Origin of the sequence: Caldivirga sp. MU80 (assembly GCF_001663375.1) — an archaeon.
Classification (GTDB): domain Archaea; phylum Thermoproteota; class Thermoprotei; order Thermoproteales; family Thermocladiaceae; genus Caldivirga.
Genome location: NZ_LCTF01000013.1, coordinates 1 through 53,902 on the forward strand (window position 1 = coordinate 1; position 53,902 = coordinate 53,902).

Below are 53,902 nucleotides of genomic sequence, written 5' to 3' on the forward strand. Positions count from 1 at the left end.
CCAGTGATGAGAGGGGTATTGATGTTATTAGGGAGAAGGTTAAGGAGTTCGCTAGGACAGTGGCCACAGGCCCAGTACCATTCAAACTAGTCATCCTAGATGAGGCTGATAACATGACTAGTGATGCACAGCAAGCCTTAAGGAGGATTATGGAGATGTACGCAGCATCAACAAGATTCATACTACTCGCAAACTACATAAGCGGGATAATAGAGCCAATACAGTCAAGGTGCGCAATCTTCAGATTCAACCCACTACCAAGGGAAGCAGTAATAGAGAGGCTAAGGCAAATAGCAAAGGAAGTGGGAGTACAGGCAAGTGAGGATGGGCTAGAGGCAATATGGGAAACAACACAAGGAGACCTAAGAAAAGCAATAAACACAATGCAAACCATAGCCGTAACTAGGGGGAGGGTTGATGAAGATGCCGTGTACCAACTCTTCGGCGGCTTTAACCCGAGGGAGGTTAGGGACTTGGTTTACGAGGCATTAACTGGCGACTTTGGTAAGGCAGTGGTTGGCTTGAAGTCGTTAATAAAGGATAGGGGTGTTGACCCCATTTACGTGACTAGGCTTATCCATAGGGAGGTGACTTCAACGGTCACAAATCTAAATATTCCGGAGTACCTGAAGCCAAGGATAATATACAGCATAGCCATGCGCCACCACGCAATACTGAGGGGTGGGGATGAGTTAACGCAGGTGGTTGGACTGCTGGCTGAGATTAGAATGCTCCTCAAGGCTGCTGGTTCATAAACCCATATGCCTATGCTGTTTAAGGATCACTATTATTTCTTCGACGATCATAATTTCTGATAAAAATGGTCAAGCCTCGCCCTTTAGAGTGGGGTTACCCCACTACGTGGGGTCTTATGCGTCAGGTTATAAGCTTCAGTTTTGTTGGGATGTTTGGTGCTTGGGTTGGTGCCCCCGAGAGGGGGTTTCCCTTACCTCAGATGAGCCGGTGGGGCGATACCCCACCCTTATCACCACCCCAAGAACGAAACCATTAACCCCGCAGAGGGAGTAACGGACGAGACCCCCACAATGAAACCCCACCCAAAAGGCGGGAAGGGGGTCATATCCTTCCCACCCTAAAGGGCGAGGTTTGTCATTCGCTTTATCATTGCATATGATTACGCGGTTTCATGAGGCACAATGTCTCATTATCTTGGCCACTACTTAACCAGTCACGTGAGTTTATGGTCATCTCACGACTGGAGTCTATAAACAATCGGTGACGCATACGAATCAGCGGCGAAGGCCATTTAACAGACACAAATAGTGGCTATAAACAAATTCAGTTAAGAACGCTGGTAAGGTTTATTTACCTGAACTCCTAGGTAAGTAACTATGAAGCTTGAAATTGAGGCTTACATCACGGGGTGCAGCGTCTTCCTACTGATTAAACCTGAGAGCGAGGAAGCTGAGTTTGGTAAGGTTATGTCAAGTGTGTTGAGGTGGGGTGCGGTCAACCCTAGTGAGGTTAACTTAACCAATGCACCACTCAGCATCAGGCATGTCCTTGGCAACGTTACCGAGGCCTATGGGGGCTCATTAGGGCTTGACAATGAGGAGTTTGAGGGCATGCTACTCGTGGGCGGTGGTGGTAACGTGGTTGTTAATGGTAGGTTTAAGTCCTGCACTGGTGAGGTTCCCATAGGCATAGTCAATGACCTAGCCGGTAAGCTTGTGAACTCGCTGATGAGCATCTACGGTACGGTAACCAGTCTAGTGCACATATACAAGTTCACTGGGAGGTTAACCATGGAGGCCAGCACCCTACCTCCCTAGACTAGGCAACCGCATGGCCACTATAAACCTTTAAATCCCAGCCTTAACACACATAGTTGAATGGAGGATTGGATGCTTCAACCACCCAGGGGTATGAATGACTGGACCCCTGATAAGTACTACTCACTGATCAACATAGCTAACCGTCTCTCAACAGTGGCGGAGTCCTTCGGCTACAGCGCCATAGAGACCCCGGCCCTGGAGCACTTCGAGGTTCTTAAGGCTAAGGCAGGTGAGGAGGTGATTAATGAGATATACTACCTGAGGGATAAGGCTGGTAGGGAGCTTGGGTTAAGGTTTGACATGACTGTCCCGGTGGCCAGGGTCCTCTCCTATAGGCGTGACTTCCCAAGGCCCATTAGGCTTTACTACGTCTCAAAGGTCTGGAGGTATGATGAACCCCAGTTTGGTAGGTTTAGGGAGTTTTACCAATTCGGCGTTGAGCACGTTGGGTCACCCACCGTTCAGTCAGACGCCGAGGTGCTTGCACTGGCGGTCAAGGCGCTTGAGGCAGTTAACCTACCTCAATTGATGGTTAGGGTCAGCGACAGGAGGGTCATGGATCAGGTTCTTGAGAAACTGGGCATAAATGCCGCTAGGGATGCGGTGCTTAGGGTGCTTGATAAGAGGGGTAAGGTTCCGGATGAGGAGTTGGTTAGGCTACTGGTTAAGGAGGGGGTTGAGGAGGGTAAGGCCAAGTACCTGGTGGATTTGGCTGGCGTGAACACACCGATAGGTGAGTCAATTGGTGAGTTGAGGAGGCTGGGTATTAGTGATCAACTTGTTAACTACTTCGAGTCCCTCTCAAAGACCCTAACCCACTACAACGTTGCCGATAGGGTTAGGTTGGATTTAAGCATAGTGAGGGGTCTCGATTACTACACGGGCTTCGTCTTCGAGCTCTACACGGATAGGATTAAACTGGCAGTTGGGGGTGGCGGCAGGTATGATGAGTTGTTGAGGATATACTCAGGGGAGGATGTGCCGGCGGTGGGTTTCGCAATAGGCATAGAGAGGGTTATGCTAGCCCTAGGCGAATTAGGCGACTCACAGCCATCCGTGGACTTCTACATATACCCTATGGAGCCTGAGCAATACGGCGTGGGCGTTAGGATAGCTGAAAACCTGAGGGGCATGGGATTTAGGGTGATTTTGGATGTCGGTAAGCCCAGTCTCAGGTCAGCCCTCGAATACGCCTCTAAGATTAAGGCTAGGAAGTTCATCATAATTGGGCGTAGGGAAATGGAGAACAACATGGCCAGGGTCAGGGACCTAGAAACCTGGAGTGAGGAAGACGTACCACTAAGCAGGTTACTTAAACAGTGACAAAAGAACAACAAGTCCCGCCCTTCAGGGTGGGAGGGAGTCATAGCAAATTATAGATACTTCTCTTGTTTTACCTTAAACCGAATAGATTGGACTAAGGGAATTAACCGGCAGTATATCTAAAGCCAAGGCTAATAAACAAAGACACCAAACCCCTCCCACCAACCACATAAACCATTAATCAACACGTCATTAAAGGATTTTTATTTTTCACAACAATCCATTTTAATGAATTTACTGGATACTTTCCACCTTCTTCTTGGTTTCCCTTAAGCCGTCTGAGACCTTCCAAATCTCCTCCGCATAGTGCCTTAACTCGCTGCGTAGGTTGGCTAGGTCAGTTAACCTAGCCTTTAATTCACTGATCCTCCTCGCCATGGTTATTAACGGCTTGTAGACCTCGTTGTAAATGGTAAGTGCCTCACCCTCCTTACCTAGGTAAATGCTCTTAATGCTACCCTCACCCTTACACTTAAGGTAATAGTAATAATACTTGTCACCCACCTTATTCTTAACCCACGTCTTCTCAAGGTAACAGTCACCGTACTCCTCGTAAAGCTTAACCAAAGGCTCTACGATGCTAAGCTCCTCCTCCAGCCTTTTTAATGAAGATTCAACATCACTAAGCCTTTCCTCAATCCTAACCAACTCCCTGACATCAAACAAACCCAGGGGGTCTAGTAAAGCTGCTGAAGCTTTCTTAGACCCCATGAATTAGAGTGTTAGGTAGCACTTTATAAACATTTTTCTACCTAACACCATTCATAAGACCCAATAATTAGAAGCCAAGCAGGTTTAAGCATACATCATGCATGCAGTTATACTGAATTTCGTGAAATAATGGATTAGCATTATAGTTTGGCATAACTTTGATTCACATTAGGCCATTATTCAGATTGCATGTTTCATGAATTTTCTCAATTTTTACATTGATTTTTAGGATCATCGTAGGTTATGCTTCAATTTCTTCATTACCATTCAATCTTTCATAAAATCATTAGAGGAGGAACAGCACATTAAATGAGACGCAGAGGCTACTTCAATGAAACCACCTAAAACAAATCGCAAATCTCAAAAATCATGCATGGGTGTGTAGTTTGCTTATTGACGCTAGTAGTTGATCTATGGGTGCATCCATTAGTTCGCCTATTATGCTTCTCCTTATGTGTAGGTCATTCCTTATATCTGGCTGGTCATTTACACTGCTGGGTACGACTATGTCCTTAACGTACCTGAATCTCCTCAGTACCCTCACCCCATTACCTAGGTCCGTGGGTACGTAATCGAGACCAAGCACCACCACTGCAATATCCCTCAGTATGTCCTCTGGGTTTGGGGTTAGTACGGAGAGTCTCCTAATCATCTGCTGGTAGTCCTCAGCATGAAAAGTCGTTATCCCGCCATGGCCAGTGGTCACTGCGTTTAACCATGCCTTAACCTCCTCAGGTTCCCTAACCTCATTGACTATCACGTAGTCTGCCCCCATCCTCAATGCGTGGGCTATCAGCTCACCCTTGGTTATTGGCCTAACCCCTAGGCCGAAGGACTTCCTCTCGAAGAGTTTAACCACCAGGTGTCCTGGTAGGTTCATCTCGTCGACGTCCATTATGAGGACCTTCATTGCGTGAGGCTTAACCATCATGGCTATGGCATTGGCCAGGCTTGTCTTTCCTGAACCCATGGGGCCTATTATCAGTATCGGGACCTTATCCTCAGCCAGCCTCCACAGTAGGGCGGCTTGGTTAATGGTCAGCATGCCCTGCTTCACCAGTAGGGGCAGTGTCCATGGTCTACTGGGCAGGATCCTGACGTGGATGCTGATTCTAGAGACTGGCTCGGTGGAGATGGTGAACCTAACCTTGTATTCTGGGTCCGTTACTGAGACTAGGGGCATGTAGGCTGTTATGGGTGTCCTAGTCCTCCTGGCCACGTTAACTGCGATGTGGTTAACCAGGTCCCTAATGGTTAGGTTAGCCTCGGTTAGCCTCATTGGGAGTAACCTAACTGGCCTAATGACCCTAACCTCACTTAGCCTAACCACACATAAACCATAATCCCTATGGTTAACCCTAACGCCACTTAGGTCGATGTAAACGTCCGTCACGCCCTCATCCATTAGTATGGGTGTTAATGGGCCGTAGGCGTTGATCCACCTATCCACCACTGCCTTAACCAGGGAGTCAAACTTCTCGTCAGGTCTATGCCCAAGCCTAGTTAAGGCTGACTTATACCTCTTAATTAACTTAGCTGGGTTTTTACCTAACTTAACCCACTCCTCGAAGAATGTTGGGTCCACTAGGGTTATGTAGCCTGGGACCTGGTCCATTGGGAAGACTTGAACCACGTCGCCGACGCTTCTGTACTCGATCAAAGTCCTAATGCCGAGGTTAGTTATGGTTTTGCTGGATAAGGCATTGCCAATGGGCTTAACGATGGATACGTGCATTAAGCCAAGTCCATGCAGGTAGCCTTAAGCCAAGTGCACGTAGGGTTAAGGCTGGTTAACATTACCCTACTTGCAGCCAGCCCTAGGGTACCACTTAAACAACAGCCTATGAATTGGCCTAGGTTAAGGAACCTTAATGGTGGCGTGAGGGATGGCTTGTCCAGCGTGGTTGCAGTCCTAGTGGTGCTAATCATGGTTGTTGTAATGGCATCACTTGCCTTAATCCTAATTAACCTATTCAAGTCCTACGACTACTCATCAAGTGAAATACTGAGTATTGGTCTAGGCTCTCTGAATTGCCTTAACGGCACAGGCATGGTTCCAGTAAGCATCAACAGTATAGTGATACAGGTGGGTAGGTACTGTGCATTAGTTACTGGTAATGGAACCTACTACGTGATCCACCCAGCCCTGGGCAGCCCAGGTTAACGTTGCCTAACACCACTTGGCTTAACCATCGTGTAGAGACCGTAGAGGAGCACTATGAGTATTATGAAGTCCACCCCGAAGGCCTCGTAGGCGTACCTATGCGGATACCCACCCCTATAGCCTAGGTAAGTGAACCCGAACACCACTATTAGCAGTACCAGTGCCACTGCCCACACCACCAAGTCCCTAATCCTCATGGGTCCTCGGGTGGATTGGGGTAATTAAGTGTTTTGCCGAGGCGGAACGTTTTTAATGAAGCTTGGTCACCCAGTCCAGTGTCTAGTGATAAGTGGGCCTGTGTGGTCTGCGGTAGTAGGAATGTTGGCCTTATAATTGAGGGTAAGCCCTACTGCGGTAAATGCGGCTCTAAGGTGATTAGGCTGCATATGTACAGGTTCCTTAATAGGCTTAAGCAGGAAAACTTAATAGACCCGGGCGTTAGGATACCTGAACCATGAGGATGGTTAACCTGCTTCCAATAGCTTTGGTGGTACTGTTTGGGCTAGCCGTGGTTACCCACGCCCAGCAGTGCATGCTGGTGGTTAACGCCACGCAGATGCGCATGAACATCACCACCAACGCCCAGTTCATTGAAGTACACGCATGGGGTGTGCTGGGGATTAGGAATACGACGACTTGCAATGTACACTACATTGCCTTCAGATACTCGCTACCCGGCATGGAAACGCTGCTTTACATTAATGCAGTATCCAACGCCAGCGATTACATCAGCATAAACTACACTAATAAGGCTGGCTACACCTTAACCTGCCTAGCCCTCAACCCACTAAGGAGCCAGAATGGGGTGGTTAACATAACCTCAGGCAATGGCCACATTACGACCTACTGCTCAATCATAGACAAGGGTTCACTGGCCCTCTACAGCTTGCTGATTGTCACTCTGGTGTCCGCAGCCCTGGCCTCTTCATCATACTTCCTGGTTAGGAGCACCATAGATGCACTGCGGGCTAGGTCTTAGTTATCTCAATTACCCATGAGGCAACCAGCTGGGCAACCTTACCCAGCTCACCCACCCAGTCCCCGTTGATTAAGGTTAACCTAGCTCCATTAGCCACCGACTTAACCGTGTTAGCCTCCTCAACAGGTGCATTAGGGTCATTAATGCTGTAGATGAGGATCATGGGCCTATTAAGCCTGGGTAAGAGGTCAAGGTAGTTTATGACCCTAGGTGTCGAAACCAAGGCAAGCCCAATGAGGGCTTTGGGCATGAACTGGGTTACGTAATCCAAGGCCACCACGCCACCCTGCCCCAGGCCCAGCAGCACAAAGCCGCTGCTCAGCTTATCTACAATTAATGATAGGGCAGTCACCTTACTGGCCCTATTCATGCGTGTGAAGGATGAGGCATCAACTGCAATCACCCTAAGCCCCACCCCAGTGAACTCACCGGCAACGTTGAGGATGCTACTGACCGTTAAGTTAACCGGTGGCATAACAACAACAGGTACTCCCCCCACCCCAACCTCCAGGTACCTAACCTTAAGGGAACCCACAGTCACGTAATTCTCAGCAATCACCTGCGCCATGCCCATCAGCCCTTTTAACTATTATTCAAAGCCACCTAGTTACCTCACGGGAATTGAATTATGAAACCGAAGATTATTTGAAACCTAGCTAACTAAAACGCATTAACCGAACACATTATTCAGGCAAACCCACCTAACACCCTAATTACCTCCTGTAGGGTAATCACTAAACTAGGGCTAGGGTTGGGTGTTAGGTAGAAAAATCTACAGAAAATGCTACCTAACACCCAGTAGCATACCTAAAAAGTAGCATACCTAAAATACCGGTGGGTGTTAGGATGAGGTGAAATTGATTATTCCTTAGTTATAATTATTCAGGATCAGCCTAGTTAGTACCTTAACAGCCTCCTCCTTGACCTTACCTGGGTTTATGCCTTTGGTCTCTAGCTCGGTTGAGTTCACGAATATGAATATGTGTGGTGTTTGCTCCCATGCATTGTCAATGGCCTTTATTAGGGGTGAGGCTTCGTTTATGGGCATTAGGTTGCCGTCGCTGTTCCTTATCAAAGCCCCTATGTCGTTTATGAATGATGCCACGGATACCAGTAGCCTACAGTCGCAGTTGAGGATCCTCCTCAACTCGTTGATTATGCTTTGCTTGAACTCAACGGCCCAGCCCAGCCCCTTACCCTCAAGGTTCTCGTCAATGTACCTGTTCAGCATTACCGCATTGCCAAGGCCCAGGGTTGTTATGTAGTCCTCGTCCCTCTTCCAAAGGGCCCTCATGCCAGTCCTCCTATGCATAATTGAGTCCGCGTACTCCCTAACATAGCCCTCCAGTAATCCACCATGATAGGCGGCGCCTATGGTAACGCTTAGTTGATCATCGGTGTAGATGTCTAGGTTCTTCTCGCTTGGGTTACCGTTTAGGAATCTTAAGGCCGCCTCCCTCAGCTCCGAGGCGATGCTCAGCGTCATGACTTGCCTAAGCACCTCCCTCGTCATCTCGTCGAAGAGGAGAACCTTGTGGTGCATGTAAACCCACTTGTACAGGTTATACCTAGCTAGGGCGTAACCCTCCAGGAAGGCCTTAGCCTTATCGTCAAAGACCAGCATACCCCTGCCCAGGTGCAGGTAGTTAACCAGCCTAGCTATGTCAATGGCCCCACTCCCAGACCCAGCCCCGGTGAAGTAGAGGTCCCTCAGCGTGTAGTCAAGCCTATCCGCATCAATACCCCCGGACAGTATTGAAGCTAGGGATTCGAGGAGCATGAGCTCATCGTCGCTAAGCCCCTCCAGTAGCTTAACCTCAGGTACGCCTAGGCTTAAGGCTGAATCACCGTACCTGGAGACTAACCTAATCCTCTTAACCAACCTGTAGAATGTCAACAACCTAAGCACACCAGCATCAACACCCAGCATGCTAACCAGGTCCCTGAACCCCCTTGAACCCATTAGCATGAACCCAGCAACCTCATGCTCCTTACCAACCCCAGCCATGTAGAGCTGGGGCTCAGGCTTAACCAAGGGGGCTAGGTAACCGTCGAGTACGTGGGATAGGGGTGGGTGCCCTATGTCGTGGTGTAGCCCACCCAACCTAACGTACTCGCCTAGGACCCTCACGTTGTCGTCATGGATGCCGAGGCGGCCCATCAATGCCCTAAGGGTTTTCCCATCAGCCTCGCCAATAACCCTCTCCGACATTAAGGATGACAGATGCATAGTGCCTAAGCTATGCTCAAACCTAGTCCCCCTGGCCGATGGGTAGACGTAGTGAACTAAGCCATCCTGCAAAACCCTCCTGAGCCTCTGGACATAGATATCATCATCAAGGAACCTGGCCTCATCTAAGCTCAGCCTAATCCAACCATGCACAGGATCCCTAAGCTCCTTCCAAGACACCAAGCCAACACTCAAGTCAGTATTTATAAACCGTACCCTGAAGCTCAAGAAGCCAACAACCCAAGTTAATGCCTAAACCATGAGGATGAGTGAGGAATAGCGTGATAGAGCAAACGATAAACCTTGCCCTTTAGGGTGGGGTCACCCCACTATGTGGGTCTGTTCAGTAGCCCCGATGAAAGCGGGGTAACCTCCAAGACCCCAAGGAACCCCCGTCCTTTAAGGTGGGGAGGGGGTCAGTATCCTTCGGCTCTGTGGGTGTGTTTTTAAGCCGGCTTAGGTTTAATTGCCGTGAGGGTTGGGTTAATTGGCGGTGGCCCAAGCAACCTGTTTCTGGCTTGGCTACTTAGGAATGATGCCGACTTATACTTGATAGAGGAGGATAGTAGGCTCGGCTTACCCATGCACTGCACTGGACTTGTCAGTGAGAGGATGGCCATTGCCCTTGGTTTAGGTGGAAGGGTGGTTGACAACTACTACAGTAGCCTAACAATCACCAATAGCCTAAATTCTAAAGGTGTACTGCTTAGGTTCACTGGTAACAGGATAGTCATGTTGAATAGGCCTGGCCTTGAGGAGTACCTATACGGCAGGGCGTCATTTAAAGGCATACACATGGGTATTAGGGTCACTGAGGTGGGTAGGGGGGGTGTGGTTAGGGGGTTTGGGGGCTTTGAGAGGTCCTACGATATAGTTGTCATTGGGGAGGGGGCTAGGAACGTGCTCAGTAGGATTACGCTTGGGACTAGGTTAAACACGGTGAGTGGGGTTCAGGCTGATGGCTACTCCCAGTACCTTAAGGGCATGGTTAATGATGAACACCACATAGTGGTCCTCTTCGGTAAACACTACAGCGGGAGGTTCTTCACCTGGATAGTGCCCAGGGGTGATGGGGAATTCAGGGTTGGTGTTGTCGACGATCCAAGTGTTGTCGGCTTAAGGTTCAGGAAAATCATTAGCGAACTTGGGTTAAGCCCAAGGAGGATCTTTGGGGGAAGGGTGGTCCTGGGGGCTAGTAGCGTTAACTATGGACAGGGCTCGGTGGCTGCGGTGGGTGACTCAACGGGCATAACTAAATCACTGACCGGTGGGGGTATCGTGACAGGCATGTTAACGTCCTTAATACTAGCCAGGGTGCTCCATGAGTATTGGGGTGTTGGAGACCCTATAGCCGAGTACAGTAGGGCCCTGGGTGGAACGCTGGGTAGGTTGGCTAGGGCCTACTCGGCTCTTTCAAGTATGCTATATAGCAATGTAACAGTGGCTGAGGGGGCGCTTAGGGAGTTCGATGGCGTTGAGGTTAATGTCCCAGATTACGACAATCACATGGATGCCTTAATCAGGTTACTGATGGCTAGGCCTAAACTGGGCTTAACCCTAATTAAATACGCCCCCTCCCTGAACATAAGCACCATTAACCTACGCGACCTGGTCACCGCGTTATTTTAACCAAGCTACCCATTTCACTCAGCAACCTTGCCCCATCACCCGTGCTGAACCATTTCCAGTAGGGCTCCATGAACCTAACCGCTTCCTCAATCACGGCGTTCTTAAGGTCCAGTGGGTGAACCTTGCCCTGCGAGTAGTCCCTAGTCAACTCCTCGAAGGCCCAGTACTCCGCTGTACCCCCGTACTCACTGGGCCTCTTAATCAGGAAGGGTTCCTTCCTAGGTTCCCTGAAGGAAAATAATCTAGCCAACTCGAGGACTGGGTTGTTCTCAGTGACCTTGGGTGGGCAGTAGGCGTTCTTAATCTTCTCACTTATTTCACTGGGTGAGTCGTGTAGGAATATTGCTGTTTCAGGCCTTGACTTACTCATCTTAGCCTCAGATAGGTCAAGCTTACTCTCCTTACCTGTCATAGCCAGTGAGGGTAGTAGGTGGTGGAGGAGGATCACTGGTTTAATAACCCTACCACCAAGGGTAAGGGGCATTAACTTAATCTTATCGTAAACCTCCCTGGCAAGAACATAGACCTTTCTCTGGTCAACACCCCCATGGGCTATGTGTGTGCCTAGGGCGTACACATCTACGATCTGCATTAGTGGGTATATTAGCCAAGACATCTTGGCCGTGTTGGTGAACACCCTACCCATTATGGTTAAGCTGTGCCTAATGTCCGATAGCGAAACCTGCCTGGCCAGGTCCAGGACCTGCACCCAGTAGTCATGCTTATCCTCAACCAGCTGCGAGGCCAGTATGAAGTCCACCGCATCCGGGTCACCGCCAAGTATGCCTATCGACCTCCTCAGGGTCTCCTTGAAGTAAGTCACGGCGACCTTCCTGATAACCTCCAGGTCACCGCCAAGCTTATGGTTAAGCCATGAGTGCAGGTCGGCCAGTAGTATGGTCACCTTAACCCCAGCCCTCTGTAGGTCTACAACCTTATACATGCTCACCACGCCCGTGCCTATGTGGATGTAGCCGGATATCTCGAAGCCTATGTAGTGCTTAAGCTGATCCCCAGTCTCGAAGTAACTCCTCAGGTCCTCGATGGTTATAACCTCCTCTGTTGGGTACTTGAGGGCTAGGTTAACCTTATCCTCAACATCCATCAGCTGTACAGCCGCCTTAGCCTTAATAAGTCTTCCAGCCGTAGCAACCATGGGTATAGGGCTTTAATTCACGGCGCAGTTGAGGGCAATTATTTAAAGTTTAAATGGGGAGGGCGCGTTGGGTGGGTATATGTCCACTAGGACTGCTTCTGCGGGGGATATTAAGGAGGGGTCGTACATAATGATAGATAACGTGCCCTGCAGGGTTGTTGAGGTTGAGAAGAGTAAGACCGGTAAGCACGGCAGCGCTAAGGCTAGGATAGTTGGGATAGGTGTCATTGATGGGGTTAAGAGGACCATAGTCGTCCCAACTGACGCAGCCGTGGAGGTTCCAGTTATTGAGAAATTCACGGCGCAGGTAATATCAGTGGCTGGGGATAATATACAGTTAATGGACCTCAGGAACTACCAAACCTTCGAAATACCCAGCGGCTACATTGAGGAGGAGGCTAAGGGTAAGCTTGAGCCTGGGGTGCAGGTTGAGGTTTGGGATGTGGCCGGCTACAGGAAAATAATGAGGGTTAGGTAACCGGCCCTGTGCACGTTAAAAATAAGCCCATTGTTTTTCACACGGCTACTGGGACTGGGCGGCGGCTCCGGTTGTGGCGGATTTATAGCTCTGTATAATTGCCTTAACCCTATCCATTAATCCACTCTGGTGGCTCTCCCTCTCTATGAATTTAATGGTTTGGGATACGAAGACCTCGTCACGCCTATTCCTACACCTAACCCATATCCTGCCGTTCTGCCCCACGGTTACGTCGCAGTTTAACTCATCCTTAAACATGTTCACCATGGACCCCTTCTTACCTATAACCCTAGGCACCTTAACAGGATCTATCTCAACGATTGTTCCATCCTCAATCCTACCCAGCCTAGACTCCTTAATGGTCAAGGTCACTGGGTAATCCTTAGCTAGGTTGAAGTCGCTTATCTTAGCCAACACCACGTCTCCAATGTTCAAAATGTTTCTTAAGTCGGCGGTGACCACGTCAACGGGCTTTAGGGTAGCCTCATTCACAGGTAAGTAAGCCGAGTACGGTGACTTAATGTCAACCTCCCAGCCGTTAACCAGTATATCCACCACATACCCTATCACGGCGTCACCCTGCCTAGGTTTATAGGTCCCATTCAACGGTATTACCTGAACCTCCATGGGCTTAACATCACCCTTAATGTTAATCGTAGCCACTGTGGCGGCGTAGGCCTTATCCCCCTCCCAGTACACTGACCCTACAATCACATAGTCATTACTCCTCCCACCAATCAAATCCCCCGGGAGCACTATCATCCTATCTGTGACGTTAAGCATAATGCGGGTTTTTAGTTGGGAGTAATAAGCGTTGCTGATAAGGACTCGTTCCCGGGGGATGAAGCTGTGAATACTTTCAGCCACCTCTCTATAAACCCGGTAAAAAACCGACAAATCACGCTTAAATAAGCAGGTGGCTAAGCTGACCCATGGGTAAGCGTAGGCGTACCTTCACGGTTGATGAGGCTAACACAGTGATTAACGAGATAAGGCCAATACTAGGTGGTTTAATGGAGGCGTATAGGAGCGGTAATTTAGCCACCATACATGAGCAGTCAATGTGGCTGATTAAACTGTCGAGGAGACTGGGCTTCATGATAAACACGAGGCTAGGCATAGTGCACTTCCCAACACTGTATAGGGGTAGTTACAGGGTGGTGTTGTGCTATAGGTATGGTGAACCGAGGGTAATGTACTGGCACTGGATTGACAGCCACATCAGGATGAGGATAAGGGATGTTAAACTATTCGGACCCAGTGGGGGAATTAAGAATGAGGAAGCGTCATAGGGCACCAGCTTAATGGAGCTATTGACCGCGTAACGTTTATAAATGAGCGCGCGGCACCGATATCGATTACTATGCTAGGTGATTCAGCAATAAAGGCAATAAACCTAACTAAGCGTTATGGCCCAATACTGGCGGTGGATCACATAAACTTCGAGGTTAAGTACGGTGAGGTATTCGGCTTCCTAGGCCCTAATGGGGCAGGTAAAACCACCACAATAAAGATGCTGACCACCGTAACAAGGCCCACCGAGGGCACGGCATTAGTGGGTGGTTACGACATTGTTAAGCAGCCGGCTAAGGTTAGGGAGTCTATTGGTGTAGTGCCCCAGGACTTCACCAGTGATGAGGATTTGACCGGCTGGGAGAACCTAATGATGATAGCCGGCCTATACGGCATACCGAAGAGGGAAGCCAAGGAAAGGGCCACTGAGTTACTTGACCTTGTGGAGCTGTCCCACGCTGCGGATAGGAAGGTTGAAACCTACTCAGGGGGTATGAGGAGGAGGCTTGAGATAGCCATGGGTTTGATTAATAGGCCTAGGATACTGTTCCTTGATGAACCCACGCTAGGTCTCGATGCCCAGACCAGGGCCGCCATATGGTCGTACGTGTTTAGGCTTAAGGAGCAACTGGGTACGACAATATTCGTCACAACTCACTACCTTGAGGAGGCTGACCAATACTGCGATAGGATAGCCATAATTGACCACGGTAAGATACTAGCCATAGGTACCCCAAGGGATTTGAAGAAGGTGGTGGGCGGTGACGTGGTTATACTTCAAGTGGCAGGTAACCCGGAGACTGCCGTTAAGGTTCTTCAAAATATTGATGGCTTAAGTGACGTCAGGATTGTTGAGGGCTTCATTAGGTTTAAGGTTAGTGATGGTAGTAGGGCGGCGCCACTCATATTTGACGTGTTGAGTAAGGCCGGCGTTAGGGTGACTAGCATAGCCATAAAGGAGCCATCAATGGATGAGGTCTTCATGGAGTACACGGGTCATAGCCTAAGGGATGAGTGGGGTAGTAGGGAGGAGGCGATGGCCATGAGGAGGATTGTGAGGACCGCCAGGAGGTGATGACCATGGCCAGTAACCCACTGCATGGCTTATGGACCTTAACCGATAGGGAGCTTAAGAAGTGGTATAAGGCCCCAGTGGTGCTTATAGTAACCTTGATTCAACCCATAGTTTGGTTGGCCTTCTTCGGCAAGTCAATGAACATGGCCTCGATATTCACGAACGGCAGCGTAAATATACCGGGGCTAAACATACCTAAGCAGATTATTGACCAGATAGCCCAGGCCTACTTAAAGTCAACCTTCGGGACCACGGACTACTTCTCATTCCTAGCGGCCTCAATGGTTGCTCAGATAACCTTCTTCACGGCGATGAACAGCGGCATGAGTATAGTGTGGGATAGGAGGCTAGGTGTCCTGGATAAGCTACTCACCACGCCCGTGCCTAGGGGCAGTATAATAATGGGTAAGGTGCTTAACTCGGTGCTAAGGTCCCTTGCCCAGGCCACTATAGTGCTCATAATAGCCACTCTACTCGGCATGAAGTTCAACACCAGCCTAACCCCCCTAGGATTTGCCTTAAGCATAGTCGGTGTTTACGCAGCCTTAACGCTACTGGCGTTGGGCTTCTCGGCACTATACCTAACCCTCGCCCTCCGTTCAACGAACTGGCAATCCCAAATGGCCATAATAAACCTACTCAACATGCCGCTCATGTTCGCCAGCAACTCATTCTACCCAATAAAGATGATGCCCTGGTGGCTTAGGCCCATAGCCTACATAAACCCACTTACCTACGTCAACGACGTGACGAGGGGCTTACTGCTGGGCATATCAACATTCAGCGTGCCAATGGACTTCCTCTACCTGGCGGTATTCGCCATAGCCTTTTCAGCAATAGGCATAGTGCTTTCATGGCGCTTCCTAAGCGAGGGTTAAAGTTGAATCAAGTTTAAATACCCATTAACACCATTTAAAGCAAGGATGAGTAAAAAGGACTACTGGGTCGTGTGGAGGGTTAACATAGACTCAACGATCAGTAGGAGTGATGGCAGGGTTGTGCCTAGACAGCTTGCCGTGGAGAAGCCCACCCTCGACGAACTGGCTAACGCCGCATCAAAGCTTGGGTTTAGATATGAGGTTCACCCAGAGAAGAGGCACCCTAGGCATTGGTTTGAGGAGGATTACGTAGGGTGCATCCACGTCTATAAGGTTGAGGGTTACAATAGGAGAAGCCTTATTAGGAAACTTGCCCAGGTTGTTAAGAGTAGTAGGAGGGGTGGTTAACATACTGACGGTCTTCATAACCGGGACGGCTGGCTCGGGGAAGTCAACCTTAACCTCAGCCCTAGCCGACTACCTGGAGAGCCAGGACAACTACGTGGGGATACTTAACCTAGACCCAGCGGCCGAGTACCTACCCTACACGCCCGACATTGACATTAGGGATTACGTGTCGGCCAGGGGGATTATGAGGAAGTATAAGCTAGGCCCCAACGCCTCACTGATAGCCGCCGTGGACCTGATAATAACCAAGGTTGATGAACTTAGGCAGCAGATAAGTGAACTGGACCCAACATACCTGATAGTGGATACCCCCGGCCAACTGGAGATGTTTGCCTTCAGGGATACTGGGCCATTAATAGTTAATAGGTTAAACATGGACAAGTCCATGGTCATCTTCGTCATAGACTCCGTCCACGCCAGGACAATGCTGGGCCTAGCCTCAAGCCTACTCCTCTCCCTATCAGTCCAGTTAAGGATTCAGAAGACCCAGGTTAACGTCCTCAATAAGGCCGACCTATTGACCGAGGAGGAGATTGAGGAGATTGAGAACATGATTGAGGAGCCCGATTACCTCGAAACCAGGGGTGACTCAGAGTTGGTGACTAGGATAGGTGGGATCATTAGGAGCATAGGCATGATACCTGAGCCAATACCCGTAAGCGCCGTCAAGGGGCAGGGACTGGATAGGATACACGCCATAATGGAGCAGGTGCTAACCGGCGGAGATAAGCCAAGTTGAGTCCCAGTAACCCGCATCAGCTGAATGGGCAGCATAACTTATTATCCAGCCTAACCAACCTGAATTATGCTGGACCTGATTGCCCTAGGCGAACCCCTTGTCCAGTTCAACGCTGTGACCGAGGGGCCACTGAGATATGTGACCTACTTTGAGAAGCATTCGGCGGGCTCAGAGGCCAATGTCTGCGTTGCAGTCTCCAGGCTTGGATTAAGGAGTGGCTTAATCACTAGGCTCGGCAGCGATGAGTTCGGCCTCTTCATATACGAGTGGCTTAGGGGGCAGGGTGTCGACGTTTCCAGGGTTAAGTTTGACCCAGAGAGGCCAACTGGGATATACTTCGTCCAAAGGAGCTACCCAATACCGGGGGTTAGCACGGTGCTCTACTACAGGAGGGGTTCAGCTGCCTCGGCAATGACGCCGAGTGACCTTGATGAGGATTACATAGCTAGTTCAAGGGTCTTCCACACAACGAGCATAACAATGGCCATAAGCGACTCCGCTAGGGAAACGGTGATTAGGGGCGTGGAGATGGCCAATAGGCACAACGTAATGGTTTCCTTCGACGTCAACATAAGGAGGCTACTATGGCCAAGCCTAGAGGAGGCGGTTAAGGCTGTTGAGGGGGTTTTGAGGATGGTTAACGTGCTCTTCCTGGATGAAAACGAGGCCGAGCTACTCTTCGGCACCAGGGAACCTAGGGTGGTTTTCAAGGAGGCTGAGGGTAGATTCGGCATTAGCAGGGTTGTGCTTAAAATGGGGCTGAGGGGGTCCATGGCCAAGTGGGATGGGGAGGTGGTTGAGGCTAAGGCATTTCAAGTACCAGTGAAGGACCCCATAGGTGCAGGTGACGCCTACGCAGGCGTCTTCCTAGCATCAGTGCTCAAGGGTCACCCACCCTCAAGGTCAATATTGAGGGCATCAGCTGCGGCAGCCATGGTAGTCATGGTTAGGGGTGATGAGGAGAACCTACCCAGGGAGACTGACCTGGAAACCTTCCTACGCAACTACGGGTTAAGCGATGTAGAGCTTAGGTAACTATAGTAATAATGGTTAAAAGCCGCTGGTTAAATGCAACACATGCCCGAGGAGCCGAGGATCGTTGAACTTGGCCTAAGGATAATCCATGAGTGTGAGAGAAAGGGCATAGTGGCTAGGTTACTTGGAGGTGTCGCAGTATACGTGTTAGCCTCTGACGTATACATTAAGGTGCCGTCCCTGGCTAGGACCCCTAAGGACATAGACCTAGCAGCCCACGCCAAGGATTCAGGAAGACTCACCGAGGTACTGGAGGGCATTGGCATGGAGCCCGACAGGAGGTTTAATGCACTACACGGTTACGAGAGACTGATGTTCAGGGATCCTGCCAGTGGGGCACGCATAGACGTTTTCCTAGACGTCTTCAGGGAGAGCCACATAATAAGCCTCAGGGATAGGCTTGAACTGTTTAAACCAACAATACCACCAAGCGACCTCCTAATGACGAAGCTCCAGATATGGAGGATAAGCGAAAGAGACATCAAAGACCTAATAACACTACTACTCAAGTTCAAGATAGGCAACACGGACACCGCAGAGGAACTAGACGCCAACAGGATAATCAACCTAACGTCAAACGACTGGGGGCTCTACAAGACAACAGTAGTCAACCTAGGTAGGGTCACGGAGTACCTAATGAACAGTAAGGAACTAGAGGGCACTAAAGGCGAGGTAATAGACAAGGTAAACAACCTCCTAAACAGAATCAACAGCGCCCCCAAATCAATAAGGTGGCGCCTCAGGTCAATAATAGGGGAGAGGGTTAAGTGGTATGAGGAACCGGAGGAGGTCTAGTGCTTGGTTTCACTAAGTAGGGTAAAATTTATAAATAGGATAAAAATCCTATCCATAAACATGGACGCAGCATGCACCTCACTATACAAGCTGGCCGAAGCAACAATATGCCTAAGAAGATACGACATAGGTAAAATACTTTACGAAAAGTACCTTAACTTATGCAGCAGCGACAATCCAGGTGCATGGCATGGATTAGCGATATGTCTCGAAATGGCAAAGCAACGTGAAGAGGCTAATAAGGCGTATAAGAAAGCCCTACAGCTACATTTAAGGCACAACGACCCCAGCAACCTATTATGGGGTGGTTGGTGTGCGTTGAAGTTAGGCATGTATGAATTGGCCTATGAGTTATTTAAGGAATCGGCAATGAAGGATCCCAATTACGCCTATACCTGGCATAGCCTAGCAATAGCCGCCATGAGAATTGGGAGAAGGGAAGAAGCTGAGGAGGCTATGGTTAGGTATAGATCTATGGTGTCGAGGAAGCCCTACGACAAAAGGGAGTGCGAGGGTTTAAGGATGCTCATGGAGGCTGTCTCAGGGATTAACAGCGACAACTCATTAATGAGCGAAGTCAGGGAGCTAGTAATCAACCTGTTAGGTCAATCCATGGATAAATATGGGGCTGAATGCGGGTTACATGAGATTCACGAATCCTAGGTGACAATAACGGTTAAGCCTCGCCCTTTAGGGTGGGGTTGTTTCGCTGTGTGAGTTTCATTGCGGTGGGTTTTTGAATTTCAGTTTTGCGTGGATGTTTGGTGCTTGGGTTAGTGCCTCGGGAGGAGGTTTTTCCCTTGCCTCAGATGAGCCAGTGGGTCGATAACCCACCACTCATCAACAACCCAAGAATAAAACCACCAACACCCAAAACCCCAACAACGAAAAACCCACCCTCAAAAGGGGGCGAGAAAGGAGGATCATTAATGGTTTACATGTCCTCAACTACACGGCAACTGCGAATTAAGTCTAGCCATTGGTCATTTGCATCATTGGCTTTTCGCGACGCAGCCCTTAGTCTTGGTTAAGGTTTAAGCGCACTAAGGTTTATTTATTGTTTTTATGTTTTTATTTGTTGTTAAAACTGTAGAAATTAACGTGGAGTCGCAGTTGCCGAAATTCACCAGGGAACCTGAGAAGTACTCGAGGTTAAGGTTACTTGAGGCCCTGCAGGAGCTTTACTTAAGCATTAGGATGCTGAAGGAGGGGTATAGCCGTAACTCGGCGGGTAAACTCTTCCTATCCTGGAAGGCCCTCCTAAGCTCCCTAGTAGTGTCCAACTTCAATAAGATAATTGAGGGGAAGAGGCGGGAGGGTAGGGAGGATGAGGTGAAGTGGTATCTGAGAATAGGGTATACTGCACCTACCACTGGGTTGGTCGGTGTCTCAAGGGATCTTGAGAACCTTGGCTATAGGGGGATCGTTAACCTAACCACCGCCATGCTGGGGGTCCATAGGTATGCCCACAATGGGCTAGATAGGGATGTGAGCCCCTTCAGTAGTAGGAGGGAGGCCATAATCGCATTGAAGGGGTTAATGAAATCAGAGATCGAGATCATAGAATCCCTAAACCTAGACCAGGAGGGGAGGGAGCTTGTTGAGAAGATTAGGAGGGAACTTAATGAACTTGGCTAGTGGGAAACAACCCCCCCCCGCAACAACTTTCCTAATGCCAATGGAGCTGAGCTTAATATTTAACACGTAGGCTATGATTTAACTTCAAGGGATAACTTACTACACCTTACGCCAGGTTGAGCGTGGTATGCATAGTAATCCTTATAAACCGGTAGTACTGGATTTACCTATGGGTAATGGTGAGACTGGTAGTGCTGGCTCTGAGGAGAGTGAGAAGAGGCAGGTCACGATTAAGGGTGTGGATAAGGAGCTTTACGATAAGGCGCTTCAGCTATCTAGGGAGATGGGGGTGACCATTGGGGAGTTAGTTAACATGTCACTTAGGGCCTTCCTATCGTTGGCTGATGTGACAAGTAGGGCTGTTACATCGATATCCCAGATCGTGTCTGAGTCAGGTAAGGCATTCATGGAGGGGGCCAGAGGGGTTAAGGTCATATCCAACGTGGATGAGTTAACGGTTACAAGGGAGGACCTGGAGAACCTAGACTCGCCAGTGGCCTTTAGGGGCATTAAGAGGCTCACCTTCAGCGGTGATGTCGACTGGGAGCTGTTCAACAGTAAAGTTAACTCAATAGTTATGTGCGATGAGGTAATACTACCCAAGACTATACCTAAACTTAAGGCCTTGGAAAAGATGAAGCTAATTAAGAAGGTAAGCACCCTAAGCGGCTAGAGGATTAATGTGATGAGAACTAGGTTTAATTAAAAATAAATATGTTTATTAAGCGCAGGCCAAGGGTTAACCTAATGGAGACCCTTCAGATAGACCCATTAAACCAACTAATACCAGGTGGCATACCATTCGGTTACCTGATTCTCGTGAGGGGTGACTTGGGGATGGGTAAGACACTTATGGTTAAGCAGATTGCCAGGGGTATACTGTCCAAGTACCCAGTCTTATATATAACCTTCGATGATGACCCAGTCTCAATTAGAGGCGAATTTAGTGACTATGAGTCAAGGCTCTTCATAATCGATGGTTTTAATCTAGGTGAATCAACAGGTAGGTTGATACCTAACGTTGTGGGTAACATGACCGAACTAGACCCAAGGCAACTTTTAAACATCATGCAGACGAACCTACCCCAGGTTAAGGCGAGGGGAATTGTGATTGATTCCATAAATGACCTACTCACCAACGTTGACCCAAGGAGCCTACTCCTACTGCTTAAGGAGGTTAAAATGATCACTAGGCGATACGGCACGTTAAGCGTTGTTGTTGCCCACACAACTACTGAGGATATTAGCAGCATTATTGATAACATGGAGTACGTATTTGATGGTATCATTGAGATTGAACTTGATCCCAACCTAGCCCAGCTGGGTATACCGGTTAGGAGGCTTAGGGTTAAGAGACTTAAGGGGCTACCTCATACAATAGATTGGTTCTACTTCACAATATCGAGGAGCAGTATGGTGCCCGTCAATATTGATGACATTAAGAAGGCCCTGGGCGCCGCATTAAACATTAAGGGGGGTGATGTACAGGGTTAATGCTTGGCCGCTGAATCAAAATAGATTAATTAATACTGGGTGGCTAATGCAAACTGCTAAAGATAAATTAGGCGTTAGTTCATGGTTATTCTCCATTAGTTAAAAGTAATTGGTTATAAATTTCTTAAATAGGCTATTTTCAATACGTTGATAGGCGAAATACATAAATACCCCATCCCATTAAGGTGACTATGAGTAACGCTGGTGAGGATCGAACAAAGAAGTGGTATGAGGTTTCGATTAAGGTCGCTAGGAATTACGGCGGTAAGGTCTCAATGATGCCTAAGGTACCCATTAAGGGCTTAAGGGACTTCTCAATATACTACACGCCCGGCGTGGCCGGGGTTTCACTTGAAATATCCAAGAACCCTGACTTATCCTTCGAATTAACATGGCGTTGGAACGCCATAGCCGTGCTGACGGATGGAACAAGGGTCCTGGGTTTAGGTAACGTTGGGCCTGAGGCTGCCTTACCAGTAATGGAGGGTAAGGCACTCATATTCAAGTACCTCGGCGGTGTCGATGCCATTCCACTACCCATTAGGGTTAAGTCAAAGGAGGAGTTCGTGGCGGTGGCGAAGGCTATTGAACCATCCTTCGGCGGCATAAACCTAGAGGACATTGAGTCACCGAAGTGCTTCTACCTGCTTGAGACATTGAGAAGGGAGCTTAACATACCTGTGTGGCATGATGACCAGCAGGGGACGGCAGGTGCAATCCTAGCTGGACTCTACAATGCGCTTAAGGTGGTTGATAAGAAGCTAACCGGCGTTAGAATAGTCCTATTCGGGGCTGGGGCATCAAACATAGCGGCGGCCGAGGTACTCCACACGGCGGGTGTACCCTACGAGAACATGACCCTCATAGACAGCAAGGGGCCACTGCACGCTGATAGGGAGGACATGGATAAGCTAATGCTGAACAACCCGTGGAAGTACAACCTAGCCCTTAAGACGAATAAGGAGAGGCACAAGACCATTGAGGAGGCCATGAATGGGGCTGACGTCTTAATCTCGGCATCAACACCAGGCCCAGGCATCATTAAGAAGGATTGGGTTAGGCTAATGAATAAGGACTCAATAGTCTTCGCCCTAGCTAACCCAGTCCCGGAGATATGGCCATGGGAGGCTAAGGAGGCTGGGGCTAGGGTTGTGGCTACGGGTAGGAGTGACTTCCCCAATCAAATAAACAACAGCCTAATATTCCCATCAGTCTTCAGAGGGGCCCTTGACGTTAGGGCTAGGGCAATAAGCAACGAGGTCATTGTAGCCGTGGCTAGGGAAATAGCCAAATACGCCGAGGAGAGGGGAATAAGCGAGGACTACATAATACCCACGATGGAGGAGTGGGAGGTCTACCCAAGGGCAGCTGCGGCTGCAGCTGTGGAGATTGTTAATGAGGGTTTGGCTAGGGTTAGCACCACTTATAGGGAGGAGCTTGAGAGGGCTAGGGAGATAATAGCTAAGGCTAGGGCATCAATGGAGAAGCTAATGAGGGAGGGACTTATAAGGGAGATCCCGGCTGAACTGGTTAGGTGAGTCCCATGGTTAAGGTTAGGAGAGCTGGGGAAAAGGACTTGGACAATGTTGTTGAACTCGTGGTTAGGTTGAAGAGACTTAACAGTGAGTTTGACCCACTACTCAAGGTCAGGGACGACGTCTACGTGCAGGTTAGGAATTGGCTGAGCGGCTTCATGAACAATAAGAATAAGCTACTGCTGGTGGCCGAGTCCGACGATGGGAGAGTGATTGGGGTTCTCGTATCTGAGGTTAGGGAGAGGTTATTCTATGAACCACCCATGGAGGGTGTAATAATGGATTTCTACGTAATGCCCGAGTTCAGGAGGAGGGGCATAGGCAAGATGATGATGGATGAGGCTATTAAGATGCTTAGGGAAATGGGGGCACACGTAATATCCGCAGAATTCCCAGCCCAAAACCAGATATCAGTGGCCTTCTATAGGAAGTACGGCTTCAGGCCGATGATGAACACCTACGTTAAGGAGACTTAAGACACCAGGAGCACCTTAACAGCTATAACCTCCTTATCAAATAGGAATAGTTGCTGACCCTCCGCACTCAGAACCTTTAACCCATTCATAAACTGCCCAAGGGGAGTGTTTTTAACCTTGCCCAAGCAATCCTGGATATACGAAGAAACCTCCTTCAGCTTACCGGCATCATCAACCTCAACGTAGGCAAACCACGTGAACTGCTGCCCATTATCAATAATAATCACCCTATTGGCAGCATCCCTCAATAGGCAGTTCAAAACACCCCTGAAGTAAACCCTCGTTAACTCAACCTGCTGGCCAATACACCTATCCACCTGGCACTCAACCATGTTAACACCATCTCAGCCTAAACTTATAAATCTATAATGATTAGCTTAAATCTGTTAATCGAGAAAAACGTAAAGAATATTGAAAGCCGTTAGCATGAAACCCCTCGTTATGAGAATCTGCTTAAAACCCTCATCAACCCTTTGTTAGTTAGGAAAACCAGGTTACCCTTCAACGATACGTACCCCTGATTAGCCAGTGTAACTACGACCCTATTCACGGCGTCGACCTCACTGTTAATCATCTTGGCCAGTGATTCGACGCTTATGGCCTTTCCCTCGTTAACAGCGGACTGCATAAATAATGTAACTAGGATCCTCTCCTCTGGTCCAACTAACCCCATACCAGACTCTCACAAATCCCCTTTATAACTTTATGTTCAATTTTAGAGCCAATCCTTGTTACTAGGACTTCCTATACAACAGCAACGGCAACGCCGGCGCAATACCACTATGTAACAACAGCCCAACAGTAAGCGAGGATGCCGGTTACGGTTATCTTGCCTTCGTATACACAATATATGGCATTAGTTCACTCGTAACACCACTGGCTATTCCGCAATTCACATCACCAGGCGCATTCCACGAAAACTACATAGTGGCAATATATGGGCCGTACTCGTCGACGTGGGGTGTCTACACGGCATTCGTAGGCGCATACACAATAAGTGACCCACCAGGATACCACTGGCCAATGGGGTAATCATAAACTACACAGCACCATACAAATCACTAACACAAACACAATGCAACAAATGACCAGTTAAAAACCACCTCCAAACCAAAAATGGGGCCGGCTTTCCCCAACCCTTATTAACCCTATCTTAGATAACTAGCCGACAAATAGGCGGTTACGGTACATCATGAAGCCTACGGCAAGGCTAACTAGCGCTTAACTAAGGATGGGAAACATTATTGGAGACAGCCCTTGCTTAATTCAGGGTGGTTAATAGTTATTAACCTGGCTGTGTATTGGACGCTTTGGCAATTCGCCTTGCTGAAGGACTCACCCTTAACCCATGCTGCCAGTTCGCTGGGTAGTTTAATTGACGCTAGCCTTTTCATAACGAGGGCGTTACCGTGAACCTTAACCATGTAGTTGAGTAGCCTGTGCACCGCTGATTGGTAGAGCGTGTAGGCCCTATATGGGCTGTAATATGGGTTAAAGTAATTGTGGACGTCCTGCGGTGCACCGTGCTTCGTGGACATGTAGTAGAAGTGGTCGCTAACCATTAGAAGCCTAACGTACCTCAACAGGTATTCGTCACCCAACTCCCTGGCTAGCCTATAGAGCATGTGCAGTTGATTGAAGGATACCCACTGCATTTCATTGCCAATCCAGGCTGATGCATCCTTCTCAACGTCAGCCCATGATATGAGCTCATTAATGTTGAGCTCATATGAGCTCGGTACGTGGCTCTCAACCTCGCTTGGGGTTATGAAGCTGATGTTGGACTCATGCGCATGCCTAAACATCCACCTGAGGAATTCGAAGATACCGGACTCCTCAGGCATGTGCTCGCCGAAGGTCTCCATATCAAGGCCAATCATGACGAGGTCACCGCTGGTTGCGTTTAACCAGGCTACGTACTTATCCGCGGTTAAGGGGTACTGGTCCCACGACCTATTAGTGAACCTAAACCCAACGTCATCGGATAACCTATAATGCCTAAGCAGCAGCATAATGCCACCCGGGCCCCTGTACAGGTACGTTGGCTGCCTAAAGCCCAGAACCCTCTCAACACCCTCCGTTAAAACCACCCTGAAACCCATCTCAGAGAACACCCTACCCACGTCATCGCTATACATGAACTCCGTGTTTTGAGCAGTAATGGGTCTCCTACCAGTTAACTCCTCCACTAGCCTAACCTGCATTGTAACCTGCTCCCTGAACTCACCCTCGTCTATTAGATAGGCCAGTGAGTGGTAGTAGGTTTCAGCAACAGGCTCAACCACGCCATCCTTAATCAACTCCACAAGCTTACCCAGCACCCACGGCTCCCACTTCCTCAACTGCTCAACTAAGGTACCGGTTATGCTAACGCTGAACCTATAGCCGTAATCCTTATTCGCTTGCCTAAGCAGGTCAAGCACCTTACCGTACGACTTAACGGCAATTCGGCTAAGTATAATTCTATTCAACTCATCGTCAAACATCATCTCAAGGGGCTCCATCGGTGATTGGTAGTGGAGGAGCCTGTTAAGCCTCCTAGGCTGGTGCATCTCCATGAAGAAGACGATATTCTTAACCACGCTAAGTATACCTAACCCGTGGTTTAGTGTTTTACGTATAACCCTTCCCCATCCCTGGAAGAGGTAGGCTTGCCCTCGTTATCACTAACTAGGCTTTTGCTTACCCTCGGCGCTAACCGGCATTATCGTCACTATGCCAGGCTTAACAGAGTCCAGTAGGTCAATGTTGGAAACCACCATGCCGAGTGGGTTTATCCTACTGCCTATTTGAACGTCCTCAGTAGCCAGTATCAACTGCTTTGTGTTCGGCCTATAGCACAACTCACCCCTCCTAACCTTAACCTCAAAGGTCTCCGGCAGTGAACCCAGGTCCAGGGGTATTGTTATCAGTGAACCTATTCTAGTGAAGGGTGTTGAAACGGGAAGCATGCTTAGTAGCCTAGTTGCCGTTATGGGTGACTTAGCCACATCCAGCCTAACCACCACCTCACCGCTTTGAAACCTAAGCACCAAAGCCTTGACAGACTGCACGTTCACTACTTGAGATTCAGACCGCTGTTTAAAAATGCTAGCCACTGAGGATTAGGTGGCATTTGCAACATTGGTCATTCCGTCCGTCTATCATCACAGGTCAGGACCAACGCGCCTAATCACTAAGCTTTAGGGTTAGTAACCGTGTTTTAAGTTTACTGGGTTAAGGCTTAAAAACAGGTAGGTAATGACTCAACTGGGGACTCCTCCTGGAGACCTGGGGAACCAGGCCTATGAAGGGTTAAAGGGGCCCCTTTGCTCCCCTCACGCGCATGGAATTCAAGCCACCAAGCTTACGACCACGGGTGCTGGGTGATGGTGAAAGTTTTAAACTCCATTCAGCGAAGGCATCAGCGCATCCACGGCCAATCGCTATCCCTGCTCTTAATGCCGCTGGGCCCTCTGTTCAACCAACTGCTAATGAAGCCCAGGGAAGCGAAATTAATAGTTTTCCATCCATTCAAGGTTACGTTAAAGTAGGGTACATGCGCCGTGAGCTGGTGGTTTACGTGTAGCCGCTGGAAACATTAATAAGGGCGGCTGTTTAGCGTGGTTACCACTGGGTGGTGTTAATGGGTGCATTAACCATAACGGCCAAGTACCTGATAGAACTAAACTTCGAGGTACAGGGCACCGTGGATAAGCCAGACATAATAGGTGCCCTATTCAGTCAAACAGAGGGCCTACTGGGCCCTGACTTGGACCTTAGGGAACTTCAAAACACAAGTAGGATAGGTAGGATTGAGGTTGAGGTTGAGCATAAGGGTGATAAGACCGTTGGCAAGGTTTACGTACCCTCAAACCTAAACCACTACGAAACAGCCCTAATAGCTGCGATGCTTGAAACCGTGGATAGGGTGGGGCCTTACAACGCCAAGTTCCAAGTCGACACGATTAAGGATTTGAGGAGTGAGAAGCGTAAGTTGATAATTGATAGGGCTAAGGAGCTTATTAAACATGTTGAGAGGGAGACCATACCGGACACTAAGGAGCTTATGGATAAGTTGCTTAGTGAAGTTAAGCAGAGTGAAATAGTCTCATACGGCCCGGAGGGTCTACCGGCTGGGCCGGATGTTGAGGCATCGGACACGGTCATTATTGTTGAGGGTAGGGCTGACGTGATAAACCTAGTTAAGCATGGTTACAGGAATGTTATAGCCATAGAGGGGGCCAGTGGTGGTATACCCAAGACCGTTGTTGAGTTAAGCCGTAAGAAGACAACCATAGCCTTCACGGATGGGGATAGGGGTGGTGAAATGGTGCTTAGGGAGTTACTTAAGGTAGCTGACATAGATTACGTGGCCAGGGCACCACCGGGTAAGGAGGTTGAGCAGTTGACTGCTAAGGAGATTGCAAAGGCCCTTAGGAACAAGATACCTGTGGAGGAGTACCTAAACCAGTTGGGTAAGAGGGATAGGCAGGTGATTGAGGAGAGTAGGAGGCAGATGGAGCAGGCGCAGGCCCAGGCAACTGGCGCTGCTCAACAACCTGAGCAGGTACAGGTCACCCAGACACAGCAGGTTCAAGTAACGCAACAGGCTCAGTCCATTGAGGTTCCGGCGCAGCAAACTCAGCAGCAAGCAACCCAGCTGCCTCAGCAGGCCCAGGTGATCCAGCAACCACCTCAATTACCATCAAACGTGATTGATGAGGTGAATAAACTAGTTGGAACACTGGAGGCTATTATCTACGATAAGAACTGGAACGCATTGAAGAGGGTACCTGTTAGGGACCTATTGGATGCACTTCAACAGATCAGTGACGCATATGCAATAGTTTTTGATGGTGTTGGGACCCAGAGGCTCGTTGATGCGGCGGTCAGTAAGGGTGTTAAGGTGCTTGTAATGACCAGGATAGGCAATATAGCCAAGGTTCCATCAGATATGACCATTGCCACCTTTAATGATGTAGTTAAGAAGTAGTAAAATCCCATTGTATCGCTTGGTTTAAATTTAGTTAAATTACGATGTAATCTCAAAATGCGGTGGTGGGCGTGGTCTCATGTCTCCTTAACAGGTCTTGTATTTTAAATTAGATAGAAAACCTTTGGTGACGATTCTAAAGCATTAATGACCCTGTTGGATTTTTAATCATTTCAAGTACTTTAACCTTAAGATCCTTGACTATGCTTAACGTACTGTTTATCATAGAGTCAACCTCCTCAGGTGTAAAGTAGCCACCACCCTTCTGAAGGGCTACTATGTTTTCCCCATCTGAGGCGACGGTGAACCTACCGTCACTCATGACCTCCTCCTCCAGGGTTGGGTCAACTATTAGGTACTTGTCTATCTTGTAGTAGGTCACCGTCAGCGGCATATTCTGGGGGTTAACGTTGAGCTGAATCTTCGTTGACTTATCCAGTTTAACCGTATCACCGTCAATTATAGCCCTCGGCACCTGGGCGTTGGCTATTGCCGAGACCGCTGCCAGCATGGAGGAGTCTATTAGGTTGCCGTCGTGGTTTAGGACGTATATGTCTATCCACATTGTGTAGACCGACTTACCAGGTATTATCACCAGGTCCCTCAGTGGTATGTAGTTGCTGTGCCTAAGAGCCCTATCAATAACCCTGGCAATCTCAATGGCATTCTCATCAGGTGGGCCGGGTTCAAATGTTGGGGCAGCCAGTGGTGGGGTCTCTAGGTTAACGATTAGGTTGCCTTCATTAGGGGTATCCTCAAAGGGTTTACCTAACTCAAACTTAATCCCAGCTATGACCTTTGTGTTGCCTAGGTTAACTATGGCGCTGCCGTCAGCGGTCTTAACTACGCCAACCTTTATCGATAGGTCCCTCATGCTGAGCAACTGCCTATTATCAGGCCTCTTACCCTCACTTATCAGCCTCCTTAACGTCTCCCTCCTAAGTGATGGTATTATTTCGAATGGGTAGCTCATTGCTGAACCACCGTCATGTACCTGCCCTTTAAAGTCTCCCTCATGCTCCTGTAGATGTTCTCAGCCGCCTTAAAGGCCAGTTCAAGGCCCCTCTTAACCTCACTGGGCTTCCAAACACCGTCAAGCTGCATCAGCAGTATCCAACCCTTCCTGTAGGCTATGGCTATGGGTAGGTCGCCGTCTCCGTAGTTATCCTCAAGCTTATTTAAATCCACTATGACTGTGTCACCCACCTTACCCACAGACACCCCAATCACCAAGTCCCTCAGCGGTATCCCAGCATCCGCCAGCGCCAACGACGCGGCCGTTATGGACGTCACCCTGGTGCTTCCATCAGCCTGAAGGACCTCAAGGAAGACGTCTATGGTTGACTTGGGGTACTGCTCTAGGAAGACGACGGTCTCAAGGGCCTCCTTAACCACCTTACTGATCTCAATCTCCCTCCTAGTTGGGGCCGGGTTCTTCCTATCATCAGTGCTGAACGGGGCCATGTGGTACCTAACCCTAATCACCGCCTTGTCAGGGGCCGTTATGTAACGTGGTATAGGCTCCCTAGGCCCATAAACGGCGGCTAAGACGACTGTGTTGCCGTAGGCCACTAGGGCACTCCCATTGGCGTTGGGTAGTACGCCAACCTGCATGGTAACTGGCCTATGCTCCTCAGGTAACCTACCATCGACCCTCTTACCATTACTTAGCAGCGGTACTGGTGGTTGCTTTGCCATACTCGCAACCGTCCTTTGCTTAGCATTTAAACATTTTCAGGATTTAGGTTAAGGCTATTTTCCCACTAATGTCTACTAGTAACCACTGCACCTGTAGATACGCCGACTCATTGGTTAAACCCTGGGATTTAGACTGGATGTGGAGGTAAACACTGCTAGTGTTATGATCATACATGGGTATTACAGGTTAATGATTGGGTGAAACTTAAAACTTAACCAAGGGTAATTAACATTGATGGATTTCTTTAAGCCATTGTCGCTCAGCGACGGCGCTGCATTGGTTAAGCTGGCTAGGTACGCCATCGAGAGTAGGCTTGGTTTAGAGACCCAGCAGCCTAACATCCCTGAGAGACTCAGGGCGATGAGCCTAGGCGTCTGGGTTTCCATTGAGAAGATTAGGATAAGCAATGGCATTAGGGTTAGGGAGCTTAGGGGGAATATTGGATCACCCTACCCAATGAGGAACCTGTACGATGACGTGGTGACCATAGCTAGGCATGCAGCCTTCAACTCACCTAAGTACAGCCCCCTATCACCCAGCGAGGTTAAGAGAATAGTAATCGAGGTAACCGTTAACAACCAACCCAGACAGGTCAACATCAGCAACCTGGGCAGTATACTAATACCCGGCTACCACGGCTTAATAGTAAAGAGACCTAACGGCAGTGTCGAGGCCTACCTACCCCACAGGGTGGTTGAACTAGCTGAAAGGCTCATTAATGAGGAGAAGAGGCCGCTGACAATGGACTCATTAGCCACGGCTATATGCAGTAAGGGTTGCGTGGAGGTTAGGGTATTTGAGACACAGATATTCTACGAACTAGAGCCATTAGGGGAGGTCATAGAGAGGGCACTGTACATGAATAAGCACTTTAGGAACATAAACTCACTCAGGGGTGTACTGACCCCCTCCCCGCCTTAAAGGGTGGGGGTGTTCTGGGGTCTTGGGTGTTACCTCCCTTTTTGTGGGGGCTACTTTGTTGTGGTCTACGATGAATGACAGGGGCTTCTTAATAACTGGGGGTATCTTTCCAATGGCTCTTCTCATTATGTTTAATGCCCCGTTTAAGTCACTGTGTAGCTTATGCCCAAATGGGCAACTGACTACTCCCCTTGGATGCCTCTTAACTTCCACACCGTGGTAGGCGCAGTATTTTGAGGTGTTGTACTCAACAACCTCAAATACCCTAATCCCATACTCTTGGGCTTTTAACTCAATGGCCTCCATCAACTTGCTGTAACTCCACATGTTCGTGTTGAATTTATTACCCTTCTGTTGAGCGATGTTGAATGGGTAACCCAGATATATTGTTGAGACTCCTAGCTCGTGGAGTGTTTTGACTAGGTGGCTTGCAAGGTTCCTGTATAGGTGGAGTAGCCTCCTCCTTAATTTTCCACTCAGCCTCCTTACTTCTCTGTTCAACTCATCGATTGCGTCACTCAGCAATTTACCCTTGAGTGTGTCCCTCAGGGATTGAATCCTCGAAATCAACCTCTGCATGTAGAAGTAATCCTCCTTAACCCTCACACCCTTGTAGAGTAGCCAAGTACCGTCATCAACAACCACGCTAGCCAAATTATTAATACCCAGGTCAATGGATGCAACCTTATTACCTTTAGGCGATTCAACTTGAATCACCTTCCTTTCACCCTTCACAATGTGCTTGCTTTTCCTTCCAGTCTTCGTCTCCTCAACACCAACCTCCACCGGTATGCATGCATACCAGGCATTCCTTGTTTCATCATAAATTATTTCTAATCTGCCCTGCTTACCGTACCATCTGAGCCTCCCAGTGAACTTAATAGCCATCTTAAAGTCCTTTAGGATGAGGACATGCCTCTGCTCATCCACAACATACCTATCCTGCCTAACCACAAGTATCAGCCTCCTCTGCTTAGTCACACTATCCTTCCAGTAGCCAGGTGGCGAGACGTGTTTCATGAAAGGTGGTAGTTTGTTCTCCTTCTTCAGCTTGAGGAGTGAGAAGAATGCGTTCCATGCTTCATTACTCTTCTGCATAACCGCTTGGGCATTAACACCAAGTATGCCCTTGTATTTCTCATAGTACTTGCTCCATGTACCCCTGAAGTCTATACCTTCACCGCGGAAGAATTGTTGTCTCCTCTCATAGTTCAGCTCGTTCCAAAGTCTCGCACAGGCATCAGCTAGCTTCCTAAGCTTCCTCTCTTGTGCACCATTTGGAAGGAGACGGACTACGTTAGTCCTCCTATTCGTGGGCTTGACCTCGTAGACGCCCTCCCCTGGCATTGCGGGAGAAGTCAGCCCCCGCTCCCCATGTTTATTAAGTTCACCAGGGGAGGGCACCCACGAGACACCAAATTAAGCACAAAACCAAGGTTAAAAACCTAACCCACGTAGTGGGACAACCCCACCCTAAAGGGTGAGACTTGCCATTCATTGATCACCCCGTAGCCGGCCATACACCTCGCCGTGATGACTATCCATAGAGGTGGCTGAATCCTGAGGGGGATGTTAAGGGAGGCATGTTAATCTCAGTCGGTTAAGGGCATTAGCTCATGTGGGCGAAAGATTTATAAAAATCCAAGGGATTGTGGAGGTGAATGATAGATATAGCGAGAGAACTGCAAGTTGTAGCCAATACAGGTAGATTAACCATGGGCACCAGGCAATCAATAAAGGCGATACTAAATGGGGATGCTAAACTGGTAATAATAGCCGCCAATGCGCCACCAAGCATTAGGCAGGATGTTGAGAGGTACGCCAAGCTGGCTCAAGTGCCAGTGGTGACGTATGCGGGGACTAGTTGGGAGTTGGGTGGTGCCTTAAGGAGGAGCCATAAGGTGGCTGTGGTTACTGTGATTGACCCAGGGGAGAGCAACATACTGTCAATTGCCGGTGGTCCAAATGTCCAGAAGTAGGGGTCGAATAATACTCACAGACGAGGAGTTAAGGTACGCGGCACTCTTTGAGAGCGTAACGGGCATAACACCCAGGGATGCCATATACGACCCCGAGTTCAACAGGGTCATATTCATAGTTGACAAGAACTTCGCGCCGCTCGCGGTTGGGAAGGGCGGCATCAACGTTAAGAAGCTGAGGAACCTACTGGGTAAGGATGTCGAGATAGTGGAATACGGAGACGACCCGGAGGAGCTGCTTAGGAATGCACTCTACCCGGCTAAGGTACTTAACGTCTCAATAAACAAACTACCCAATAACGGTAAGGTGGCCGTGGTCAGGGTTGAGGAGGGGGAGAAGGGCATAGCCCTAGGTAAATACCACAAGAACCTGAAGAGAGCCATACTACTGGCCAAGAGGTACTTCGACATAGACAACGTTAAGATACCATAACGCTTATTAAGGCTAACCCAAGGGCCCCATTGTGAGTGGTAAAAAGAGCCCACTAGGGCTATATGCAGCCAGGAAGCTAGAGAGGAAGAGACAGCGCTTTAGGTGGAGTGACATACACTATAAGAGGAGGGCTCTAAAGTTCTCGGAGAAGTACGACCCACTGGAGGGTGCCCCGATGGCAAGGGGCATAGTTCTTGAGAAGGTTGGCGTTGAGGCTAGGAAGCCAAACGCCGCAGTCAGGAAGTGCGTAACCCCGGACACGCTGATTAACCTAACGCCCAGGGTTGCAACCAGGATCATAAACCTGAGTGGCCATTGGCGTGACGTAACCATAATCCACCTTAATAGGGATGGTAAATCCATTGAGGAGACTGGGTTAGTGGATTTCTTCCATATAGAGCCTGAGGAATTTAAGGAGGATGGGGTCTACGAATTAAGGACCACTTATGGTAGGAGGCTGATCGCCAGTGGGGATCACCCAATATACACGGGTAGGGGTGTCATTCCGCTTAAGGATGTTAAGCCCGGCGACTACGTTATCGTATACCCCAGGGAGCCTATTGATGCAGCATCACTTAACGACAATAGGGTCATATTAACCGAGGAGGATGTTAAGAAAGCCGTACCCCCCAACTCCAATGTTGACGAGGTGGTAGACAGGCTTAGGGAACTTGAGCTAATGCCACTTAGATATAGTAATAAGAATATTCACAGAATCGCCAGGCTTGTTGGACGCCTACTTAGCAGTGGATCCTTAAGTTACAGTGAAAATGAGGGTAGGGTTATATTTGATGGTGAACTTGAGGACCTAGAGGAGGTGGCCCATGACCTGGTTGAGCTCGGCTTCAGGGTTTTAAAGGTCGGTGAATATGGGGAAGGTTCCATCACACTGGGCAATGGCTTAACCCAGGTAATTAGGGGTAAGTCCTACGTAATAATCGTAGATTCAACGGTATTATTCACACTCCTTAAGGCGTTAGGCGTACCCGTGGGTGATAAGGTTACTCAAGGCTTCAGGGTACCTGGCTGGGTAATGGAAGCACCCCTAGACGTTAAGGTGGAGTTCCTAGCCGCCTACCTAGGTGGGGCGTTAAGTAAGCCTGAGGTTAATGGTGATGGGGATGCGTTCGAACCACCAACGTTAATCATCCGTAAGGTTAAGCACCTAGCGAAGCAGGGCGAGGCATTCCTAAACGACATTAAGGCACTGCTCTCCGAATTCGGGGTGGAGGCATCGGTGTTTAGTTACCCTGACATAACAGAGGAGAGCGGTGTTAGCGTCATTAGGCTGGGAATATCCATACGTAATGATGCTGAGAACCTAATGAGATTATTCGGGAGAATAGGCTACGCATACAATAGGAGGGGTGATTACCTGGCTGTATTAGCCTATGAGTACCTACGTAGGGGTGTTAAGGGCGTACCCTTCAACAGGTGGGTTAACGAAGCCACGTTAGGGTTAGGTGATTCAGGGTTTGTCTGGGATGTAGTCTCCGAGGTGAGACCCGTGGAGTGGAATGATAAGCTGTGGGATGTTACAACAGAGAGCGAGCACCACAACTTCATAGCCAACGGCTTCGTCACGGGTAACTGCGTTAGGGTTCAGTTAACTAAGAATGGTAAGGTTGTCACCGCCTTCGTGCCTTGGGATGGTGGTTTGAACGTGATTAATGAGCATGATGAGGTGGTAATTGAGAGGATAGGTGGGTCAGAGGGTAGGGCATACGGTGACCTGCCTGGCGTTAGGTTTAAGGTTACTAAGGTTAACGGCGTCAGCCTTAAGGCTATATTGCTCGGTAAGAAGCAGAAGCCCGTTAGGTAAGCCATTTTAAACCAGTAATCCAAGCCTTCATGTTCTAAGCAGCTTAATGGCCATTGTTAATAAGTCAAGTAGGTTAAGCACCCTGCTACGCTTAACTAACCCAAGATCCTCAAGCACTGTTAATGCCGCATTACGCCCAGGGGCACCTGTAACCCCACCCCCTGGATGGGCATCCGACCCACATAGGTAAAGCCCCTTAATCGGCGTTGAGTACCTTGACATACCTGGCATTGGCCTATTCGTGAATATTTGATCAAGGGTCATGTCTACGTGGAATATGTTACCCCCAACTGTACCGTAATCAACCTCGTAATCCAGCGGTGTTAACACGTGGTCGAAGATAACCCTATCCCTAAAGCCGGGCATGTACTGCTCAACAGTCTCATAAACAACCTCCCTAAGCCTAGCCTTATCCTCAGGCCCCCACTTAAGTGTCCTAGGGGCGTATTGGATGAACATTGAGAATACGTGGTAGCCCGGCGCAGCTATTGACTGGTCGTAGACCGTGGGTATGTTTATCGATATCCACGGTTCCCTGCTGAAGGAACCCGAGAGGGCGTCACGGTAAGCCCTCTCAACGTAGTCAACACTCGGCATTATTAATGCGGAGGCCCTATGCCCAATCATGGGGTCCGCATCCTTGACGCTATACTTAGGTAGCTCCTTAAGAACACCGATCACCTTAGCCGAAACCCCAATCGACCTAATGTTACTTATCCTCCTCCTAACATCCCCACTCAGTATGTCTGGGTCTAGGAGGTTAAGCATGGTGGTTTTAACATCTGCGCTTGATAAAACGACCCTAGCCTCAACAACCCTACCATCCGTTAACTCAACCCCCGTAACTGAACCATCTTTAACCAGTATCCTTCTAACACCAACGTTAAGCAGTACATCAACCCCAAGGCCCCTCGCCCTCTCAGCTAAAAGCTCACTCAACCTACCTAAGCCACCCTCAACGTAACCCCAGGCTCCCTTAACACCGTTAACCTCACCCATGACGTGGTGGGCCAGCACGTAGGCTGTACCCGGTGTGTATGGGCCGGCGAAGGTGCCCACAACCCCATCCTCAACTAAGGCAGCCTTAAGTTCCTCCGACTCGAAGTAATCGTTAAGCATCCTAGCGGCGCTTGTGGTTAAGGCATACGCAAACTCCTCAATGAAGGCCTCAGCCCTACCCCTCAAGACCCCCATTAAGGGGGCTAGCCTCCTAACCTCGTCAATAAGCTCCTCTAGGCTTGGGGGCGGTAGGTAAAGGAGCGGGTCTATGAGCGATGCGAAGGCACCCCAGAAGGAAACCCACCTTGGGTAGTTTAGGGAGTCTAACTTGGAGTAGCGTTCAACCTCCTTAACCGTCCTACCCTCATCAGGCCAAATCATTATGCTCCCACCGTTTGGGAAGGGTAGGAATAGGCCCGGCTCCTTCAGGTAGACCCTAAGGCCCAGTTTATCTAAACCAAGCTCCCTAATCAACCTACCCTTAAATAGGCTCAACACATAGGCGCCCGTGGGCATTTTAAAACCTGGCCTAAGCTCCTCACTGGCCGCCAAACCACCTACCACACCCCTCCTCTCAACCACAAGGACCCTAAGGCCACTTGAGGCTAGGTAATTAGCCGCCACCAACCCATTATGACCAGCACCAATAACCACAGCATCATACTTAACCATAACACCTAAACTAACTACACCTTTAAAAGCATAGCAAAGCCTATCCAACTAATAACCTACTAACACGGGCATAAAGGCAACTGACCTCCTCCCCACCCTGAAGGACAAGACTTTCAGTTGTAACAACCCAACGCCGGTATTGTTAAGTGATCGAAATATGGTGTTAGGTAGAATAATCTGAAGAAAATACCACCTAACACCTTAGCTGATAGCCCCTTAAGACAATACATTGCACTAAGCAAATGAGCATGGGGTCTAAAGTGTTAGGTAGAATAACCTGAAGGTTATTCTACCTAACACCTATTAGTTTGTGTGGTGTTAGGTAGTAAAATCTACAGAAAGTATAGCCTAACACTCCTCATGGCTAGCATTATCATGTGTTGAGTGGGTTATTCATTAGTAATTAAGGTAGGTGATGCTCATATGTTTAATATAAAAATTATGCTGATGTTAGGTGGTGTTTTCTTCAGATTATGCTACCTAACACCATATAGGTTAGCCATGATGATAAGCTCAAGTGATTATTGAACGTGATGGTGTTAGGTATTGTTGTTTAATGTTCAGGTAAAGCTTTTAAATAGGATAATTATCCTAATTTTTGTGTCCTCGGTGATTGAGGAGTCCGGTTGGGGCTTGGTTCACACAATTGCCCTGGTTTCATTTAGTTTAAGCACCATGATTGAGGCCTACATATACTCAATATCATACATAGCAACCGGCTGGGTCTCGGTGCCAAGGTACCTGACAGCCCTATTAACCATATGGCCACCCCTATGGCTACTCATTGGCGGAGTCACCATGGGGCCTTTATCTGATTTAATAGGCAGGAGGAACACCTTGTATCTAACGTTGCTGATGTACATTGTGGGAGCCATTGGCCTAACAATAGGTGGCGGGTACCTTACGCTACTACTGTTCCTGAGCCTACTACTAATGGCGACGGGTGGGGAGTATAACACGGTTATGGCGGCTACCCATGAGTACTTCCCAAGGAGGGTTAGGAGTAGGGTCGTTTTCCTTGTGCTCAACTTCACAAACCTGGGTGGCACACTGGCATCTGCATTAGCCTTCCTCAACCTATCATCAGTGTTGATGCAAAGGCTGGCCATAGGCCTAACCCTAGTGGTCACGGTACCCATACTCTACGTGATTAGGGGCATGCTGCCTGAGTCCGTGATGTGGCTTGAGGCGGTGGGTAAGGGTGATGTGGCCGCTGGAGAGGTTGAAAGATTCCTTAAGGTGAATGCAAATGGAAGCAGTGCCTCCATGTGGCCCATTACTACCGTTAATCAACCACCGATGTGGCTTAGGGTGCTTGTGGGTGGGTTAATTGGGTGGGCCTACACGGCTGGCTTTAGCCTACTGGCCCTAACCCTAGGCCCATACTTCCTACCCAGTTTAACCAACCAGTTAATCCTAGTCTTCTCAATAGCCTCATTCGCATCCGGCATCCCAATAAGCCTACTGGCGGATTCAGTGAGCAGGAGACTACTCCTATTGGCATCATCAGTTGGGGTGTCCTTAACGTCACTGGCCATCGCCATTACTGTTAACCACTGGTCAAGTAACCTAAACCTATTCTGGCCCCTATACATAACGTTCTCAGTACTGGTCAACGCCTACTTCCTAACCGAGGACACGCTTAAGTCGGAGTACTGGAGAGTTAGCAGGAGAGGCACATTCACAGCACTAGTGAGGGTAATCTCCCTAGGCGGCTCAATACCAGTCATATTCACCTCAGCCTACATACCCATAAACATGTATTTAATAATGGATACGGCAATATTCAGCGTCGGCACTGCGGCAAGCATCCTTTGGTACATAGCAGGCATCGAGACCGGGAGGGGGGTTAGTGTGAGGGTTTGGGGTAAGTGAAAATATGTTCGACCTACTTGTGGTGTCAGACTGCGTCCTTGACCTCTACTACAGGGTCAAGTACCTACCCATTAGGGTTAATGATGTTGCGTTAACCAGCGAACCAGTACCATCACCTGGTGGCGCATGCAATGTCGCAGTGGTGGCCAGTAAACTCGGCCTTAAGGTAGCTGTGGTGGATGCGCTTGGTGATGATTACGCAGCTGAATTACTCATGAAAATGCTTAATGAGGCTGGGGTTTACACAGGCCTCATAAGGAGGGTTAAGGGCGCCTACACCTCAATCTCAAACAACATAATTGATGATAAGGGGAGGCACGCCTTCATAGGCTTCATAGGGGCTGGTAAGCATTTAAAACCTACGGATGCGGATGAGGACATTGTTAAGGAGTCTAAGGCAATCTTCATAAGTGGCTTCAACATCCCCCACTCAGCCACGGTTAGGGAGACTGTCATGAAGATTATTGAAGCTGGGTTGAGGGACGGCAGTTCACTGTTCCTTGACCCAGGGCCGGCGGCTGGCGTTATTAGAAGCCACATACCTAACCTAACCAGAGTCTTCAAGGCTATTCTACTCAACGACTCTGAGGCCAAGGCCCTGTACAACTCAGGGTTCAGGGACTCCATTAGGCTTATGAGGGGGAGTGGGGGAACCTTCGTGGTTAAGCTAGGTGGTAAGGGGGCATTACTCATCAGTGGTGGTGAGGCAACTAGGTGCCCAGCCACCAAGCCCAGTAGAATCATTACCACTGTTGGGGCTGGTGATGCCTTTAACGCAGCATACATAATGGGTGTGTTAAGGGGGCTTAGTGACCTTAATTCATGCAGGTTCGCAAACAAGATAGCATCCATTAGGTTAGGTGTATTGAGCATTATGGACCTCCCCAACATGCCCAATGCGGTTGCCGAGTTCCTCAACACCCGCAGACTGCCGTAGGTTAGTCCGTGGAAAGCGTATCATCAATCATGGTGTAGAGCAGGTAGGCCACAATTGACAATGCGACTATGTAGTAGAGCGTTGGTGACAGGGACACGGTGGTCACCCCCATGAACGAGGTTGGGCCTATGCTTATGGTGAATAGGGAGAGTAGGGCCAAACCCTCGATTAACGACGCCACCAGCGCAAACACGGAGTGGTCAGTGCCCTTAACTATGGACCTAACCCCAGCGGCCACAACGGCTACCACCACCAATAGTAGGCCGGTTAATGAGACTGCGTAGCCCATTAGGCTGAAGAGTAGGTATAGGATCAGTAGTAGTACTATGTCCGCAATTACATTACTGACCACCGACTTAACCCTACTTGGCATAACCAACACCAAGGGTAACGTTGAATAGGCCGACGGCTAACGTAATGTTGCTTAGGAGCTGCGTTGAATTAACGACCAAGCAGCCGTACTGACCTGGATGAAGCATCACACCGCTTGAACCCGCGTAGATTCCAACGTTCATGGGGGCAACATTGCTTAGGCATATCCTGGTGGTGTATATGTTGCCCACCTGATTCACGGTTATTGATACACCCTTAATAATGGATGCCATTGAGAGCAGCATTGCGAAAACCTCAATAGCCAGGATGAGTATTAGAAATGCCTCAACGACCTTGCCCAACATAGGATTGAACACCCCTAGCCATTATCATGGAGCCAATCCACGCAATGATGACTATGAAGACTGACTTATAGGTCACGTAGCCTATTAACTCAAGTACACCATTAATGCTTGGACTTGAACCAAGGTACTTATCCAGGGGTGAGGCATTGACGTACTCCATGTATGCCAAAACCACAGCAATTATCATCAAGATTAGGCCAATGGCTATTAAGACTAACCCCAAACCCCTCCCCTTACGCTCCTGGGCATGTTGATACGGGTAATTGTAGGGTGGCTGCATTGCTCATTCAACACTGGGAATCTTAAAAGGGTAACGTAGATACTGGGTCTTGAATTCGTTAGGTTTATAAGCAACGCATTAATGAAGCTTCATGACGGCGTTCATTTTTATTACAGGCGGAGTAATGAGCAGTGTTGGTAAGGGCATTACCACGGCGTCCATAGCTAAGATCCTCCAGGTTAGGGGCCTCTCGGTAACCGCCATTAAAATAGACCCATACTTAAACGTGGACGCTGGTACAATGAACCCCTACCAACATGGTGAGGTTTACGTAACCGCCGATGGTGGCGAAACGGACCTTGACCTTGGGCACTATGAAAGGTTCCTCGACGTTGAACTATCCAAGAACCACAATATAACCTCCGGGCAGGTTTACCTAAGCGTCATTAACAATGAGCGGAAGGGGTCCTACCTGGGGCAGACCGTCCAGTTAATCCCACACGTAACCAATGAGATTAAGGCTAGGATTAGGTCAATAGCCAGTGAGGGCTGGGACGTGGTGGTGGTTGAGATAGGGGGCACTGTGGGTGATTACGAGAGCCTACCATTCCTAGAGGCCGCTAGGCAGATGAGGCTTGAGGAGAATGGTAGGGTTGCGTTTGTTCACGTGGCGCCGGTGCTGATACTTGACGTAACCGACGAGTTCAAGACAAAGCCACTCCAACACAGCGTCATGGAGCTTAGGAGGGTTGGGATACAACCCGACATAATAGTGGTTAGGTCAACCAAACCCATAAGCAGTGATGTTAAGGCTAAGGTATCCCTGTTCACCAACGTGCCCCAGCGACTCATATTCAACTCCTACAACGTAGACACCATATACAGGGTACCCCTGATACTTGATGAACAGGGGTTGGGTGATAGCCTCACCGAGCTGCTTAGGGCTAAGGTGAATGAGCCTAATTGGGGTGACTGGCCCAAGTTGGTTGATGCAATGATTAACGCCACGGAGGAGGTTAGGGTAACGTTATGCGGTAAGTACGTTAAGTTGAGGGACTCCTACATAAGCATCGTTGAGGCTATTAAGCATGCGGCGGCCTGGCTGGGGGTTAAGCCTAGGATAATTTGGTGTGACTCAGAGGAGGTGGAGAAGGACCCAGATGTACTCACTAAGATGGAGACCGACGCCTACATCATACTCCCAGGCTTCGGCGCCAGGGGGGTTGAGGGGAAGATTATGACCATTAGGCACGCCAGGGAGAACAACATACCCATGTTGGGCATTTGCTACGGCATGCAACTGTCGGTGGTGGAGTACGCAAGGGACGTGCTTGGTCTTAAGGATGCCCACACCACCGAGGTCAACCCCGACACAGCTAACCCAGTCATAGACATAACACCGGAGGAGAAGGGCATCGATAAAATGGGTGGGACCATGATACTCGGTAATAGGGATATTAACATTGTTGAGGGCAGCATCATGCATAGGGTTTACGGTTCCCTGAGGATTAAGGAGAGACATAGGCACAGGTATGAGGTTAACCCGAGGTACTTTAAGCAGCTTCAGGAGGCTGGGTTAGTGTTCTCGGCCATGAGGGCTGATGTACCTAGGGTTGAGGCCATTGAACTCCACAACCACTACTTCTTCATAGCAACCCAATTCCACCCAGAATTCAGGAGTAGGTTAACGAGACCCCACCCATTATTCCTAGCCCTACTTAAGGCTGCCTTATCCTGGAGGCGCGGTGAACCGTCACCCTACACCGGTGTTACTCCTCATTAACCACGGGATTCCTGAGTAGGCCAATGCCCTCAACCTCAGCCTCAACCACGTCACCGTGCTTAAGGAACTTACCCTTCGGGAAGCCGACACCGGCAGGGGTCCCCGTGGATATGTAGTCACCGGGCTTAAGGGTAATGCCCTGGGATGCCCAGTGTATTAGTTCAGGTATCTTGAATATTAAGTCCCTTGTGTTTCCATCCTGCTCCACAACACCATTAACCCTAAGGGTGAGCCTGAGGTTGTGTGGGTCAGGTACCTCATCCCTGGTGACCACGTATGGGCCGACGGGCATTGCCCCATCCATGGACTTACCGTGTATCCAATCCATGCCGAACTGGTCCATTGATGGGAACTGCCAATCCCTCATGGATATGTCGTTAGTCACCACGTAGCCGAAGACGTGGTTGAGGGCATCCTTAACATCAATGTACTTACCCCTCCTCCCAATAACCACACCAAGCTCAACCTCCCAATCAACCTTATTGGACGCCTTAGGCTTAACTATGGGTTGCCCATTACCAATCAACGCATTCCTGAACTTAGGGAAGAAGTAAGGCCTCTCAGGGGGCTTTGTACTACTCTCCTCACCATGAGCCCTATAATTAACCGCAACGCAAAGAATCTTCTCCGGGTCGGTTACAGGTGGAAGCCAGTTAATTGAAGCCGGGTTAATGAGCAAGTCCCCCCTACCAGACTTAATAGCCCTATCACCCAGCTCGCTAATGAGCCTAAGGGCCGGCTCACCACTCTCAATCAACCTCCTCATTGAGTAAAGGAAGTCCGGCGCCGACTCAGCCTCGTAAATTGCCAGGTAGGCCTTGGGTAAGTCCACTATGCCCCTGCCTGTGTATAGGCCAACCTTAACAACCCCATTAACCTCAAAGGTTAACAGCCTCATAACTGAGCCCAGTAGCCAGTTGTAAATAAGCATTAACCCAATTGAATAATCGTTAAATACCAAGCAACCATGACACTGAAGTATGACCACCCCCCTCATCGTTACCACAGCCGTAGTGGCGATATTGACGCTTCACCCAATAGCAGTATTAATATACGACGTGCACAATTACGTAACCTACAGGAAAAGGGGGATACGGAATATTAAACCCAGTGAATGCATTAACGGCGGCACCTTAAGCGTGATAATACCGACGTGGCATGAGCAGTTAAGCACTGTTGTTAACGCTGTCAAGAGGGCACTGGGTTTTAACTGGCCTGGCCCCATTGAGGTCGTAGTGGTGTCTGATGATGAGGAGGATTACGTTAATGAGCTTAGGCGCAGCCTCAACGGCATTGGGGGTAACGTTAAGGTGCTTAGGAGAACTGTTAAGCAAGCTGGGAAGGCTGGGGCCCTTGACTATGGATTCAGACACTCAAGCGGCGACTACGTGTTAACCATGGACGTGGACTCGCTCATAGACCCAAACCTCCCCATAGACGCCTGCAGCCTAATGAAAAAGCATGTGGCTGCCGTGGCCGGTAGGTGGTATGGTTATAATAGGGACACCTTAGTCTCAGAGGCCGTTTCAGCATCAATGAAGCTGGCAGTTGACACTATACAGGGTGGTAGGAGGGTCAGGGGTCTACCTGCGCTTGTTGTTGGGACCGGCACTGTGTTTAAGGCAAGTGCGCTTAAGGATGTTGATGCCTGGGGTGGTAGCGGCCCCCAGGATGACATATATGTATGGCTTAAGTTAATTTCAAGGGGTTACGACGTGGACTTCATCGATGGTGAAGTGGTCGGCGTGGAGAACCCCAGAACTTACAGCGTCTTTAAGTTCCAACAGAGTAAATGGGCCTATGGGGTGGCCGACGCGTTAAGGAGGATGATGGGCAAGTTACTGAGGAGTAGAGCTGAGGCTAGGGTCAAGTTGGATGCTTTAATGCTCCTAACCCAATACATAACCCCAGGACTCTTTGTTTTAAGTAGCCTAATCGTGAGCGCCTCATCACTGGCCCTGAGGGGTCTCGTGGGGCTAGTTACACTACCGCTACTACTCCTATACGGTGCACTAGCGTTCATCTACGGCTACATACCGCTTAGGCATGGGGAGGGGGGCTTAAACATGTACTCCGCCGGCAGGTCATCGGCAATGGTAATGGCCATGGGTCTACAGGTCCTTTACTCATACGTAAGGGGGTTGTTGGGGCTTCGGTTCAGGGGTTGGGATGTGACGCCCAAGGGTGGTTTAGCCATCATCAAGTCACCGCCCATTGAGACCATAATGCTGGTACTATTCACACTACTCCTAACCCTAAACCTGCTCCACGGCTACTTAGCATCGGCCCTATGGGCTGCTGTTGGCGATGCACCCTACATTTATGTTCACTACAAGTTCGCCAGGGAGATACTATGAATGGGTAAGGTTTCTCACGTAACACAATGCTAATCTACATTCAACGTAGCAATTTCCCTAGTTACCTCAATGATTAACCTGGTTGGGCTTAGGAAAGCATTTAAGCCCCCTCAACCTGAGCCTCCGTGTCGGATAAATTTGATGAGGTGATAGCGGAGTTAGGCTACTACTGGCCGAGTTTCGACATTTACAGGGGTAAGGTGGAGGTGGGCGGCTTCTACGACTACGGCATGTTGGGCGTCCTACTGAAGAGGAATATTGTGGAGAAGTGGAGGAGGATGTTCATACTGCCTTACATAGACTTCACGTACGAGGTGGAAACACCCATGATAATGCCCGGCATAGTCTTCGAGGCCAGTGGTCATGTCGAGAACTTCACCGACTACCTGGTAACCTGCAGTAAATGCGGCCGCAAGTACAGGGCTGACCACCTCATTGAGGAGGAGTTGGGGAAGAGGGGGATTAAGGTCAAGACGGAGGGCCTTAATGAGGAGGAGTTAACAAGCTTAATCAGGAAGCATGGAATTAAGTGCCCAGTTTGCGGTGGCGAGTTAACCAGCGTTCAGAGGTTTAACCTACTGTTTAAAACAACCATAGGCCCCTACAGTGAGAACACAGGCTACCTGAGGCCAGAGACGGCTCAGGGCATGTTCGTCAACTTTAACAGGATATACAGGGTGATGGGGAAGCTACCCATTGCCGTGGCCCAGATCGGCAAGGTGGGTAGGAATGAGATATCGCCTAGGCAGGGGTTGGCTAGGTTGAGGGAGTTTTCGCAGATGGAGATTGAACTCTTCTTCGACCCCCAAAGCAGCTCATGCCCATACCTAGGTGACGTCGAGGACGTTGAGTTGAGGCTACTAACCGAGGAGGACGTGGCCAAGGGTGTTAGTGAGCCTAGGGTTGTTAGGCCAGGTGAGGCTGCTGAGAGGGGTTATGTAGCTAATGAGTGGATGGCCTTCTACATGGCCCTGGCCGTCAAATTCCTCGAAGGCCTTGGGGTGCCCTGGGAGAGGCAGCTGTTCATGGCTAAGCTACCCAATGAGAGAGCCCACTACGCAAGGATGGTGTACGACCAGTTGGTTAAGACGGAGCGCTTCGGGTGGCTTGAGGTTAGTGGACACGCCTACAGGGGTGACTATGACCTGAGTAGGCACGCCACCTACAGTGGGCAGGATATTTCAGCGGTTAGGAGACTTAAGGAGCCTAGGATCGTTGAGGAGTATAGGGTTTACCCAAACCCATCCAGGATCAGGGAGGTTTACGGTGAACAAGCCCCCCTAGTCCTAAGGGCGCTGGCTGGGGTTAATGCCAAGGAACTGGCTGAGGAGTTGACCAATAGGGGTGAGGCCATCGTTAATGGCTATAGGGTGACTAGGGACATGGTCTTCGTTAAGGTTGAGCAGAGGAGAATCAACACGGAAAGGTTCATACCGCACGTGGTTGAGCCATCCTTCGGCGTGGATAGGATAATCTACGTGACCCTCGAAAACGCCTACACAACCATCGAGGGGAGGGTTGTGCTTAAGCTACCGAGGGACATAGCACCAGTCACGGTGGCTGTCCTACCGATAGTGAGTAGGGATGACTTAGCTAAGGTGGCTAGGGGGATTAGGGACACATTAATTAACGAGGGAATCGTAGCCGTTTATGATGACAATGGCACCATAGGGGCCAGATACGCCAAGTGGGATAGCCTAGGCACACCACTAGCCGTAACCGTGGACACGGACACGTTGAAGGACAACTCAATCACGGTTAGAGATAGGGACACTAGGATGCAGGTTAGGGTGGGCATGGGTGAACTGGTTAATGTGATTAGGGAACTTGTCAAGGGTAAGCCAATTAATGAACTAGCCAGGGAGAGGAACCTACCCCTAATAACCAGGGGTGGCCGCCAATAGGCTTAAGGTTAAGTTAACATCAGTACCCTCATGGCCTGGGCCACACCACGTTAATCCCCATGGAGCTTGCCACAGCGGCCACAGCGTCAGGGTTCTTGTCATGTATGAATGGCGTTATCACGTAGACGGCATCAACCCTCCTACTGGTAACCATACCGAACAACTCAACCTTCCTCCTTATCTGCTGTAAGTCACCCCTCTTCAAGGCTGAGGTTATCTCAACGGCTAGGGTCCTCCCATCCTTAATGACTATGTCCAACTCAACCTCGCTTGGGTATCCGTAGACGTAGCCTTTATCATCGTAATAAACCCACCTGTCCACGGTATACCCCGCATCCTTAAGCAGCTCCCTAACGCCACTCCTAAATGCATCCTCACTGAACACACCCCACCTGGCGCCCAGGGCGTTTAGTGCAAGCCAGAGTCTCCTCATATCCTCCCTGAGGGATGCCTCAACCTTCCTCATATCCTCTCTAAGGGATGTCTCGACCGCCCTCAACTCCTCCTTAGTTGCCATCCTTTCCTCCAGTCTCTTTAAATCCTCCTTGGTCGCCATTCTTTCCTCAATACTATTCACTCTTTCCTCCAACCTCTTCAATTCCTCCTTAGTCGCCATCTTCTCTTCCAATTTCTTCAGGTCCTCCTTTGTAGCCATCTTCTCCTCTAACCTCTTCAAGTCGTCCTTTGTGGCCAGGTTCTGCCAGGGAGTTAACTTAGCCAGCGCCTCATAGATTACCTCCGGCTTAGCCGTGAGAACCTCCACTAGGATCTCCGGGTGCTCCATCAAGACCCGCTTAATCTCCTCAGCCAAACTCACCAACTCACCATTTGAATGCATTGCCAGTGAGTTATAAACCTTATGACTCCCCCCTGCCCTATTGAGGTGAAGAAACAAAACACCAACCGGCACACCAAAACCTCAAGCAAATAACCCCATCCTAAAGGATGAGACTTGACCAATGCCATGATGATGGTTGCACCTAGCTAATGTGCACATGGATGGATGACCTATTCCCGGTTACAGTTAGGTAACTAATGGATGTGGTGGTTTGCATGCCTATCTGCGTGCCTAAGCGAGTATTACCTGCACCTATGCCCGCTATGTTTAGGTAATTCACGTAAACGATGGCCCAATTGGCCTGCCCAGCGCCATTAGTCCCATCAACCCCAAACACGTAAGACCCACTGCCCGGTGGTGTGTAGTAGCCGTTTAGGTTTAGTGTGAAGCTTGCCGACTGCCCAGTATTCATGTCATAGGCCACGCCGCTGAGGGTGTTTGTGCTTGGGTTGTAGGTAACGGTTATGCATATGTAGTCACCAGGGTTAGGCTGGAAGGCCCCTGTACCAATACCATCCCAACCGGCGTATGGCCAACCGAGGTTTGGCGATGGGTATGGACTAACATATGCCGTGATACCGTTTGGGTTAGTTGCTAACCATACGTCCCACTGCCCAGTGGCACCGCTTGTGCTACGTGCGTACTGCCACAGTGGATTCCACTCAACCACAATGTAGGTTCCACTGCTTTGAGGGAACATCACGTCACCCTGCACTGGAGATATGGCCGTCGTATGGATGTTGGAGGCTACGTAGGGTATTGAGTAATTGTATTGTGGGCCTATGCCCCACATTGTTGGTTTTAAGAATAGGTATATTATGTAGCCGTCACCCACATACGGGTATACGGAGGCTGATGGGTTATTGTAAGAGTACGTACCAATCATCGATATTGTCACCAAGCCCCCGCTGTAGTATTCCTGCCAAAACATGGCGCCCGAGGACCAGGATTGACTTGAGGGAACCATCTTAAGCACGGGCTGGTTTATACTAGTTGATATGTAGCTCCAGTACTGGCTCGCTGTCGATGGCCCATAATACACTGGCCATTGATTTGTTGGTGTACCTCCATTGTCGCCCTGGTACACGTGCGGTACGTAGAAGGCTTGTAAACCGTTGAGTAGGTTCATTACGTTGGCACTAGGTGGATTTATGGTCTCACTGAACGAGTACTGGAATGTTACTCCGGGCGTTGGTGTGTAGTTATACTGACCACTCAGCGTTATTGAAGTACTTGACACAGCCGTGTTTAGGGTTAGTTTTTGTATCAATAGGTAATTACCAACACCAAGGCTGAAGCTTCCCGGTGTTGGGTATATTATTGTGCCGTTCACGTAATCATTAGTCAAGTACTTGCTTGGGGTAAGGGTCATTGTTAGTGTGCCCCCTGTGGCAGTGTTGAATTGAACAAATGGTGTGGTTAATACGTAACCACTAGTCATGCTAAGTGTGTAGGCTGTTATTGCCGTAGTGAAGCCATTGTTTGTTTGTGACCATGAGGAGCAACCGCATGGGCATTGCCCAGGTACCACGGTTATTGGTGATTTAATTACGTACACATTAATTAATCCAATGTATGTGAATACTACATCAGCTTTGATTACCAATACCAGCGCCATTATGCATAGAGCTATTAGCAGGACCCTACTCACCTTCATAATCATCCCCAGCAGTCCTAATCAATTGGTCAGCCCCAGCCTTGACTAACTCGGCTAGCGCAACATCAGGGCTAACCTCAGTTTCAATGGAATCCTTAACTAGAATTAACGAATTACCTTTCAGCAGCACCATAGTCCCACCTACCCTAACCCCATTATCAACATCTTCATACTTAACCCCAACCCTATCTAACACCCCCTTGATAATGTCCAGTTGATTACCACCGGTGATTTTCCTTCGCCTAATTATAACCTGCACATTGGTCCACTTAGCTCCAGTAACTGAGTTAACCACGGTGATTACCACCAACGCTAGGAGTATGTAAAACGGCACCTCAAAGACTGACACATGGGGTAGTTGAACATATATGTAGCCATTGGGCGTAGGTGATGTCACATAACCCCTCACCTGTAGGTATCTCTGCTGAAAAAGGACCGTGTCAACAAGCATTGTCAACGATAACACGGCCAGTATCATAGACAGGTAGAGTGGGTACCTAGTTTTCCGCCAAATAATAGGCACCAAACCTGCATCAAGGGCAAATAGCCATACTGCGAAAACCGTTGGGGGAGGCACTAGTGCCTTATTTCCAAAGAAAATTACGACGTATCCCAAGGGGGTTAGGTAAATTGAGTAATTAATACCCTTAATAGCCCAAATAGGGGTCACCAACCATGAAGCCACGAACAAGGCGGCAATTATTAATTGTATTACGGCTTCAAGTCTCACATTAACCACCCCTATACGTGAAGACGTATATGAATAACCTACTCGTAGTCTCATTCCCATTGGGAAATTCATAGGTTATTATGGTAGGCATGTAAAGGACGTAGGTAGTGTTGTTGCTTAGGCTGCATGAGAAGGCGTAAACATTAGGCCCAGACTTAATGGGTATGGTTAAGTTAACCAGGTGGTTACCTGAAGGCACCTTAATGTTAATGCTATATGTTGTTAACGTGTTGAACACGTATTGGGCCGTGTACTTAGTGAAGAGGCTCATGTTACTGACAGTATTGATAACAATGGGAACCACTAAACTTGCGTTCAGCGTCACAGTGATGACGCAATCATTATAGCTAATCCCCGATACATCAATGTAGTTAACCACGTGAACTGGTATAACATCAAAGAAGGCTATGTACGCTGGGTTACCGCTCAGGTAACCGTTAATTAAACCCCTAACCCCAACACTACCTAAGCTGAGCCACCGGCTAGTTAACGGTACTACGGCCGTGAGCGAACGGCTTGTTTCATTAACTACACCGAATTGACCAGTATCCATCACCTCAACCCAGCCACCGGTTGGTTTAAAGCCTAAGGAATCATTATTAACCACTGTTAATGATATGAACACGCCATTAGCGGTAACGTTAATAGACGCCACTTGAACATAGGGAACCCCCGTTAGAGTTACGAACCTAATTAGGGTTGGTACAAGTTGAGCAGTCCACACAATCAGAAGTAGACTAATAACCACTAAGGCTGTGGAATAAATAAGGAAATTTTTAAGGTATTTTGAAGCCACAAGTTACATCACCACATTAGGAAGGCACCGTGACCTGCCCGTTGTTTACTACATTATAGCCGAAGTTAACGGTTATTGATTCGTATAAACTTGCGCCACTGATTGATAAGACTGATGAGGCCGGTAGTGGCGTGATTGGAACAACCTTTATATTTATGTAGTATGTTCCGGCAAGTAAACTACACCCATTATTAGTTGAACTACTTCCTGAGTAGCTTGCTGTCAAGCTGCCACTTGAGTAGGTTAGCGTTATGGTGCATACTGGCGAGCTAGGGTTGCTGGTTGGTGTTATGTAGATGTATAACGCACCTATACCTGCACTACCCGTAATAGTTGCATCATTGACGTAGAGGAATCCATTGGCGGTTACCGTTAGTTGACCAACCTCGTAGTAGTATATGGCTGAGGCATTGGTGATTGCTAGGTTAACTGTGAAGCCTGTACCGGTCTGTGAAAAGGACACGTACGGCGCCGCCGCTGAACTGGCTGGGGGTGCATTTGGGCCTGAGTCAAATATCAACGGTGACCTTATGTTGTATGCGTTTATAGTCCCCGTGTATACGAAGATTACGTCAGCTAGCACTATTGACGCCACTGCAGCCACCACCGCTAAGCCCACTATCAACACTCCCCTCCTACGATTCACCATACTAAAATGCCTTTTAGTTGAACTTTTAAAAACTTAACGATTTATCTGTGCAATTGTTTAAAATGCGTTTTAATGATCTAATAAGTTTGGGATTTTTATATAAACCAAAAATGAGTCACAATTTACTTTTAGAGCAATCTAAGTTTATTGGGTTAGTTTAAATACTGCTTCTGCGTTTTGTCTTAGTATTCTTCCTGCTACTTTTTCTGCGTCTTCCTTGTCCCAGTGCCCCTTGTCCACCTTCTCCTGTATTACCCTTGCCACTGCTTGTCTAGCTATTCTTGATGCTCCGTAGGTTCCTTCTATGTATCCGTAGTCTCCCCCGAATGCCATTATTTTATTGTTCGGTACTAGTTCGAGCCATTCGCTTAGGATATCCTCGTACGCCTTTGGGTTAATCTCATGCATCCAACATAAGTCGAGGTAGACGTTGGGCCACTGCTTAGCCAAAACACCAGCCTCCCTGGAGTACGGGTAACTGGCATGAAACAGGATGAACTTGACGCTAGGATACTCCCTAAACAGGTTTATGAGGAGTGTTGGATTTGCGTTGTAGACTGCGTTTGTTGGTGTTCCATCGGCGTTGCAGCTTGATTGAATGCCCGTGTGTATTTGAAATGGCTTACCCAAGGCCTCAATCTCACTAAGCATTACCCTGAATAGGTAGTCTTGAAGTGGCTTAACCGTGTCTAGTGATGGTGCATAGTCCCTAAAACCCTCCTTACCTTGAATAACGGCCTTAAGCGCATACTCAGCCTCATTAAACGTGGCGTACTCGAACTTTAGTGATTGCCAATACGCCGGGTAGGAGGTTTTCACACCCACGAAGTTTGGTAGGGTCTCCCTAATGTACCTCCTGAAGGCTGACTCAAGGTCACTTAGGTTGTGTATAGGAGCCTTAAGTCTCCTTGAGGCGTTGGCTAAGTCACGCCAATTCTTAATGAAAACAATACCCTCATACCTAATAACACCGGTGAATAGGTCCCTATCAAACTTAGGCAGTGACTCACCTGTGTTATCACCATGATCAATTATAACCCTCCTAATGTTAGCCCTCTCAAGGACCCACCTGTAGAACCCCTTAGTAGCCCTATTCTTAACAGCCTCAACCAACTTCGGGTAAGTGTCCCTAGTCAAGTCGCCTATGCCGTAAAGCTCCCTAATAGCAATCCTAAGCGCCAAACCATACCCAGTGGTCTTGGCGTAATCCCAATACCTCTCAAATACAGGCCACCTCTCCTCCCAAGGCCTCCCACGATCAGTAAGTATGGCATACTCCTCAGGCGTCATACCCTGGGCGAAGAAGTCATCACAAACATAGTGCATGAAGTTTGATAAAGGATCTTGAACCCTAGACAGCCTATCAACCTCAGCCTCAAGATGCTCATGAGTGTCAACAATAGGAATAGACCCAACCACATCAAGCATAAAACACCAGTAAACCCTTCCTTTTAAGCATTGACCAAAACCTACTACGAATTAACTAGAAGAACACTCAGCAGCCCTAACCCACCACGGTAAATCAAGCAACATCTAACACGAAGCTTAATGCCGTTATGAGGAAAAGTTTAAAGGGTATAACCAAAGCCAAACCCCAGCGGGGGTGCCCGAGCCTGGTCAAAGGGGGCGGACTCAAGATCCGTTGGCGTAGGCCTGCGTGGGTTCAAATCCCACCCCCCGCACCATGAAGAATAAACCTCCTAACATTCAATTTCCTCGATCATGAATACCGACATGAACCACCATGCGTATAGAGACACGGTATGCTATCGCTCTCACTAACACCAACGTTACCTCATAATCACCAGCATCGATGCTTAACTCAGCTAAGTTATTAATACTGAAGCTTGCGTGAGGAGTTGGAGAACTGGTAGAAATTAAATACCTACCTATCTATAATAACCCATCACTGCGAAATAATTAACTGCTAACATGTGATATAAACATTACATCCTAGGGAACCGAACTCTGAAACGACCTCCTCCCTGTCCTTTAAGGGCGAGACCTGACCATTGTTAGGTATCCTCAGTAGTTAGGTTACTGCTTTAGTGATCTTTATTTCGTATGCTTCTCTTACCACTGCTCCTCCTTTTCTTAATTCTTCTATTGCCTTTTCGAATAAGCCATCCTTGGCCTCATAGATTAACAGTGCCATTGCTAGGTCTTCGCTCACGGTGTACAAGTATGTTAGGACTAGGTTTAGGTTC

At 48.8% G+C, this 53,902-nt stretch carries 56 protein-coding genes and 1 tRNA gene; 32 read left to right on the forward strand and 25 right to left on the reverse strand.

Annotated elements, in window-relative coordinates; translation table 11 throughout:
* From AAX04_RS05010 to hisS, 3 genes are all read left to right on the forward strand, one after another.
* Positions 1-755, forward strand: a 755-nt coding sequence (locus AAX04_RS05010) for a Replication factor C small subunit (RefSeq protein WP_066794944.1), incomplete at its 5' end; no start/stop codon positions are given.
* A 597-nt stretch (positions 756-1,352) separates the two neighbouring features.
* Positions 1,353-1,793, forward strand: a complete 441-nt coding sequence (locus AAX04_RS05015) for a hypothetical protein (RefSeq protein WP_066794947.1) — start codon at positions 1,353-1,355, stop codon at positions 1,791-1,793.
* A 60-nt stretch (positions 1,794-1,853) separates the two neighbouring features.
* Positions 1,854-3,119 carry a histidine--tRNA ligase gene (gene hisS / locus AAX04_RS05020; RefSeq protein ID WP_066794949.1) on the forward strand — a complete coding sequence of 422 codons (1,266 nt, stop codon included), beginning with the start codon at positions 1,854-1,856 and terminating at the stop codon, positions 3,117-3,119.
* A 234-nt stretch (positions 3,120-3,353) separates the two neighbouring features.
* Here hisS and AAX04_RS05025 read toward each other — a convergent pair whose 3' ends face one another.
* Together AAX04_RS05025 and AAX04_RS05030 are read right to left on the reverse strand one after the other, a co-directional pair.
* Positions 3,354-3,830 carry a hypothetical protein gene (locus tag AAX04_RS05025; protein ID WP_066794955.1) on the reverse strand — a complete coding sequence of 159 codons (477 nt, stop codon included), beginning with the start codon at positions 3,828-3,830 and terminating at the stop codon, positions 3,354-3,356.
* A gap of 367 nt (positions 3,831-4,197) precedes the next feature.
* Entirely contained in the window at positions 4,198-5,565 is a 1,368-nt protein-coding gene (locus tag AAX04_RS05030) for a type II/IV secretion system ATPase subunit (RefSeq protein WP_066794958.1), read from the reverse strand.
* A 12-nt stretch (positions 5,566-5,577) separates the two neighbouring features.
* Between AAX04_RS05030 and AAX04_RS05035 the strand changes: the two genes are divergently transcribed.
* Positions 5,578-5,994: a hypothetical protein gene (locus AAX04_RS05035; protein WP_066794962.1), complete on the forward strand. Its 417-nt coding sequence runs from the start codon at positions 5,578-5,580 to the stop codon at positions 5,992-5,994.
* Here AAX04_RS05035 and AAX04_RS05040 read toward each other — a convergent pair.
* Positions 5,991-6,191, reverse strand: coding sequence for a hypothetical protein (locus AAX04_RS05040; RefSeq protein ID WP_066794968.1), 201 nt, complete (start codon positions 6,189-6,191; stop codon positions 5,991-5,993). The genes AAX04_RS05035 and AAX04_RS05040 overlap by 4 nt on opposite strands.
* 78 nt (positions 6,192-6,269) lie before the next feature.
* Between AAX04_RS05040 and AAX04_RS05045 the strand changes: the two genes are divergently transcribed.
* Both AAX04_RS05045 and AAX04_RS05050 read left to right on the forward strand, forming a co-directional pair.
* Positions 6,270-6,452 (forward strand): TFIIB-type zinc finger domain-containing protein, encoded by a 183-nt coding sequence (locus AAX04_RS05045; protein ID WP_066794972.1) that lies wholly within the window; start codon positions 6,270-6,272, stop codon positions 6,450-6,452.
* Positions 6,449-6,973 carry a hypothetical protein gene (locus AAX04_RS05050; protein ID WP_066794975.1) on the forward strand — a complete coding sequence of 175 codons (525 nt, stop codon included), beginning with the start codon at positions 6,449-6,451 and terminating at the stop codon, positions 6,971-6,973. The genes AAX04_RS05045 and AAX04_RS05050 overlap by 4 nt, the downstream gene beginning before the upstream one ends.
* On the opposite strand, the gene AAX04_RS05055 is transcribed toward AAX04_RS05050, so the two are convergent.
* On the reverse strand, positions 6,963-7,541 hold the full coding sequence (locus tag AAX04_RS05055) for a hypothetical protein (protein ID WP_156519709.1): 579 nt from the start codon (positions 7,539-7,541) through the stop codon (positions 6,963-6,965). The two genes, AAX04_RS05050 and AAX04_RS05055, sit on opposite strands and share 11 nt — an antisense overlap.
* A gap of 300 nt (positions 7,542-7,841) precedes the next feature.
* Complete coding sequence (locus AAX04_RS05060) at positions 7,842-9,383, reverse strand: hypothetical protein (RefSeq protein ID WP_066794979.1); 1,542 nt, start codon at positions 9,381-9,383, stop codon at positions 7,842-7,844.
* A 291-nt stretch (positions 9,384-9,674) separates the two neighbouring features.
* On the opposite strand from AAX04_RS05060, the gene AAX04_RS05065 reads away from it, so the two are divergent.
* On the forward strand, positions 9,675-10,832 hold the full coding sequence (locus AAX04_RS05065; RefSeq protein ID WP_066794987.1) for an NAD(P)/FAD-dependent oxidoreductase: 1,158 nt from the start codon (positions 9,675-9,677) through the stop codon (positions 10,830-10,832).
* On the opposite strand, the gene AAX04_RS05070 is transcribed toward AAX04_RS05065, so the two are convergent.
* On the reverse strand, positions 10,816-11,937 hold the full coding sequence (locus AAX04_RS05070) for a tyrosine--tRNA ligase (RefSeq protein ID WP_066794994.1): 1,122 nt from the start codon (positions 11,935-11,937) through the stop codon (positions 10,816-10,818). The genes AAX04_RS05065 and AAX04_RS05070 overlap by 17 nt on opposite strands.
* Before the next feature lie 130 nt (positions 11,938-12,067).
* On the opposite strand from AAX04_RS05070, the gene AAX04_RS05075 reads away from it, so the two are divergent.
* Positions 12,068-12,466: a translation initiation factor IF-5A gene (locus tag AAX04_RS05075; protein ID WP_066794996.1), complete on the forward strand. Its 399-nt coding sequence runs from the start codon at positions 12,068-12,070 to the stop codon at positions 12,464-12,466.
* Between the two features lie 45 nt (positions 12,467-12,511).
* Here the strand turns inward: AAX04_RS05075 and rrp4 are convergent, their stop codons facing one another.
* Positions 12,512-13,249, reverse strand: coding sequence for an exosome complex RNA-binding protein Rrp4 (gene rrp4, locus AAX04_RS05080; RefSeq protein ID WP_066794999.1), 738 nt, complete (start codon positions 13,247-13,249; stop codon positions 12,512-12,514).
* A 149-nt stretch (positions 13,250-13,398) separates the two neighbouring features.
* Between rrp4 and AAX04_RS05085 the strand changes: the two genes are divergently transcribed.
* The 13 genes from AAX04_RS05085 to AAX04_RS05145 all read left to right on the forward strand — a co-directional run bounded on the left by AAX04_RS05085 (position 13,399) and on the right by AAX04_RS05145 (position 23,772).
* The gene (locus AAX04_RS05085; RefSeq protein ID WP_066795002.1) at positions 13,399-13,758 is read left to right on the forward strand and encodes a DUF2203 family protein; all 360 of its coding nucleotides are present in this window, start codon (positions 13,399-13,401) and stop codon (positions 13,756-13,758) included.
* 71 nt (positions 13,759-13,829) lie between these two features.
* A complete protein-coding gene (locus tag AAX04_RS05090; protein WP_066795004.1) occupies positions 13,830-14,834 on the forward strand; it encodes an ATP-binding cassette domain-containing protein in 1,005 nt (334 codons plus the stop codon).
* A gap of 5 nt (positions 14,835-14,839) precedes the next feature.
* Positions 14,840-15,712 carry an ABC transporter permease gene (locus tag AAX04_RS05095; RefSeq protein ID WP_238377808.1) on the forward strand — a complete coding sequence of 291 codons (873 nt, stop codon included), beginning with the start codon at positions 14,840-14,842 and terminating at the stop codon, positions 15,710-15,712.
* A 45-nt stretch (positions 15,713-15,757) separates the two neighbouring features.
* Positions 15,758-16,060: a signal recognition particle subunit SRP19/SEC65 family protein gene (locus AAX04_RS05100; RefSeq protein ID WP_066795008.1), complete on the forward strand. Its 303-nt coding sequence runs from the start codon at positions 15,758-15,760 to the stop codon at positions 16,058-16,060.
* Positions 16,053-16,799 carry an ATP/GTP-binding protein gene (locus tag AAX04_RS05105; protein WP_084761208.1) on the forward strand — a complete coding sequence of 249 codons (747 nt, stop codon included), beginning with the start codon at positions 16,053-16,055 and terminating at the stop codon, positions 16,797-16,799. Before AAX04_RS05100 ends, AAX04_RS05105 begins: the two co-directional genes overlap by 8 nt.
* Before the next feature lie 66 nt (positions 16,800-16,865).
* On the forward strand, positions 16,866-17,834 hold the full coding sequence (kdgK, locus tag AAX04_RS05110) for a bifunctional 2-dehydro-3-deoxygluconokinase/2-dehydro-3-deoxygalactonokinase (protein ID WP_066795010.1): 969 nt from the start codon (positions 16,866-16,868) through the stop codon (positions 17,832-17,834).
* Between the two features lie 42 nt (positions 17,835-17,876).
* Complete coding sequence (locus AAX04_RS05115; RefSeq protein ID WP_066795017.1) at positions 17,877-18,629, forward strand: hypothetical protein; 753 nt, start codon at positions 17,877-17,879, stop codon at positions 18,627-18,629.
* Between the two features lie 60 nt (positions 18,630-18,689).
* Complete coding sequence (locus AAX04_RS05120; RefSeq protein WP_066795019.1) at positions 18,690-19,292, forward strand: M48 family metallopeptidase; 603 nt, start codon at positions 18,690-18,692, stop codon at positions 19,290-19,292.
* Positions 19,293-19,730: 438 nt separating this feature from the next.
* Positions 19,731-20,267: a PaREP1 family protein gene (locus AAX04_RS05125; RefSeq protein ID WP_066795022.1), complete on the forward strand. Its 537-nt coding sequence runs from the start codon at positions 19,731-19,733 to the stop codon at positions 20,265-20,267.
* A gap of 169 nt (positions 20,268-20,436) precedes the next feature.
* Positions 20,437-20,940 carry a hypothetical protein gene (locus AAX04_RS05130; protein ID WP_066795025.1) on the forward strand — a complete coding sequence of 168 codons (504 nt, stop codon included), beginning with the start codon at positions 20,437-20,439 and terminating at the stop codon, positions 20,938-20,940.
* A 74-nt stretch (positions 20,941-21,014) separates the two neighbouring features.
* Entirely contained in the window at positions 21,015-21,761 is a 747-nt protein-coding gene (locus tag AAX04_RS05135) for an RAD55 family ATPase (protein WP_066795104.1), read from the forward strand.
* A 191-nt stretch (positions 21,762-21,952) separates the two neighbouring features.
* Positions 21,953-23,299: an NADP-dependent malic enzyme gene (locus AAX04_RS05140; protein ID WP_066795029.1), complete on the forward strand. Its 1,347-nt coding sequence runs from the start codon at positions 21,953-21,955 to the stop codon at positions 23,297-23,299.
* 5 nt (positions 23,300-23,304) lie between these two features.
* Positions 23,305-23,772: a GNAT family N-acetyltransferase gene (locus tag AAX04_RS05145; RefSeq protein WP_084761209.1), complete on the forward strand. Its 468-nt coding sequence runs from the start codon at positions 23,305-23,307 to the stop codon at positions 23,770-23,772.
* Here the strand turns inward: AAX04_RS05145 and AAX04_RS05150 are convergent.
* The 4 genes from AAX04_RS05150 to AAX04_RS05165 all read right to left on the reverse strand — a co-directional run bounded on the left by AAX04_RS05150 (position 23,769) and on the right by AAX04_RS05165 (position 26,831).
* Complete coding sequence (locus tag AAX04_RS05150; RefSeq protein WP_066795033.1) at positions 23,769-24,104, reverse strand: hypothetical protein; 336 nt, start codon at positions 24,102-24,104, stop codon at positions 23,769-23,771. The genes AAX04_RS05145 and AAX04_RS05150 overlap by 4 nt on opposite strands.
* A gap of 107 nt (positions 24,105-24,211) precedes the next feature.
* Positions 24,212-24,445 carry a hypothetical protein gene (locus AAX04_RS05155; RefSeq protein WP_066795036.1) on the reverse strand — a complete coding sequence of 78 codons (234 nt, stop codon included), beginning with the start codon at positions 24,443-24,445 and terminating at the stop codon, positions 24,212-24,214.
* Between the two features lie 568 nt (positions 24,446-25,013).
* Positions 25,014-26,354, reverse strand: coding sequence for a glycoside hydrolase family 57 protein (locus AAX04_RS05160; protein ID WP_066795039.1), 1,341 nt, complete (start codon positions 26,352-26,354; stop codon positions 25,014-25,016).
* Between the two features lie 84 nt (positions 26,355-26,438).
* The gene (locus AAX04_RS05165; protein ID WP_066795042.1) at positions 26,439-26,831 is read right to left on the reverse strand and encodes a hypothetical protein; all 393 of its coding nucleotides are present in this window, start codon (positions 26,829-26,831) and stop codon (positions 26,439-26,441) included.
* A gap of 566 nt (positions 26,832-27,397) precedes the next feature.
* On the opposite strand from AAX04_RS05165, the gene dnaG reads away from it, so the two are divergent.
* Positions 27,398-28,747: a DNA primase DnaG gene (dnaG, locus tag AAX04_RS05175; RefSeq protein WP_066795107.1), complete on the forward strand. Its 1,350-nt coding sequence runs from the start codon at positions 27,398-27,400 to the stop codon at positions 28,745-28,747.
* A 136-nt stretch (positions 28,748-28,883) separates the two neighbouring features.
* Here dnaG and rrp42 read toward each other — a convergent pair whose 3' ends face one another.
* Positions 28,884-29,720 carry an exosome complex protein Rrp42 gene (gene rrp42, locus AAX04_RS05180; protein WP_066795046.1) on the reverse strand — a complete coding sequence of 279 codons (837 nt, stop codon included), beginning with the start codon at positions 29,718-29,720 and terminating at the stop codon, positions 28,884-28,886.
* A complete protein-coding gene (gene rrp41, locus AAX04_RS05185) occupies positions 29,717-30,445 on the reverse strand; it encodes an exosome complex exonuclease Rrp41 (RefSeq protein ID WP_066795049.1) in 729 nt (242 codons plus the stop codon). The genes rrp42 and rrp41 overlap by 4 nt, the downstream gene beginning before the upstream one ends.
* Before the next feature lie 235 nt (positions 30,446-30,680).
* Between rrp41 and AAX04_RS05190 the strand changes: the two genes are divergently transcribed.
* The gene (locus tag AAX04_RS05190) at positions 30,681-31,367 is read left to right on the forward strand and encodes an AMMECR1 domain-containing protein (RefSeq protein ID WP_066795052.1); all 687 of its coding nucleotides are present in this window, start codon (positions 30,681-30,683) and stop codon (positions 31,365-31,367) included.
* Here the strand turns inward: AAX04_RS05190 and AAX04_RS05195 are convergent.
* Positions 31,332-32,714, reverse strand: coding sequence for a transposase (locus AAX04_RS05195; protein WP_238377809.1), 1,383 nt, complete (start codon positions 32,712-32,714; stop codon positions 31,332-31,334). The genes AAX04_RS05190 and AAX04_RS05195 overlap by 36 nt on opposite strands.
* A gap of 314 nt (positions 32,715-33,028) precedes the next feature.
* On the opposite strand from AAX04_RS05195, the gene AAX04_RS05200 reads away from it, so the two are divergent.
* From AAX04_RS05200 to AAX04_RS05210, 3 genes are read left to right on the forward strand one after another with little or no spacing between them, the layout of a single operon-like run.
* Complete coding sequence (locus AAX04_RS05200; RefSeq protein ID WP_066795056.1) at positions 33,029-33,346, forward strand: 50S ribosomal protein L30e; 318 nt, start codon at positions 33,029-33,031, stop codon at positions 33,344-33,346.
* The gene (locus AAX04_RS05205; protein ID WP_066795059.1) at positions 33,333-33,779 is read left to right on the forward strand and encodes a NusA-like transcription termination signal-binding factor; all 447 of its coding nucleotides are present in this window, start codon (positions 33,333-33,335) and stop codon (positions 33,777-33,779) included. The genes AAX04_RS05200 and AAX04_RS05205 overlap by 14 nt, the downstream gene beginning before the upstream one ends.
* A gap of 31 nt (positions 33,780-33,810) precedes the next feature.
* The gene (locus AAX04_RS05210; RefSeq protein WP_066795061.1) at positions 33,811-35,601 is read left to right on the forward strand and encodes an intein-containing 30S ribosomal protein S12; all 1,791 of its coding nucleotides are present in this window, start codon (positions 33,811-33,813) and stop codon (positions 35,599-35,601) included.
* A gap of 27 nt (positions 35,602-35,628) precedes the next feature.
* Here the strand turns inward: AAX04_RS05210 and AAX04_RS05215 are convergent, their stop codons facing one another.
* Positions 35,629-37,272: an NAD(P)/FAD-dependent oxidoreductase gene (locus AAX04_RS05215; RefSeq protein ID WP_066795065.1), complete on the reverse strand. Its 1,644-nt coding sequence runs from the start codon at positions 37,270-37,272 to the stop codon at positions 35,629-35,631.
* 600 nt (positions 37,273-37,872) lie between these two features.
* On the opposite strand from AAX04_RS05215, the gene AAX04_RS05220 reads away from it, so the two are divergent.
* Together AAX04_RS05220 and AAX04_RS05225 are read left to right on the forward strand one after the other, a co-directional pair.
* The gene (locus AAX04_RS05220) at positions 37,873-39,147 is read left to right on the forward strand and encodes an MFS transporter (RefSeq protein ID WP_238377810.1); all 1,275 of its coding nucleotides are present in this window, start codon (positions 37,873-37,875) and stop codon (positions 39,145-39,147) included.
* Positions 39,148-39,151: 4 nt separating this feature from the next.
* Positions 39,152-40,084, forward strand: coding sequence for a carbohydrate kinase family protein (locus tag AAX04_RS05225; protein ID WP_066795069.1), 933 nt, complete (start codon positions 39,152-39,154; stop codon positions 40,082-40,084).
* A gap of 1 nt (position 40,085) precedes the next feature.
* Here AAX04_RS05225 and AAX04_RS05230 read toward each other — a convergent pair whose 3' ends face one another.
* The 3 genes from AAX04_RS05230 to AAX04_RS05240 are packed head-to-tail and all read right to left on the reverse strand — an operon-like array spanning position 40,086 to position 41,041.
* Positions 40,086-40,457, reverse strand: a complete 372-nt coding sequence (locus AAX04_RS05230) for a hypothetical protein (RefSeq protein ID WP_066795072.1) — start codon at positions 40,455-40,457, stop codon at positions 40,086-40,088.
* Positions 40,447-40,761, reverse strand: coding sequence for a hypothetical protein (locus AAX04_RS05235; RefSeq protein WP_066795075.1), 315 nt, complete (start codon positions 40,759-40,761; stop codon positions 40,447-40,449). Before AAX04_RS05235 ends, AAX04_RS05230 begins: the two co-directional genes overlap by 11 nt.
* On the reverse strand, positions 40,742-41,041 hold the full coding sequence (locus AAX04_RS05240) for a hypothetical protein (protein ID WP_066795078.1): 300 nt from the start codon (positions 41,039-41,041) through the stop codon (positions 40,742-40,744). The genes AAX04_RS05235 and AAX04_RS05240 overlap by 20 nt, the downstream gene beginning before the upstream one ends.
* Before the next feature lie 91 nt (positions 41,042-41,132).
* Between AAX04_RS05240 and AAX04_RS05245 the strand changes: the two genes are divergently transcribed.
* Entirely contained in the window at positions 41,133-42,764 is a 1,632-nt protein-coding gene (locus AAX04_RS05245; protein WP_066795081.1) for a CTP synthase, read from the forward strand.
* Here the strand turns inward: AAX04_RS05245 and AAX04_RS05250 are convergent.
* On the reverse strand, positions 42,751-43,662 hold the full coding sequence (locus AAX04_RS05250) for a fumarylacetoacetate hydrolase family protein (RefSeq protein ID WP_066795113.1): 912 nt from the start codon (positions 43,660-43,662) through the stop codon (positions 42,751-42,753). The genes AAX04_RS05245 and AAX04_RS05250 overlap by 14 nt on opposite strands.
* A gap of 82 nt (positions 43,663-43,744) precedes the next feature.
* Between AAX04_RS05250 and AAX04_RS05255 the strand changes: the two genes are divergently transcribed.
* Positions 43,745-45,121, forward strand: coding sequence for a glycosyltransferase family 2 protein (locus AAX04_RS05255; RefSeq protein ID WP_066795084.1), 1,377 nt, complete (start codon positions 43,745-43,747; stop codon positions 45,119-45,121).
* A gap of 125 nt (positions 45,122-45,246) precedes the next feature.
* A complete protein-coding gene (gene glyS / locus AAX04_RS05260) occupies positions 45,247-47,025 on the forward strand; it encodes a glycine--tRNA ligase (RefSeq protein ID WP_066795086.1) in 1,779 nt (592 codons plus the stop codon).
* Between the two features lie 28 nt (positions 47,026-47,053).
* Here glyS and AAX04_RS05265 read toward each other — a convergent pair whose 3' ends face one another.
* From AAX04_RS05265 to AAX04_RS05290, 6 genes are all read right to left on the reverse strand, one after another.
* Positions 47,054-47,842: a PD-(D/E)XK nuclease family protein gene (locus tag AAX04_RS05265; RefSeq protein WP_066795115.1), complete on the reverse strand. Its 789-nt coding sequence runs from the start codon at positions 47,840-47,842 to the stop codon at positions 47,054-47,056.
* A gap of 163 nt (positions 47,843-48,005) precedes the next feature.
* On the reverse strand, positions 48,006-49,520 hold the full coding sequence (locus AAX04_RS05270; RefSeq protein WP_156519710.1) for a hypothetical protein: 1,515 nt from the start codon (positions 49,518-49,520) through the stop codon (positions 48,006-48,008).
* Positions 49,507-50,250 (reverse strand): hypothetical protein, encoded by a 744-nt coding sequence (locus AAX04_RS05275; protein ID WP_156519711.1) that lies wholly within the window; start codon positions 50,248-50,250, stop codon positions 49,507-49,509. Before AAX04_RS05275 ends, AAX04_RS05270 begins: the two co-directional genes overlap by 14 nt.
* 1 nt (position 50,251) lies before the next feature.
* Entirely contained in the window at positions 50,252-50,998 is a 747-nt protein-coding gene (locus AAX04_RS05280) for a hypothetical protein (protein WP_066795093.1), read from the reverse strand.
* Between the two features lie 64 nt (positions 50,999-51,062).
* Positions 51,063-51,695, reverse strand: coding sequence for a hypothetical protein (locus AAX04_RS05285; protein WP_066795096.1), 633 nt, complete (start codon positions 51,693-51,695; stop codon positions 51,063-51,065).
* 144 nt (positions 51,696-51,839) lie between these two features.
* Positions 51,840-53,123: an amidohydrolase family protein gene (locus AAX04_RS05290; RefSeq protein WP_066795098.1), complete on the reverse strand. Its 1,284-nt coding sequence runs from the start codon at positions 53,121-53,123 to the stop codon at positions 51,840-51,842.
* 169 nt (positions 53,124-53,292) lie between these two features.
* Here AAX04_RS05290 and AAX04_RS05295 point away from each other — a divergent pair.
* Positions 53,293-53,380, forward strand: a tRNA-Leu gene (locus AAX04_RS05295).
* Positions 53,381-53,902: the final 522 nt, after the last annotated feature.

Bases quoted from the DNA above. Each gene is read 5' to 3' on its own strand.
- AAX04_RS05015 (WP_066794947.1), top strand. From the start codon at position 1,353: ATGAAGCTTGAAATTGAGGCTTACATCACGGGGTGCAGCGTCTTCCTA.
- hisS (WP_066794949.1), top strand. From the start codon at position 1,854: ATGGAGGATTGGATGCTTCAACCACCCAGGGGTATGAATGACTGGACC.
- AAX04_RS05025 (WP_066794955.1), bottom strand. From the start codon at position 3,830: ATGGGGTCTAAGAAAGCTTCAGCAGCTTTACTAGACCCCCTGGGTTTG.
- AAX04_RS05030 (WP_066794958.1), bottom strand. From the start codon at position 5,565: ATGCACGTATCCATCGTTAAGCCCATTGGCAATGCCTTATCCAGCAAA.
- AAX04_RS05035 (WP_066794962.1), top strand. From the start codon at position 5,578: ATGCAGGTAGCCTTAAGCCAAGTGCACGTAGGGTTAAGGCTGGTTAAC.
- AAX04_RS05040 (WP_066794968.1), bottom strand. From the start codon at position 6,191: ATGAGGATTAGGGACTTGGTGGTGTGGGCAGTGGCACTGGTACTGCTA.
- AAX04_RS05050 (WP_066794975.1), top strand. From the start codon at position 6,449: ATGAGGATGGTTAACCTGCTTCCAATAGCTTTGGTGGTACTGTTTGGG.
- AAX04_RS05055 (WP_156519709.1), bottom strand. From the start codon at position 7,541: ATGGCGCAGGTGATTGCTGAGAATTACGTGACTGTGGGTTCCCTTAAG.
- AAX04_RS05070 (WP_066794994.1), bottom strand. From the start codon at position 11,937: ATGGATGTTGAGGATAAGGTTAACCTAGCCCTCAAGTACCCAACAGAG.
- AAX04_RS05075 (WP_066794996.1), top strand. From the start codon at position 12,068: ATGTCCACTAGGACTGCTTCTGCGGGGGATATTAAGGAGGGGTCGTAC.
- rrp4 (WP_066794999.1), bottom strand. From the start codon at position 13,249: ATGCTTAACGTCACAGATAGGATGATAGTGCTCCCGGGGGATTTGATT.
- AAX04_RS05085 (WP_066795002.1), top strand. From the start codon at position 13,399: ATGGGTAAGCGTAGGCGTACCTTCACGGTTGATGAGGCTAACACAGTG.
- AAX04_RS05090 (WP_066795004.1), top strand. From the start codon at position 13,830: ATGCTAGGTGATTCAGCAATAAAGGCAATAAACCTAACTAAGCGTTAT.
- AAX04_RS05095 (WP_238377808.1), top strand. From the start codon at position 14,840: ATGGCCAGTAACCCACTGCATGGCTTATGGACCTTAACCGATAGGGAG.
- AAX04_RS05100 (WP_066795008.1), top strand. From the start codon at position 15,758: ATGAGTAAAAAGGACTACTGGGTCGTGTGGAGGGTTAACATAGACTCA.
- kdgK (WP_066795010.1), top strand. From the start codon at position 16,866: ATGCTGGACCTGATTGCCCTAGGCGAACCCCTTGTCCAGTTCAACGCT.
- AAX04_RS05115 (WP_066795017.1), top strand. From the start codon at position 17,877: ATGCCCGAGGAGCCGAGGATCGTTGAACTTGGCCTAAGGATAATCCAT.
- AAX04_RS05120 (WP_066795019.1), top strand. From the start codon at position 18,690: ATGGACGCAGCATGCACCTCACTATACAAGCTGGCCGAAGCAACAATA.
- AAX04_RS05130 (WP_066795025.1), top strand. From the start codon at position 20,437: ATGGGTAATGGTGAGACTGGTAGTGCTGGCTCTGAGGAGAGTGAGAAG.
- AAX04_RS05135 (WP_066795104.1), top strand. From the start codon at position 21,015: ATGGAGACCCTTCAGATAGACCCATTAAACCAACTAATACCAGGTGGC.
- AAX04_RS05140 (WP_066795029.1), top strand. From the start codon at position 21,953: ATGAGTAACGCTGGTGAGGATCGAACAAAGAAGTGGTATGAGGTTTCG.
- AAX04_RS05145 (WP_084761209.1), top strand. From the start codon at position 23,305: ATGGTTAAGGTTAGGAGAGCTGGGGAAAAGGACTTGGACAATGTTGTT.
- AAX04_RS05150 (WP_066795033.1), bottom strand. From the start codon at position 24,104: ATGGTTGAGTGCCAGGTGGATAGGTGTATTGGCCAGCAGGTTGAGTTA.
- AAX04_RS05155 (WP_066795036.1), bottom strand. From the start codon at position 24,445: ATGGGGTTAGTTGGACCAGAGGAGAGGATCCTAGTTACATTATTTATG.
- dnaG (WP_066795107.1), top strand. From the start codon at position 27,398: ATGGGTGCATTAACCATAACGGCCAAGTACCTGATAGAACTAAACTTC.
- rrp42 (WP_066795046.1), bottom strand. From the start codon at position 29,720: ATGAGCTACCCATTCGAAATAATACCATCACTTAGGAGGGAGACGTTA.
- rrp41 (WP_066795049.1), bottom strand. From the start codon at position 30,445: ATGGCAAAGCAACCACCAGTACCGCTGCTAAGTAATGGTAAGAGGGTC.
- AAX04_RS05190 (WP_066795052.1), top strand. From the start codon at position 30,681: ATGGATTTCTTTAAGCCATTGTCGCTCAGCGACGGCGCTGCATTGGTT.
- AAX04_RS05195 (WP_238377809.1), bottom strand. From the start codon at position 32,714: ATGCCAGGGGAGGGCGTCTACGAGGTCAAGCCCACGAATAGGAGGACT.
- AAX04_RS05200 (WP_066795056.1), top strand. From the start codon at position 33,029: ATGATAGATATAGCGAGAGAACTGCAAGTTGTAGCCAATACAGGTAGA.
- AAX04_RS05205 (WP_066795059.1), top strand. From the start codon at position 33,333: ATGTCCAGAAGTAGGGGTCGAATAATACTCACAGACGAGGAGTTAAGG.
- AAX04_RS05215 (WP_066795065.1), bottom strand. From the start codon at position 37,272: ATGGTTAAGTATGATGCTGTGGTTATTGGTGCTGGTCATAATGGGTTG.
- AAX04_RS05225 (WP_066795069.1), top strand. From the start codon at position 39,152: ATGTTCGACCTACTTGTGGTGTCAGACTGCGTCCTTGACCTCTACTAC.
- AAX04_RS05230 (WP_066795072.1), bottom strand. From the start codon at position 40,457: ATGCCAAGTAGGGTTAAGTCGGTGGTCAGTAATGTAATTGCGGACATA.
- AAX04_RS05235 (WP_066795075.1), bottom strand. From the start codon at position 40,761: ATGTTGGGCAAGGTCGTTGAGGCATTTCTAATACTCATCCTGGCTATT.
- AAX04_RS05240 (WP_066795078.1), bottom strand. From the start codon at position 41,041: ATGCAGCCACCCTACAATTACCCGTATCAACATGCCCAGGAGCGTAAG.
- AAX04_RS05245 (WP_066795081.1), top strand. From the start codon at position 41,133: ATGACGGCGTTCATTTTTATTACAGGCGGAGTAATGAGCAGTGTTGGT.
- AAX04_RS05250 (WP_066795113.1), bottom strand. From the start codon at position 43,662: ATGAGGCTGTTAACCTTTGAGGTTAATGGGGTTGTTAAGGTTGGCCTA.
- AAX04_RS05255 (WP_066795084.1), top strand. From the start codon at position 43,745: ATGACCACCCCCCTCATCGTTACCACAGCCGTAGTGGCGATATTGACG.
- AAX04_RS05270 (WP_156519710.1), bottom strand. From the start codon at position 49,520: ATGAAGGTGAGTAGGGTCCTGCTAATAGCTCTATGCATAATGGCGCTG.
- AAX04_RS05285 (WP_066795096.1), bottom strand. From the start codon at position 51,695: ATGGTGAATCGTAGGAGGGGAGTGTTGATAGTGGGCTTAGCGGTGGTG.
- AAX04_RS05290 (WP_066795098.1), bottom strand. From the start codon at position 53,123: ATGCTTGATGTGGTTGGGTCTATTCCTATTGTTGACACTCATGAGCAT.